The 57,671-nt window shown below is 40.7% G+C and carries 44 protein-coding genes (1 of these 44 running past the window's edge); 17 read left to right on the top strand and 27 right to left on the bottom strand.

All coding sequences use genetic code 11. The annotated features are described in order from the left end of the window. From GARC_RS09485 to GARC_RS27000, 7 genes are all read left to right on the top strand, one after another. Nucleotides 1-577 carry the 3' portion of a BadF/BadG/BcrA/BcrD ATPase family protein gene (locus GARC_RS09485; RefSeq protein WP_007619260.1) on the top strand. The gene continues 314 nt to the left of window position 1, outside the view, so the window shows 577 of its 891 coding nt (coding positions 315-891); its start codon lies beyond the left edge, outside the window; the stop codon is at nt 575-577. Between the two features lie 8 nt (nt 578-585). Next, nucleotides 586-1,713, top strand: coding sequence for an N-acetylglucosamine-6-phosphate deacetylase (gene nagA / locus GARC_RS09480; protein ID WP_007619258.1), 1,128 nt, complete (start codon nt 586-588; stop codon nt 1,711-1,713). A gap of 37 nt (nt 1,714-1,750) precedes the next feature. Continuing rightward, complete coding sequence (locus tag GARC_RS09475; RefSeq protein WP_007619256.1) at nt 1,751-3,064, top strand: sugar MFS transporter; 1,314 nt, start codon at nt 1,751-1,753, stop codon at nt 3,062-3,064. Nucleotides 3,065-3,173: 109 nt separating this feature from the next. Next, nucleotides 3,174-5,114: an acetate--CoA ligase gene (gene acs / locus GARC_RS09470; RefSeq protein ID WP_007619253.1), complete on the top strand. Its 1,941-nt coding sequence runs from the start codon at nt 3,174-3,176 to the stop codon at nt 5,112-5,114. Between the two features lie 132 nt (nt 5,115-5,246). Then, nucleotides 5,247-7,892 carry a family 20 glycosylhydrolase gene (locus GARC_RS09465; protein ID WP_007619251.1) on the top strand — a complete coding sequence of 882 codons (2,646 nt, stop codon included), beginning with the start codon at nt 5,247-5,249 and terminating at the stop codon, nt 7,890-7,892. Nucleotides 7,893-7,955: 63 nt separating this feature from the next. Further along, nucleotides 7,956-9,056, top strand: coding sequence for an acyltransferase family protein (locus GARC_RS09460; RefSeq protein WP_007619249.1), 1,101 nt, complete (start codon nt 7,956-7,958; stop codon nt 9,054-9,056). A 180-nt stretch (nt 9,057-9,236) separates the two neighbouring features. Further along, nucleotides 9,237-9,407 (top strand): hypothetical protein, encoded by a 171-nt coding sequence (locus tag GARC_RS27000; RefSeq protein ID WP_007619247.1) that lies wholly within the window; start codon nt 9,237-9,239, stop codon nt 9,405-9,407. 82 nt (nt 9,408-9,489) lie between these two features. Here GARC_RS27000 and alr read toward each other — a convergent pair whose 3' ends face one another. From alr to pbp4b, 9 genes are all read right to left on the bottom strand, one after another. Then, a complete protein-coding gene (alr, locus tag GARC_RS09455) occupies nt 9,490-10,569 on the bottom strand; it encodes an alanine racemase (protein WP_007619245.1) in 1,080 nt (359 codons plus the stop codon). 66 nt (nt 10,570-10,635) lie between these two features. Beyond that, nucleotides 10,636-11,907 carry a diaminopimelate decarboxylase gene (lysA, locus tag GARC_RS09450; RefSeq protein ID WP_007619243.1) on the bottom strand — a complete coding sequence of 424 codons (1,272 nt, stop codon included), beginning with the start codon at nt 11,905-11,907 and terminating at the stop codon, nt 10,636-10,638. 133 nt (nt 11,908-12,040) lie between these two features. Next, the gene (locus GARC_RS09445) at nt 12,041-12,817 is read right to left on the bottom strand and encodes a L,D-transpeptidase family protein (RefSeq protein WP_007619241.1); all 777 of its coding nucleotides are present in this window, start codon (nt 12,815-12,817) and stop codon (nt 12,041-12,043) included. Then, a complete protein-coding gene (locus tag GARC_RS09440; protein WP_007619239.1) occupies nt 12,805-13,908 on the bottom strand; it encodes a dipeptide epimerase in 1,104 nt (367 codons plus the stop codon). Before GARC_RS09440 ends, GARC_RS09445 begins: the two co-directional genes overlap by 13 nt. Nucleotides 13,909-13,914: 6 nt before the next feature. Then, entirely contained in the window at nt 13,915-14,916 is a 1,002-nt protein-coding gene (locus tag GARC_RS09435) for a C40 family peptidase (RefSeq protein ID WP_007619237.1), read from the bottom strand. Nucleotides 14,917-15,028: 112 nt separating this feature from the next. Further along, nucleotides 15,029-15,352 carry a hypothetical protein gene (locus GARC_RS27240; RefSeq protein WP_007619235.1) on the bottom strand — a complete coding sequence of 108 codons (324 nt, stop codon included), beginning with the start codon at nt 15,350-15,352 and terminating at the stop codon, nt 15,029-15,031. Nucleotides 15,353-15,389: 37 nt separating this feature from the next. After that, on the bottom strand, nt 15,390-16,274 hold the full coding sequence (locus GARC_RS09430; protein WP_007619233.1) for a BadF/BadG/BcrA/BcrD ATPase family protein: 885 nt from the start codon (nt 16,272-16,274) through the stop codon (nt 15,390-15,392). A gap of 300 nt (nt 16,275-16,574) precedes the next feature. After that, nucleotides 16,575-18,137 carry a serine hydrolase gene (locus tag GARC_RS09425; protein WP_007619232.1) on the bottom strand — a complete coding sequence of 521 codons (1,563 nt, stop codon included), beginning with the start codon at nt 18,135-18,137 and terminating at the stop codon, nt 16,575-16,577. 9 nt (nt 18,138-18,146) lie between these two features. Then, nucleotides 18,147-20,639, bottom strand: a complete 2,493-nt coding sequence (gene pbp4b, locus GARC_RS09420; protein ID WP_007619231.1) for a penicillin binding protein PBP4B — start codon at nt 20,637-20,639, stop codon at nt 18,147-18,149. A 371-nt stretch (nt 20,640-21,010) separates the two neighbouring features. On the opposite strand from pbp4b, the gene GARC_RS09415 reads away from it, so the two are divergent. The 4 genes from GARC_RS09415 to GARC_RS09395 all read left to right on the top strand — a co-directional run bounded on the left by GARC_RS09415 (nt 21,011) and on the right by GARC_RS09395 (nt 28,396). Beyond that, the gene (locus tag GARC_RS09415) at nt 21,011-24,034 is read left to right on the top strand and encodes a TonB-dependent receptor (protein ID WP_039989265.1); all 3,024 of its coding nucleotides are present in this window, start codon (nt 21,011-21,013) and stop codon (nt 24,032-24,034) included. Between the two features lie 239 nt (nt 24,035-24,273). Next, nucleotides 24,274-26,094 (top strand): glycoside hydrolase family 3 protein, encoded by a 1,821-nt coding sequence (locus GARC_RS09410; protein ID WP_226989090.1) that lies wholly within the window; start codon nt 24,274-24,276, stop codon nt 26,092-26,094. A 9-nt stretch (nt 26,095-26,103) separates the two neighbouring features. Next, entirely contained in the window at nt 26,104-27,096 is a 993-nt protein-coding gene (locus tag GARC_RS09405) for an acyltransferase family protein (RefSeq protein ID WP_007619228.1), read from the top strand. 451 nt (nt 27,097-27,547) lie between these two features. Beyond that, nucleotides 27,548-28,396 (top strand): MurR/RpiR family transcriptional regulator, encoded by an 849-nt coding sequence (locus tag GARC_RS09395; RefSeq protein ID WP_007619226.1) that lies wholly within the window; start codon nt 27,548-27,550, stop codon nt 28,394-28,396. Here GARC_RS09395 and GARC_RS09390 read toward each other — a convergent pair. From GARC_RS09390 to GARC_RS09370, 5 genes are all read right to left on the bottom strand, one after another. Next, nucleotides 28,393-29,568: an exo-beta-N-acetylmuramidase NamZ family protein gene (locus GARC_RS09390; protein WP_456095259.1), complete on the bottom strand. Its 1,176-nt coding sequence runs from the start codon at nt 29,566-29,568 to the stop codon at nt 28,393-28,395. The genes GARC_RS09395 and GARC_RS09390 overlap by 4 nt on opposite strands. 9 nt (nt 29,569-29,577) lie before the next feature. Beyond that, nucleotides 29,578-30,501 (bottom strand): N-acetylmuramic acid 6-phosphate etherase, encoded by a 924-nt coding sequence (murQ, locus tag GARC_RS09385; protein WP_039989263.1) that lies wholly within the window; start codon nt 30,499-30,501, stop codon nt 29,578-29,580. A gap of 70 nt (nt 30,502-30,571) precedes the next feature. Beyond that, nucleotides 30,572-32,152 (bottom strand): sodium:solute symporter, encoded by a 1,581-nt coding sequence (locus GARC_RS09380; protein ID WP_007619219.1) that lies wholly within the window; start codon nt 32,150-32,152, stop codon nt 30,572-30,574. A 108-nt stretch (nt 32,153-32,260) separates the two neighbouring features. Beyond that, nucleotides 32,261-33,637 carry a Na+/H+ antiporter NhaC family protein gene (locus GARC_RS09375; protein WP_007619212.1) on the bottom strand — a complete coding sequence of 459 codons (1,377 nt, stop codon included), beginning with the start codon at nt 33,635-33,637 and terminating at the stop codon, nt 32,261-32,263. A 242-nt stretch (nt 33,638-33,879) separates the two neighbouring features. Further along, a complete protein-coding gene (locus tag GARC_RS09370; RefSeq protein WP_007619211.1) occupies nt 33,880-36,813 on the bottom strand; it encodes an FAD-binding and (Fe-S)-binding domain-containing protein in 2,934 nt (977 codons plus the stop codon). 255 nt (nt 36,814-37,068) lie between these two features. Between GARC_RS09370 and murA the strand changes: the two genes are divergently transcribed. After that, nucleotides 37,069-38,328, top strand: a complete 1,260-nt coding sequence (gene murA / locus GARC_RS09365; protein WP_007619210.1) for a UDP-N-acetylglucosamine 1-carboxyvinyltransferase — start codon at nt 37,069-37,071, stop codon at nt 38,326-38,328. 180 nt (nt 38,329-38,508) lie between these two features. On the opposite strand, the gene GARC_RS09360 is transcribed toward murA, so the two are convergent. Then, nucleotides 38,509-39,432: a DUF2608 domain-containing protein gene (locus GARC_RS09360; RefSeq protein WP_007619209.1), complete on the bottom strand. Its 924-nt coding sequence runs from the start codon at nt 39,430-39,432 to the stop codon at nt 38,509-38,511. Between the two features lie 218 nt (nt 39,433-39,650). On the opposite strand from GARC_RS09360, the gene GARC_RS09355 reads away from it, so the two are divergent. Together GARC_RS09355 and GARC_RS09350 are read left to right on the top strand one after the other, a co-directional pair. Continuing rightward, nucleotides 39,651-40,226: a TetR/AcrR family transcriptional regulator gene (locus tag GARC_RS09355; RefSeq protein ID WP_153810900.1), complete on the top strand. Its 576-nt coding sequence runs from the start codon at nt 39,651-39,653 to the stop codon at nt 40,224-40,226. Nucleotides 40,227-40,348: 122 nt separating this feature from the next. Continuing rightward, nucleotides 40,349-41,194: an alpha/beta fold hydrolase gene (locus GARC_RS09350; RefSeq protein WP_007619206.1), complete on the top strand. Its 846-nt coding sequence runs from the start codon at nt 40,349-40,351 to the stop codon at nt 41,192-41,194. Between the two features lie 36 nt (nt 41,195-41,230). On the opposite strand, the gene GARC_RS09345 is transcribed toward GARC_RS09350, so the two are convergent. The 3 genes from GARC_RS09345 to GARC_RS09335 all read right to left on the bottom strand — a co-directional run bounded on the left by GARC_RS09345 (nt 41,231) and on the right by GARC_RS09335 (nt 44,817). Next, the gene (locus GARC_RS09345; RefSeq protein WP_007619203.1) at nt 41,231-41,848 is read right to left on the bottom strand and encodes a 3'-5' exonuclease; all 618 of its coding nucleotides are present in this window, start codon (nt 41,846-41,848) and stop codon (nt 41,231-41,233) included. Nucleotides 41,849-42,052: 204 nt separating this feature from the next. Further along, the gene (gene gabT, locus GARC_RS09340) at nt 42,053-43,360 is read right to left on the bottom strand and encodes a 4-aminobutyrate--2-oxoglutarate transaminase (RefSeq protein WP_007619202.1); all 1,308 of its coding nucleotides are present in this window, start codon (nt 43,358-43,360) and stop codon (nt 42,053-42,055) included. Beyond that, on the bottom strand, nt 43,360-44,817 hold the full coding sequence (locus tag GARC_RS09335; protein ID WP_007619201.1) for an NAD-dependent succinate-semialdehyde dehydrogenase: 1,458 nt from the start codon (nt 44,815-44,817) through the stop codon (nt 43,360-43,362). Before GARC_RS09335 ends, gabT begins: the two co-directional genes overlap by 1 nt. Nucleotides 44,818-44,926: 109 nt before the next feature. On the opposite strand from GARC_RS09335, the gene GARC_RS09330 reads away from it, so the two are divergent. After that, entirely contained in the window at nt 44,927-45,820 is an 894-nt protein-coding gene (locus GARC_RS09330; protein ID WP_007619200.1) for a LysR substrate-binding domain-containing protein, read from the top strand. A gap of 20 nt (nt 45,821-45,840) precedes the next feature. On the opposite strand, the gene GARC_RS09325 is transcribed toward GARC_RS09330, so the two are convergent. From GARC_RS09325 to GARC_RS09300, 6 genes are all read right to left on the bottom strand, one after another. After that, nucleotides 45,841-47,505: an arylsulfatase gene (locus GARC_RS09325; RefSeq protein ID WP_007619199.1), complete on the bottom strand. Its 1,665-nt coding sequence runs from the start codon at nt 47,503-47,505 to the stop codon at nt 45,841-45,843. A 3-nt stretch (nt 47,506-47,508) separates the two neighbouring features. Continuing rightward, complete coding sequence (locus GARC_RS09320; protein ID WP_007619198.1) at nt 47,509-48,714, bottom strand: NAD(P)/FAD-dependent oxidoreductase; 1,206 nt, start codon at nt 48,712-48,714, stop codon at nt 47,509-47,511. A gap of 9 nt (nt 48,715-48,723) precedes the next feature. Continuing rightward, a complete protein-coding gene (locus GARC_RS09315; protein WP_007619197.1) occupies nt 48,724-49,044 on the bottom strand; it encodes a 2Fe-2S iron-sulfur cluster-binding protein in 321 nt (106 codons plus the stop codon). Between the two features lie 93 nt (nt 49,045-49,137). Next, the gene (locus GARC_RS09310; RefSeq protein ID WP_007619196.1) at nt 49,138-51,444 is read right to left on the bottom strand and encodes a TonB-dependent receptor; all 2,307 of its coding nucleotides are present in this window, start codon (nt 51,442-51,444) and stop codon (nt 49,138-49,140) included. Between the two features lie 124 nt (nt 51,445-51,568). Continuing rightward, the gene (locus tag GARC_RS09305) at nt 51,569-52,594 is read right to left on the bottom strand and encodes an AraC family transcriptional regulator (RefSeq protein ID WP_007619195.1); all 1,026 of its coding nucleotides are present in this window, start codon (nt 52,592-52,594) and stop codon (nt 51,569-51,571) included. A 79-nt stretch (nt 52,595-52,673) separates the two neighbouring features. After that, on the bottom strand, nt 52,674-53,843 hold the full coding sequence (locus tag GARC_RS09300) for an MFS transporter (RefSeq protein ID WP_007619194.1): 1,170 nt from the start codon (nt 53,841-53,843) through the stop codon (nt 52,674-52,676). A 194-nt stretch (nt 53,844-54,037) separates the two neighbouring features. On the opposite strand from GARC_RS09300, the gene qhpR reads away from it, so the two are divergent. Continuing rightward, a complete protein-coding gene (gene qhpR / locus GARC_RS09295) occupies nt 54,038-55,018 on the top strand; it encodes an AraC-like transcriptional regulator QhpR (RefSeq protein ID WP_007619192.1) in 981 nt (326 codons plus the stop codon). 12 nt (nt 55,019-55,030) lie between these two features. Then, complete coding sequence (locus GARC_RS09290; RefSeq protein ID WP_007619190.1) at nt 55,031-55,855, top strand: type 1 glutamine amidotransferase; 825 nt, start codon at nt 55,031-55,033, stop codon at nt 55,853-55,855. A gap of 196 nt (nt 55,856-56,051) precedes the next feature. On the opposite strand, the gene brnA is transcribed toward GARC_RS09290, so the two are convergent. The 3 genes from brnA to GARC_RS09275 form a co-directional block, all read right to left on the bottom strand. Beyond that, nucleotides 56,052-56,315 (bottom strand): type II toxin-antitoxin system BrnA family antitoxin, encoded by a 264-nt coding sequence (brnA, locus tag GARC_RS27235; RefSeq protein ID WP_039989255.1) that lies wholly within the window; start codon nt 56,313-56,315, stop codon nt 56,052-56,054. Next, complete coding sequence (locus tag GARC_RS09280; protein ID WP_007619188.1) at nt 56,296-56,562, bottom strand: BrnT family toxin; 267 nt, start codon at nt 56,560-56,562, stop codon at nt 56,296-56,298. The genes brnA and GARC_RS09280 overlap by 20 nt, the downstream gene beginning before the upstream one ends. A 150-nt stretch (nt 56,563-56,712) precedes the next feature. Continuing rightward, nucleotides 56,713-57,671: ankyrin repeat domain-containing protein (locus GARC_RS09275; RefSeq protein ID WP_039989252.1), on the bottom strand; the 959-nt coding region annotated here is incomplete at its 5' end.

Genomic DNA, 57,671 nt, shown 5'->3' with positions numbered 1-57,671 from the left:
TTTGCATATTGCTTGCCTTGGCGCTCATTTAGGTCTAGACGGAGCCATAGTGATAGTAGGAACAGGTTCATCTGGAATCGCTATCCACAACGGTCAACAGTTAGAAGTTGGCGGTCATGGTTTTGTAGTCGGCGACAAAGGCAGTGGTGCATGGCTTGGCAAGATGGCGATTAGTCATTGCCTTGAAACATTAGATGGTATCACTCCTAACAATCCTCTTTGCGAACAGGTAATGAGTTTACTTAATTGTGATAATGCTTACGATTTGGTTAGTTTAACACTAGAGGCAAAACCAGTGTTTTATGCATCAATTGCACCGCTGATTTTGCAATTAGCGGCAAGTCAGCAAGAAGATGCATTATTATTGGTAAATCAAGCCGCCACTTATATCAATAAGATTTGCCAACGTTTATTAAGCGGTAATCTAGATCGCTTGTCTTTGATTGGTGGTATTACACAACCCTTACTGCCATATTTGAATAGCCAACTACAGGATATCATTCAACCCGCCAAAGCATCTCCAGAGCAAGGCGCAATTCTATATTCCAAGATGAAATTAACTAACAAAGTATACTAGAGGCACAGATGCAGCGTTTTTTTGCAGAAAATTTGTTTGATGGTGAAACCGTTAAAAAGAATCAAATGATTACTGTTGAGTCCGGCACAATACACTCAGTTGAATCAGCACGGTTTCAAGGCGATGTTATTCCATTGTCTGGTTTAGTTGTTCCTGGTTTTGTGGACGTACAGGTTAATGGTGGTGGCGGAGTATTATTTAATAATCAACCGAACCTAGACACTTTGATTACCATGAGCCAAGCCCATCAACAATTTGGTAGCACTGCTATCTTGCCTACTCTTATAACCGATGATTTTGAAACTATGCAATTGGCAGCCAATGCCGTGGCATCTGCCATCGCACAAAATGTAAAAGGCATAGTAGGCATTCATTTTGAAGGACCCCATTTAAGCCAACCTAAAAAAGGCATTCACCCATCGCAGCATATTCGGCAAATTAGTCCAGAAGAAATGGCCTTGTTTAAACGCACAGATCTTGGTTTAGTTTGTGTCACTTTGGCTCCTGAAAACGTATCTGTCGAGATAATTGAGGAGTTAGTGCAAGCTAACGTTAAAATCTGTTTAGGTCACTCTAATGCGAGTGCCGATCAGACGTTTGCGGCGCTTAAAGCTGGTGCGCAAGGTTTTACCCATTTATTCAATGCTATGTCGCCTCTGCAAAGTAGAGAAGCGGGCATGGTTGGAGCGGCATTATTAGACGCATCTAGCTATTGTGGATTGATTGTCGACCATGAACATGTGGATATGACCAGCTGCCAATTGGCGATTAAATGTAAAACGCCAGAGCGTATTATGCTAGTTACCGATGCTATGTCTCATGTCGGTAGTGAACAAATCGAATTACAATTTGCTGGTATGCAGATCAATCGACAAGGCAATAAATTAACCATTGAAGGCGGTAGATTAGCGGGTTCGGCACTTGATATGGCCAGTGCCGTTCGTAACTGCATACTTGATTTACACTGCACTATTGAAGACGCCATCAAGATGGCTTCAACTACTCCAGCCACATTCCTAGGCTTGCAACAACACAAGGGCTATTTGGCTCCAGGGTTTGCTGCAGACTGGGTTGTATTAACCGATCAATATGATGTGAATGCCACTTATATAGCTGGTGAACAAGTATTCGGTTAAACCAGACTTAGCACTAAAATCAATAAGAAGGTGAACAATGCAAACAATTAACACACAGCAGTCTAAATCAGGTGCACTAATACCAATGCTTATCATAGGCATGTTGTTCTTCGTATTTGGTTTTGTCACATGGCTTAACGGCGCCCTGATCCCGTTTTTACAAATAGTCTGTGACTTAACAGAGTCACAAGCATTACTCGTCGCTTTTTCCTTTTATATTGCCTATGTAGTAATGGCTCTACCCATGTCTTGGGTGTTAGACAAAGTAGGCTACAAACATTCAATGTGTTTAGGCTTAGTGGGAATAGCCTTAGGTTGTCTACTGTTTATCCCAGCTGCATATTCGCAAGAATTCGCCGTTTTTCTTTTTGCTCAGTTTATTGTGGGAACAGGTCTGACTATTCTGCAAACAGCATCAAACCCATATATTGTTAAAATCGGACCGCAGGAAACCGCAGCTGTGCGTATTTCCATTATGGGTTTACTGAATAAATTTGCCGGATTCCTAGCACCAATAGTGTTTACTGCCTTAGTGTTGGGAGAATTTGCAGGGGTGAATGCTCAATCCATAGCGGCACTGCCAGAAATCGAACGTGTTGCCCAAATTACGGCTTTATCTGATGGACTAGTTTTACCTTATGCTTATATGGCTTTGGCCTTATTTGCATTATCCGTTTTATTAAAGTTTTCTTCATTACCCGACTTAGTCCTTGAAAAACCCGAATCAGCGGATGCAGAAGCAGGCAGTTTAAAAGCTTACCCACAATTGATTCTTGGCGTGTTAGCGCTATTTTTATATGTGGGAGTCGAGGTAATAGCTGGGGATACAATTGGCCTGTTTGGTTCTCAGCTAGGTGTAGCAAACGCCACATCGTTAACTTCTTATACTATGGCCTTTATGGTACTGGGCTATTTAATAGGCTTAATGCTTATTCCAAGGCTGATTGATCAGGCTCAGGCGTTAGCTGGCTCTGCCATTCTAGGTTTAATATTGAGTGTGGCGGTGGTGTTTGCTGACGTGCAATCCACATCAATTTCAAGTTTTTTGTGGGGATGGATGGGAATTGCTGAACTACCTAATGCTATCACTCTTATTGCAATATTAGGCTTTGCCAATGCATTGGTTTGGCCTGCTGTTTGGCCCTTAGCGCTAGATGGTTTATACAGTTTAACTGCACGAGGATCTGCGTGGTTGATTATGGGCATATCTGGCGGCGCTGTTTTACCACTTTGTTATGGTTTTTTAGCCGACCATTTTGATAATCAGTCAGCTTATTGGATGATGCTCCCCTGTTACGGTTTCATCCTATTTTATGCCCTTAAAGGACACAAAATAAGACAATGGTCTTAAGCCTTTTTAGCGATTATTCGAGCCTAAGGTGACCCACCTTAGGCGAGTAAACAACATAAATGTAATTATCTGACAAACCTATCAGCAAACCTTTTTACCGGAAGTAGTCATGACTGAAATGCTTTATCCCGTGCCAGAACAAGCCAAGCAGGATTCTTTTTTAAGTACTGAAAAGTATCAAGCTATGTATCGCCAATCGATTGAGTCTCCCAATGAATTTTGGCAACAGCAATCGGCCATTTTGGATTGGTATAAAGCTCCGACTATCATCAAAAACAGCAGTTTTTCTGAAGACGATCTACACATAAAGTGGTTTGAAGATGGGCAGTTAAATGTCAGCTACAATTGTATTGATAGGCATTTGGCGCATCACGCACAGCAGACCGCTATTATTTGGGAAGGTGACTCTACTGACACAGACCAAAACATCAGCTATCAACAATTACATGATGAAGTGTGTCGCTTAGCTAATGGCTTAAAAAAACTAGGAGTGAATAAAGGCGATCGTGTGGCTATTTATATGCCCATGGTGCCAGAAGCAGCTTATGCAATGTTAGCTTGCACTAGAATTGGCGCAGTACATTCTATTATTTTCGCAGGATTTTCGCCTAATGCCATAGCTGATCGTATCAACGATTGCGATGCAAAAGTAGTGATCACTGCTGACGAAGGGCGCCGCGGTGGTAAAACCACCCCAATAAAAGTCAATGTGGACGAAGCCTTAAAAGATAATCGCTGCCCAAGTATTACCCATTGCATAGTATTTCAAAATACCAGTGGAGAGGTGCAATTTACTCCTCGAGATTTGTGGTGGCACAGATTGGTCGCAGATTTTTCCACAGACTGCGCTCCTACTGTCATGAATGCCGAAGACCCATTATTTATTCTCTACACTTCCGGCTCAACTGGTACCCCTAAAGGAGTGGTGCATACCACTGGTGGTTATCTAGTGTATGCAGCATTGACCCACAAATATGTATTTGACTATCACCCTGGCGACATTTACTGGTGCGCAGCAGATGTAGGCTGGATAACTGGCCACAGTTATATGGTGTACGGGCCATTAGCAAACGGAGCCACTACATTATTATTTGAAGGTGTACCCACTTACCCAGATGTAAGACGAATTTGCCAAATAGTAGACAAACATAAGGTCAATATTCTTTATACTGCGCCTACTGCAATACGGGCATTAATGGCCCATGGTGATTATCCAGCAGATGGTACGCACTGTAATTCACTGCGACTTTTAGGTTCGGTAGGCGAACCGATCAATCCCCAAGCCTGGCAGTGGTACTATGAAACCATAGGTAAAAGTCGCTGCCCCATTGTAGACACTTGGTGGCAGACTGAAACCGGTGGCATTATGATCACCCCTTTGCCTAGTGTTACCGCTTTAAAACCAGGCGCTGCTAGTATGCCATTTTTTGGGATCCAGCCAGCCATAGTCGATAAACACGGCGAAGAGTTACTACACGCAACCGAAGGCAACTTGGTGATCCGCGATAGTTGGCCGGGCCAAGCTAGAACCATTTATGGTGACCATGCCCGCTTTATCCAAACCTACTTTAGCACCTATAAAAATCAATACTTTACAGGCGATGGCTGTCGAAGAGATGAGGATGGTTACTACTGGATAACAGGACGGGTTGATGATGTGCTTAATGTATCTGGGCATCGTTTAGGCACCGCCGAAATAGAAAGTGCCTTGGTTTCCCACCCCGCTGTTGCCGAGGCTGCTGTTGTGGGATTCACACACGACATAAAAGGCCAAGGGATTTATGTCTTTGTGAGTCCTGTAGAAGGGCAAAGCTATAATGATGAACTCACCAGCGAACTTAAAAACTGGGTACGTAAAGAATTAAGCCCTATCGCCACTCCCGATATGATCCAATGGACACAAGGTTTACCTAAAACCCGCTCTGGTAAAATAATGCGCAGAATATTACGTAAAATTGCGGCCAATGAATATGACCAACTAGGTGATGTTTCAACTCTGGCCGAACCTAGTGTGGTAGAAGATTTAATAGAAAACAGGCTGAATCGTTAGGATAAAAAAGGCGAGTGTCTCCGCGGAATTGAAGCAATTTGTTATTGATTCTGTTGATAAAATTACTAGAGATCAACGTCTATACCCAAACCACACGGCAAATTTTTAGAATATTTACACAGGACTTAACCTATGACAATTAACACTATGCCAATGACCAGTAAATTAAAACGAAGATCACTTGCCAGCCTGACTATAGTGGCAACTCTTTTTATGGCTGGTTGTGAACAGGCAGACGAAACTCAAATAGCCACTGCTGCTAATCCGTTAAGTTCAGTTAGCCAAGCAGCAGAGCAAATTCAGGTTAAATTGAGGGTCGATAATAATTACTTAACAGAAGGTTGCCCAAACAACGTTAAGAGTTGTTATCAGGCCACTATGACAATTGCATTGCCCGAGCATATGCCCAATGCCTGGCGCATCATGTTCAGTAGTTTAACGCCAATCATCGCCAGCACTAGCAATGCATTGAACCTAGTGCATGTTAATGGTGACATGCATGAAATTACCCCCAAAAATGCGGATATAAAGGCAAACACCCCATATGAAATTCAGTTTTATGGTAATTCACCACTAGCCTCTGAGTCAGTATTGTTTCCTAATTATATATTGGTGGCAGATAACGGCGAAGCAAGTGTGATTACTTCAACCACCGAAAAGTTAACTGCTGGTTATCAGCTAGCACGACCTCAACACGTTGTGCCTTTTACTCGCCCTGAACAATTACTCAGAACAGCAGACGACAAAGTCGCCATTGCTGATGCACAAGAGCGTTTTGCTCGCTTTTCTTCACATGGGGTTGAGGACAGGGTAAGTAACGAGCCACGTATCATACCTAAACTAAATACGGCTAGTTGGTCAGGCAAAACAATTGAGCTTTCGGCCGGGATCAAATTACCCGACATGCCAAAAAATGTTAAACCCAACTTCGCCACTGCGATTACCCAACGATTTAACAGCAACGCATTACAAATAAACGCACAAGGTTTACCCATAAAAACCAAGCTACAGACAAATGCAATTCCAGAAAGTTATACCTTGTTGGTCACTGCTGATGACATACAAATTTCTTATGCAGATTCAGCAGGCTTTTATTATGCAATGATGTCAATCGCGCAACTTTATGATGCAAAAAACAAGTCTCTACCCTTAGGATTAGCAGAAGATCAACCCGACATGACATATCGCGGTCTACACATTGATGTATCCCGTAACTTCCGTAGTAAAGACTTTATTTTAAAAGCCTTAGATCAAATGTCTTACTACAAACTCAACAAGTTACATTTGCATTTAGCAGACGATGAGGGCTGGAGGTTACAAATTGATTCTTTACCTGAATTAACCGATGTAGGCGCATTTCGATGCTTTGATGAATCGGAGCAAAGTTGTTTGATGCCACAACTCGCTAGCGGTAATGGCAAGTTAGCTGCAACGCGACAAAACAGCGGTTTTTATAGTATCGAGGACTATATTGAAATTTTACAATATGCTGACGCACGTCAAATTGAGGTACTCCCCTCTTTAGACATGCCAGGACATTCACGGGCAGCGATTGTCTCAATGAACGCTAGATACAACCGCCTAATAAAAGAAGAAAAGCCTGATGAGGCAGCACAATATTTATTAAGCGAGCCCGACGATAAAAGCCAATATCGCTCTATTCAACACTATAACGACAACACATTAAATCCTTGTTTGCCTGCTACCTATACTTTTATAGGTGAAGTGCTTGAACAATTAATCGACATGCATAAAATGGCAAACGTACCATTAAAACGCTATCACATTGGGGCAGATGAAACTGCTGGTGCATGGACAGAGTCTCCGGCATGCGCAGCACTGATTGCCAAAAACGATAGTCTTACTGATGTTAAGCAGCTTGGAGCATATTTTGTAGAAAAAGTAGCCACAAATGTCAGTGAATTGGGGGTTATACCTGCAGCATGGAGTGATGGCTTATCCCATGCAAATCCTGATAACTTACCTAAAAAAATTCAATCCCACGCATGGGAAGCTCTTTATCAAGGAGCAAACAATAAAGTCCACAAAATGATAAATAATGGTTGGGATGTTGTGCTGTCTACACCAGACGTACTCTATTTTGATTTCCCCTACGAAGCAGACCCTATCGAACCTGGCTACTATTGGGGTTCAAGATTTACCGACAGTTATCAAGTTTTTCAGTTTATGCCTCATAACTTACCTGTACACGCTGAAATATGGACCGATAAATTGGGTCATAATTATGCAACAACAGCCAGTGTTGATATTCAAGACAATCGAAAAATATTAGGTATACAAGCCCAAATATGGGGTGAAACTGTGCGTTCCGACGCTCAGGCCAACTACATGCTTTTTCCCCGGTTATTAGCGGTAGCTGAACGCGCATGGCATAAGCCTGAATGGGCGGAAAAATATCAAGCGGGTGTTAGCTATTCGGCTCAAACGGGTCATTTTGATTCAACACAAAAAAGTGCGATGGATGCAGACTGGCTTGGTTTTACCCGTGTATTGGTTCATAAAGCCATGCCACAACTGGTGAAAGATGGCATCCAGCCAAGAGTCCCATTACCCGGCGCAATAATAAAAGATAGGATGTTATTTATGCAATCTGCTTTTAATGGCTTACAACTTGAGTATCAAATGTCAGGTCAAAACTGGCAAGTGTTTGAAAACCCGCTGAAACCACAAACACAGGGTGATATTCGCATAAGGGCTAAAATTCCTAATACACAAGTTACCAGCCGCGAGCAAACTTTGTCTGTAGAAAAGCAATAGTTTAGAAAATGCCTATTTTGGAGCCCTTAGCGGCGGTATAAATAAAGATAAGAAGTACTAAATATGAATCAATCAATACAAACACGTATAGAAGCAATTGATGTATTAAGGGGGCTGGCGTTAGCACTCATGTTGCTGGTCAATAATCCAGGTTCATGGTCAGCAGTTTATGCTCCTTTTTTACATGCTGACTGGCATGGGCTAACACCAACAGATTTGGTTTTTCCTTTCTTTTTGTTCGTTATGGGTGCATCTATGGCGTGTTCTTTAAGAGGTCAAATCCAGGCATCTGGTCTCCCATGGCTATCGATTTTTAAGCGTAGTTTTTTGTTGGTTTTTATTGGCTTTTTATTACAAATTATCCCATTCGATCAAGCCCCTGACACTTGGCGAATAATGGGAGTATTACAACGTATAGGTTTATGCTTTTTATTGGTCGCTAGCATGCTGGCGATAATAAAAGAGCGTTGGTTATTGTTGAGCGCCGTCGTTACCTTAATTGTTTATTGGCTGCTGCTGTTATCGGCAGGTCAAGCACCCTACTCACTAGAAAATAATAGTGTTCGGCACTTTGACATGGCGATACTCGGCAGTGCCCATATGTGGCAGGGAAAAGGATTACCTTTCGATCCAGAAGGGTTACTCAGCACTATTGGCGCGGCAATGACAGTATTAAGTGGTTACCTAATATGTGTCAATGTCCTGCAACAAAAAAACCAGAAGCAACAAATATTACAACTTATGATTGTAGGAGCAATTTTACTTGCATTAGGCTTTGTGTGGTCAGTTTGGCATCCCATTAATAAAAGCTTATGGACGAGTTCGTATGTGCTGGTCAGTAGCGCATTTGCGTGTTTAAGTCTTGCGGTGATCATATTGCTTTGGCGTGTACCAGTGGTAAATACCGTACTAAATGGGTTGAAAATATATGGCAGCAATCCTATTTTCATCTACGTGGCCGCTTGGGTCTTTGCTATATTTTTAAACAGATTTAGCATCACCATAGGAACACAATCCAACTCAATTCAGGTATGGATATACAGCAGCCTTCAAAGCCTCATGACTGACAAACTCGCTTCACTGCTATACGCAATAGTGTTCACCGCATTGTTTTACGGCATCGCTTTGGTGTTATATAAAAAGCGGATATTTATTAAACTTTAAAGAGCTAGAAACCCAAATCCTGAACTTTTAAGATGTGAACAAAATTCTCACTATAAAACGTGATTCGACCATAATACTATTATTATGGTCGAATATTTACCCTAAGCAAAAGCCTGCAGTGCTTCATTCGATCGGTTAAGATCACCCCAACATATAATCACACGCCCTAAGGCATCATTCATGTCCGAGAAAAAAGTTAAATTTGAGTTAGAAAAACAGAACAAAAATAGTATTCGATATAAAGAAATACCTGAAGAGGGAATGCCACCCGTTATAGGCAGTATTTATGTTCAAAAATGGTTTGCTGGTAATAGTAAAAATATTGAAATCACTATCAGCAAACTTGACTAATTCCCAGCAGTTAATCAAGTGTGGTTTCAAAATCAAGCAAGATAAGTGAGTCGGCGCAACTTGCGCTCATGTTCAAGTTAAATTAGTCGTATTGACGGGGGACTCGCTGGCTTACACTCGTTAGTAGTTGATAGCCAATTGTTTGCGCACAGCGTGCTATTTCATTAGCGTTAATTGTTTTTCCCCAAAGTTCTACGGGATCACCAATCTGTATATTTGTGCATTGGCTAATGTCTGCAGTTATCATATCCATAGAGACTCTTCCTGCTAGATATGCCTTTTGTCCAGCAACCAATAGTGGCGTACCATTCGCTGCATGGCGAGGATATCCATCAGCATAACCTACAGCGATAGTGGCAATAATTGATGGTTTGTTTGCCTGCCAAAAACTTCCATACCCCACATCTTCGCCTTTTTTCACTTCACGAATAGCTATAACACTGGAAGAAAAGGTCATCGCAGGTTTTAACAATTTGTCTTGCGGATTAATATCATCAAAGGGCGATAAGCCATAGAGCATAATACCCGGGCGGTTCCAATTCATTCGTGCGTCTGGAAAACCCAGCAAAGCGGCTGAGTTAGCGACACTAGTAGACAAATTTAGCTTTTTAGTTAGTTGTGAAAATTTTTGCAACTGATAATTTGTCATCACATTAGTTAAGTCTGAAGCGCAGGCCAAATGCGAACTTAAAACGATATTTTCATCAACCCAAGAACAACGCTTTAATCGGTTAATAACCGCTAATAAATTAACATCATTTAAGCCAAGTCGATTCATACCTGTGTCTATCTTCAGCCATACCTTAAGCGCTGATTTTAGTGGTGTTTTACCAATCAGTTTTGCTTGTTCATCATTTTCGACCATCGGCCAAATGGTATTGGCGGCAGCAAACTCGAGTTCAGATGAATCATTGATCCCTTGAAGTACTAATAAAGGTTTGCGGATACCGGCCTCTCTTAATACAACTGCTTCTTCAAAAATTGCGACAGCAAAAGCAGGCACATAAGGTTCCAATGCTTGAGCAACTCGAACACTGCCATGACCGTATGCATCAGCCTTAATGACAGCAATATTTTCTGAATTAGGGGCAGCCTGAACCGCTAACTGGTAATTAGCGATAATGGCATCTAGATGGATAGTGGCTTTGGTATTTCTTGGCATAAAGCTAATATATATTAAAGATCAGGAAAGTCATCTGTAAGCAGAGCAAACTTATTGAAAACAGGCTTAATCTTCATCGATTAACCATTCGGGAAGTTTGTCTTGATTGATGATGTCATCAATAGTTTGCGGCGCGCGAATAGTCGAGTATTGAAGACCTTTTACCATAACTTCACGGATCAAGGGCCGAGTATTGTAAGTGGATGACATCGCAGCACCATAAGCACCGGTATCTTTAATAACTAGATAATCACCCTGAGCTACAATTGGCATGTTTCTCGATTTAGCAAAGGTATCGCCTGTTTCACAAACTGGCCCAACAATGTCGTAGCTGGTTTCACCAGTACTATGTTGCTTTATTGGCATTATCTGATGATAAGCGTCATATAAACTCGGTCGCGCAAAATCATTCATGCCAGCGTCTAAAATTAAGAATTGTTTAGTAGGCGTGGTTTTTATGTAGTTTATTTTGGTTACTAATACACCTGCACTGGCTAAAATTGAACGACCGGGCTCAACAATAATTTTGCAGTTTAACGGTGCTAGATATTGATGAATTAAATTAGCATAGTGTTGCAGATCATATTTTTTATCTTGCTCTGGGTTATAAGTTACGCCCAATCCACCACCAATATCGATGACATTAATGTCATGTCCTGCTTTTTTAAGTTTTATTACTAGTTCAGCTAACCTTTTAAAGGTCGCCTCAAAGGGGGTTAAATCGTTTATCTGCGAACCTATATGTACATCTATTCCTTGTACCTTAATACCAGGTAATTTAGCTGCATAAGCATAAATTTCTAATGTTCTTGTATGTTCAATGCCAAATTTATTTTCAGCTTTTCCGGTCGAAATTTTTTCATGAGTGTCGGCAGCAATATCGGGATTAATTCTGATAGCGATATTGGCGGTGAGGTTTAATAACACACATAACTCACTGATATGTTTAAGTTCAGGCTCTGACTCAACATTAAACTGAAAAATGCCGCTCTTTAAAGCAAAGGTTATTTCTTGTGATGTTTTACCCACACCAGAAAATACAATTTTATTGGCAGCAATACCTGCAGATAATGCTCGCTTAAGTTCTCCCTCACTTACAACATCGGCACCTGAGCCCATTGAAGCCAACAAGGTTAAAATCGCTTGGTTGGAATTTGCTTTTACGGCATAACAAATTTGCGCATTAAGATTGCCAAGTGCGTTATTAAGCTTGTGATAATTATTGCAGATTTCCTCATTTGAATAGAGATAAAATGGGGTGGCGAGTTCTTGAGTAAGGTCTTCAATGGACGTTTTTTCAATGAATAAAGTGCCATTATTGTAGTTAAATTGATCCATGATATTTCTCTAAAGATGCTGGTCAGGTTGACTTGAACAGGAAAGCTGTCATTTATGAATTGTGTTTACAGCACCAATGGACATTAGCCTATTGGTGCTGCAATTTTATCAGCGGCGAACAAACTCGTTGTTATTAAAGGGCTGGTAAGCCCCAAGCTTGTTGCTTGGCCATATATTCTGCCCGAGGCAATGCCACATAACGGGGCTTTTTGTTAGGATCTAACCAAGCGAGTAACCTATCCATATTAGGCTCAGCCATAGCGGTGCAACCAGCAGTGGCCACACCTGGTCCAAACCATATATGTAAAAATATACAACTACCTTGACCACTAACATTGGCCTCATTGTGATCGACCACTATGCCCTTTTTATAGATGTCTTGGTTATCCTTATGAATATCACGACGCATGGGTTCGCTAGAGTCTTTAACGGCCTCTTTACCAACAATATTTTCATCCACTATTTGGTTGTAAAGTGATGAGCCGTTTACGTCTATGCAGTAGTTGCCTGCGCTCATCGCACTATAGGGCATGGTGGTATTAAGCTGCTCTAAATATCCGAAGGTTTGTGTTAAATCGAATAGCCCTGCTGTGGCTTTACCATCACCTTCTTGTTTGTAATAGCCATTTTGTGGTGGATGCAAACCTAAACCCCAAGCGAGTCCGGTACGACCAATATTAACCGCAAAGGCTGCGTCAGCCGCTTGCCATTGACCATCTTTCCAATCAAACTTTTGTAATTTTGCTGTGGTTGCGTCCCAATCATCGGATATCACCACCACTATTTGTTTGGTATCCATTTGCTGTAACAAAGGTAACTCGGTTTTGAGTGTTTTGGCACAGGCCGCGAGTAATGTCATCAGTACAACTATCGCAACTTTGATGAGGTTATGTTTGCTTAAAATGGCCATGTTAGCTCCTGTAAACCCTTTATAGTTTTAATTCCCAGTCCCGGGCCTTGACCAAGTTCAATATGTGAATGTTCAAAGTTAACACCGCCCTCTACTGGATCATATTGGCCCAATGTGGGTCCGTCCAAATCAATCAAGCTAATACTAGAGGTTTTGGCGCTAGCTAAATGTGCTGCAGCGGCAACACTTATGCTGCCTTCTAACATGCAACCAATCATGCAAGGTATGTTGTGTAATTCGGATAAATCGGCAATTTTAATGGCTTGACTTAAACCCGCACTTTTCATGAGTTTGATATTGATAATGTCAGCCGCCCCCGTGCGAATAAGCTCAATAACTTGTAAGGGTGAAAAGGCACTTTCATCGGCCATTACCGGAGTCACAATCCGCTGACTAATATAACGTAAGCCTTCAATATCGTTGCTTTTAACCGGTTGTTCAATTAACTCTAACTCAACCCCCATTTTTTCTAGTTTTTGTATTGCATAAACAGTTTGTTTGGCGGTCCATCCCTGATTGACATCCAGCCTAATAGTGGCGCGTTTGTCTAATTCCTTATAGATGGCGTTTACCCGAGCAATGTCTTTCTCAATGTTGGTACCAATTTTAATTTTGAGGATCTCAAATCCCCGACTCAGAGCTAAAGTGGCGTCATCCAACATTTTATCAATATGATCGACACTGATAGTCACATCTGTTCGCAAATGTGTATCACCACCACCGAGCATCTTGTACAGTGGCGCTTTATAATGCTTAGCCCAAAGATCATACATGGCGATCTCAAGCGCGGCCTTCGCACTACTATTGCCGACTACAGCATGTTGAATAATGTGACAAATGTTATTGAGATCTTCAATATCCCTACCTAAAATTTGTGGCCCTATAACTTTGTCAATAACATAAAACATCGAGCCATGGGTATCACCGGTTATCACAGGTGTTGCTGGTGCTGCACCATAACCGAGCTCGCCGCTATCGGTTTCAACAATGACCACTAAATCAGTGATATTTTCTACCGTACGCATGGCTGTTTTAAAGGGGGTTTTTAATGGCACCTCTAATTTCGCAAAACGAATTGCTGTGATTTTCATAATGGCTTATTTCCCTAGAGTGTTATTAAGGGTGATGCGCTTAATATTATAAATTTTATCTAGGTAAGTGGTTTGTTTGTTGAGGTGTAATTTAATTAAGGGCGTTACTGATACTGCATTCAGAACACCACTGTAATACTCCCCTTCAGGAGTCCAATATGCGAGCCCTTTAACATCATGGATCACAAATGGCTGGCCGTTTTCTTTACCTAAATAGATCATCACGTGACCAGGTATATAAATCAGGTCACCTACCTGTAATTGTTCAATCACAGCCAATTTTCTGGTTACATCAGAAGTGTTGCCAAATCGAAAATTTGTACCGTATTCGCCCTTGCCTTGTTGTCCTGAATTACGTGGCATAAAAATGCCAAAAGTTTTGTATATTTCTCCCACAAACCCAGTGCAATCACGGCCGTTGTAATCGTGTCCCCAGCCGTAACGTTCGCCTAAAAATTTAAACGCTTGGGCGATTAAATTTTGTGGCGTGTAATCAATATAACCAAGATGCACATCTTGAGTGCGACCTATTAATGCGGTTTGTATGCTCAGGCTACCGTCGTCATTACGCACAGGTAACTGTACTTCATAACTTGCCATCGTACTTTGACCGTATAACTCTGGATGTTGCTTGTCTGCGCTCAATAAAGGCAGTTTAACGCCCATATCCAGTTGCACTTGTGAAATTCTGGATTCAGAAGGAACATAACTGGTAAACACCTTAGCGCCAGTGATCAATAAAAAGTTTTGGTCATCTACAAATGTTTGAATTTGTTGTTTGTCGCCAATAGCGATGGCATCTTGCTTTACCCAAGCCAAATAATTGTAATTTTGGACTAAGTACCAAGCTTTATCGGCACTTTGGTGCAAAATGGCCACGGCCTCACCGGGAAAGACTGCCGTTTCTTGGAAGCGGTCTAGATCTAAATCCATGTACTTGTTAAATACCCGATCTAAAGTGGGGAAAGTGCGTAAAGCTGCACGTTTTACCACTAAACCAAATTGCACAGGGTTACTGTCTTTAATCGCTTGGGTGTTGGTATTGTTTAAATATTGTTGAAAGTGCGATTTGTTTAATTGGCTGCCATTAGCATAAAAACGCGCGCTACTGGGTACACTACTAATACTCGCTATTTTTTTTGCTTAAGATGTTTTTAGCTAAACTAGTAGGCGTTTCTAATGGATGCACCATGTGCTGATTATTTGCAAAAAGATGCTGATTGAAGGCTTTGACTTGACTGTTATTCATTGACATTACCTCATCACTAACAAGCTTAGCTTGCCAATATTGTGCATGGAGTTGATGGGGAGTGACATCGGGTATGTTACTGGCACTTAGCGCAATCCAACTGCACGTACTTAATGCAAATAACAGCACCAATGATTGGCATACACGCTGACACCAACGGCAGTGACTAAGACTTAAAGGGGTCAGGTTAAACATAGTTATTACTCTTTTTAATTGGGACCATAGTGTATTTTTAGACAATTTCTAGTTCAGATTGCAGTAGCCGCATGGCACCCCATTCTGGCCCGCCTAACGCCTTAACAATACGTTCACGGATAACTGTACTAAACCAAGGTTCTAGCGAGGGAGCTAAGCCCCCCATTAAGACTAAAGGCAAATCAATATCGACTAAGGCTCTAAGGCAAAGTTTGTTTAAGTAATCCACCCCATCTTCTACCAAAGCTACAGCACAATTGTCACCTTGTTTTGCGAATGTAATGACGTGAGGGGCTAACATCGCAAATTGACTTGGTGTGGCGCCGATCATGCTTTGTACTAAATCGGTACTATTGGTCACCGAAAGAGTCTTCATTATGTGTTTATGAATAGAGCTCAGGGCTATCAGACCATCCAGTGCTTCTAGAGTAGATGTTACAATTGCTCGACCAAACCAGGCACCACTTCCTTTATCTCCGAGTAAAAACCCATGGCCCCCCAATTGGGTTAATTGGCCATCCAACATACGAGCAGCAGATGACCCAGTCCCCACAATCAATAAGGCACAGTCTTTGCCCCCAAAGGCGCCTAAACAGGCAGTAGTTAAATCACTGGATACTTTAAAACGGGCGAAAGGATGTTTCCACGCCATTAATTGGGCATTAATATTAGGAACAAAAGCGCCAGCCAATCCAGCACCTACATGAACCCGAGAAATATGCTCAGCACCTAAGTTGGCTTGTTTTAAGGCCAATTCTATGGAGGTGACAATTGAATTTAAGGTCTTGGGTAAATCTCTTGCTGCATTCGCAGCGCCCGCGAGTCCTTTAGCAACAACTTCTCCTTTACCATTAAACAGTATGGCACTGCATTTAGAGCCACCACCATCAATTCCAGCATAGAGTGTCGCGTCGTGATCCATTAAATCGCCTTAACAATATTGTATTCCAAATAAAAGAATATCAAGGAATATTTATTTCAACAAGTTAATCCTGTTAGGATTAACAAATAGTTGTGTTTTAGCGCCGAAATCATCAGCGGTTAAACGATACTCTATGGAATTATAGGTTAGACAGGAAAAATATCAGCGATTTTAAAGACGGCTTAATGATGCTAAAAATAGCTGAACTGTTACTTACATTTTGCTTAGCCCTATAGTTAATTGACACTTAATAAATTATTCCAAATTAAAGTTAAAGTGTGAATATTGAGGGCCATTGTTTTATTGTATTTTAACTTTAGTAAAATCTAAGTCCTGAAAATCGTAGCTAAAGTCAATTTTGCTCGACTCAGGGGCTATTGTCATGCCGCTAACCTTAGCCTCGCCATCTCGTTTAAAACTAATAATGGCATCGGCTTCTAGGCTGCGGTCGTGCCAGCGGATCAATAATTGATCTTTACCATATTCATATAAATCGCCTATAAATTTTTCAATACGTAAGGCGCGAATTTGTAATCTGTCTTGGTGAGCTTCAATTATAAAACGCCCTAACCAAGGGTCATCATAAGCACCAAGATACTGCTGATTGATGGCTTCATTTACTTTTGCTTGGGATAAAATAGAACTTTGTTGAGCAACAATGTTTGCTTTGTTTACTTGGGATTTTTTAGGGCTAAATTCTCGCAACCAATCGGTTTTATTATCACCTAAGTAGGGTTTCATCACAGTGTACATTAAGCTGCTTCTCGCGGCGCTAGATTGTTGATTCGTCAGTACCACAAACCCCAAGTCTAATTCAGGAAACAAGCTCACAAAAGAATACATACCGGCTAAACTTCCGGTGTGATGCACTTGTAAAGTGCCGTCCATATCATTCACTCGCCAGCCCAAGGCATAGGCACTAAAATGACTGTTGTCGCGCCTTTTACTGCTAGCCGATAAAGGCATAATGGTTTGTGTTTGCCACATCATTTTGTGTTGTTCTGAGCTAAATAGGTGTTTTGTCGAATTGATTTTTCCTTGAGCCAATTGCACTTTTACCCAAAGTAACATGTCATTCAAGCTACACTGTATGCCTCCAGCAGGACCAGATACGCTAGGTTTATTAGGATCTGTGGTACGAATGATAGTTTGTAGCTGACCGTTTACTATGCCGTGTGGCGTGGCGATATGTTGTTGCTTTGAGTCACTAACATTACCTGCAAAACAATGGCTCATGCCAAGTGGCTGCATAATACGTTGTTCAACAAACTGTTCCCAACTTTGACCAGTGACAGCTGGAATGAGTTCGCCTGCAACTATATAGAGTAAGTTGTCATAAGCGTAATCGGCGCGAAACTCTCCTGTGGGTTTAAGATAACGCAAGTTGTGCAATACTTCTTGGCGCGTAAAGCTTGAAGGCTCCGGCCATAACATTAAGTCACCCGCACCTAGGCCTAAGCCACTTCTATGGGTGAGTAAATCAATAATATTAAATTGCTGGCTGACCCAAGGATCATGCAATTTAAAATCTTTTAGATAGGATTGAACCTTGCCATCCCAACTTAGCTTACCCTCGTCAACTAAAATGGCTAACGCGGCAGAGGTGAAGGCTTTGGTATTCGAAGCAATTTTAAAAATGCTGTCGCCGTCGATAGGAGCCGCGTTGCCTAGAGTTTTGACACCAAACCCCTGTGCAGCAACCACCTTACCATTTTGTACTATACCAATGGCCGCTCCAGGTATTTTGAAGTGTTCCATAATGGAATCAATTTTTTGCTCGTTTAAAGTTTTTGCCTGAACATTCAAATTGATACTACTTATTAGGGCTACAAAGGTAAAAAGTAGCGGGCTCAGCTTTGGCATACCATGCTCCTATGGATTTTCGAGTAACGCTTCATAAACTAAACTCACAATACTACCGTATTTGCCAGTTTCAAATAACTTGCCATTAAACGCTAGGCCCTTGCCATCTTCACGCTCAACAATTTCACTGTGGCGGGCATTAGTTAAAAGAATAATCGCCAAATCATAAACGGGGTCAATAACGGTAACTGTGCCTGTCCATCCTGTGTGACCATAAGCATAAGGACTTGCGTAAGGACCAAAGTGCCACTTATTTTGCCCATGATCGGCACGACGCCAGCCAAGGCCAAAACTACTGTCGCCCTCTTCTGGCTTAATAAACTTATCTAATACCGCGCGATCAAACACTTTTATTGGCCCATAACCACCACCATTAAGTAAGGTTTGAGCCAGCACTGCTAAATCGTCAACATCAGAAAATAATCCAGCGTGTCCAGCCACACCAGCAAAAGAGTGATAGGCTTTTTCGTCGTGTACTTCTCCTTGCAATACATAAGTGCGCACATTGTCGAAATCAACCGTACCGCCGCGGGTATTTCCCTGAATTTCAGTGGCGGCGAACTGTTGTTTTGCAAAACCTTTTTGCAATGGATTGAACAGGGTATTATTTAACTTTAACGGGTGATAAATCTCTTGTTCAACATAACGGTCGAGTGGCATATTGGTTACCCGTTCTATCAATAAACCCAACAACATATAATCAGTGTCACTGTAGACGGCCTTATTTTGACGGCCAGTTTCAAAGGGCACACGGCTTAGCAATAAATGTTCTGTTTGTTGTTTGTTTTGTGAAAAAAAACGAGGCCCTAGATGGTTATCTTTAGTGAAAAAACGCACTTGTGGTGAATAACCCGCAGTGTGAGTCATTAAATCACGCACTAAACGACTTTCTCGTCCTTGGCCTTGATACTCAGGTAAATATTGATTGATGGGGTTTGTTACATCAATCTTGCCTTCAGACACTAATTTCATCAAAGCAAAATTGGTGGCAAACATTTTAGTATTGGAGGCTAAATCAAATATTTGAGTGGTTTGCATCTTGAATGATTTTTCAAGTGGTTGGCCACCATCAGCAAACTTTCGGGCATCACCATAAGCACTGCGCTTAATAATTTTCCCGTCTTTTACGACTAGTAAAACTGCACCAGGAAACCCTGATGCAACATCACTATTAATCAATTCATCAACTTTAGAAAATCGCCCTTGGTTTTTGGTGCTTGTATCCTGCAGAGTTGGAAAAGGGATCATCACATTTAGACTACTGCCTTCCGGCAAAACGTTTTTAATCTTTAAAGTATTTTCGCCGTCTTTAGTGCGCCTTGCCAAGCTATATTCATATCGCTGGTAAGCTTGTAATGAAGTTTCAATATTGAGCTTTTGGCCATTGATGTAGATATCGGCACTTTGGGCATCAACATTATCGATAATAATCTGCCCTTTGCCCTTATATGCCTTAAATACAGAGCGATCATTGACCCATTCACGGGTGCTACGTTCAACATTTGGAAAAGTTTCATTCAGCTGATAAAAACCTAAGTTAGTCGCGGCCTTGATGGGATGTTTTTCAGCTTCATAACGGCGTAACAAAGCTTCAATACGTTCAGGAAAATATTTTTCGATTAAAGCAAATAAGGTTGCTGCGGTTTTGCTGTCTAGTTTGCCGCTAACCGACCAAGGTAAAAAGTGCATTTGAAAAGCGGATAAGGTATCCACTGTGGCGCCATCGACTATGCCTGTTTCAGTAATACCGTAACCATAACGACTTAATGCATTTTGCATTAAACCAATACTCAGGGGCGAATGATTAAACATTTCCCAATATTTTTTTAGGGTGTCATTGTCATACCAAGCACCTATGCCGGCTTGGTAAAGTTGGTACCAAGGAAAGCGCGGGCCGGGGTCATTTTTACGGGTGGCCGCAATATCAGAATGTCCGACTATCGCAGTGGGTAAGATATCAGGATTACGTTTCAAAATGTCTTTTGATAAGGTAATCAATAATTCAATTTGTTTAGGGTCGTAATCTGGAAACACACACAGTCGGTCAGGGGAATTTTCACGTTTTAGTGCGTTCATTGAAGCGGTGTCCCGCATACAATGGGGTACGTTAACAATTTCAATACCGATGCTTTGGTCATTTAAATCTTCGCGACCTTGCCAATAACTGTTGCCTGCATGCCAAGCCCTGCCTGATTCCTCAACTAACTGTATGACTTTTAAGTCTGTATCTTGGTAGCTGGGGTCATTACGTTCTGGAATAAGGTAATGAGAACTTAAGCCACCTTCATCTACCAGCGCCCTAACTGACTTTTGGTAATCAATGGCGGTGTAGTGCATGACTAAAAATTTAATACGTTGGCTATAATTTTTAGACTGCATGTAAGAAAGTGGCAGGTTTGAACAACTGACTATCAGTAAAAATATGCCAAAAAATCCCAGTGATTTACCGCCTGTTCGCAGATTGACCAAACGAGAAAATGTAAATAGTGCGCGCTGTTTCATGGAAAATCCCAACTAAAGAATAAATAATTATAAAAAATACAAACCTTGTGAATAAATATTCTACACACAATTTTCATTAGATTGTAACTGATTATTAGAAATATTCTTGCCATATAGATCCTCTTCAATTCTACTGCAGAGCCTATATCAGCGTTTTATAACAATATTCCGCCTACTTATTACCGACTTTAATCAAAGGATAATTTATTACTTCTAATCATTATAATTGGAAAATATTATTCTTGACGTTCTTAGGTATTATTTGTTAAATGAAGGGGCTCTTAGTAAAACTTAGAGTAGCATACGTAAAACGGAACGAAATAAGTAAGAAAGCCGTTAAAAGCATAATTAAAAAATATCAGGTGGAACACATGTCAACACAACACAAAAGTTTTTTGAAAAGGCGCATACATCAAGCGATTCGAAGAGCATGGAATGCTCCAGCCGTATCCATTACAGCCGTCATGCTGACAGGTGCTCTAATGAGTTCTCCGGCACTTGCCCAACAGTCCGGTAGTATAAAGGGTAAGGTGAGTACCGAAATTGCAGGTGTTACCATTGCAGGCGTTACGGTGACTGCATCGAGTAATGTCATGCCTAAGCCACGTACAGTTACAACAAAAGCAGACGGTAGTTACAATCTTTCTGCATTATTACCCGGCAAATATACACTTACCTTTACGTCTGCTGATGGCACTGTCCGTCAAACAGACGTTGAAGTATTACTTAATCAGTCTTCTAGCATTAACGTGGCATTCGAAGCACCACCTATTAGTGACGTTGAAGTTATATATATTACCAGCTCAAAAGTCATTAGGGATGGCGACTCATCTCTAACGAATTCCCTTAGTCAAGAAACAGTGTCTAAAATCCCCTCGGGTCAAAGCTATCGCGATTTATTAGCCATTATTCCCGGTGTTCAATATTCAGAAAATGGCGTTCTAGGACCTTCAGCAGGTGGTTCTGGTCGTGATAATAAATACGGGTTTGACGGCGTAGATATCTCCCTGCCTATGTTTGGTAATCTGTCGTCAGAGCCATCAACTCATGATGTCGCTTATGTAACCATCGATAGAGGCGGCGCAAAAGCTATTGGTTTTAACCGTTCTGGCGGTTTAAGCATTAACACAACATCAAAATCTGGTACCAATGACTTCCACGCCAATGTTGAATACCGTACTCAACCTAAAAGCTTATACGCTGACAAAGATGGTACCGATAATACTAAATACGATACCAACAAAACATGGATCACTACTAGTATTAGTGGGCCATTAATCGAAGATGAATTGTTTTTCTACGGCTCTTACTTTCGCCCTGAAACAAAAAGAACCAATAAAGAAACGGCTTACGGCTCCGTAAAAGATAACGACTCAAAACGTGATGAATTTTTTGGTAAGTTAACTTGGGCGCCAACCGATGATTTATTATTTAACCTAAGTGCACGTAACTCAGATAAGGAAAAAGTAGGCGATTCCGTAGGCGCTTTAGACCAAGATTCCACTTCAGAAGGTTCATATAGCAAGATAGGAATTTATGCGTTTGAAGGGACTTATTTAGTTAATGATGATACAGAACTATCCTTTCAATACAGCAAATACGAAGATAAGGGTTCTACTCGAGCTGATACATTATTGCCAGATGTTATCCCGCGAATTGGAGACAGCTTGGACCTTACTAAACTGGACCAATTAGGGCTATTTCGTGTTCCTACTATTCAAGATGATGATGCTGTAGCCCTAGGTTATGATAACGACGCGGCTCAAGTGCTAATTGATAACTATGGTTTTCTGAATGATGACAATGTTAGAGCGGGTGGCGGTAGCATTGGCGCTGACAATACTATTGATAGCGTAGAATACTACAGGGATAGTTTTGAAATAAAATTAGACCATGACACTGAAATAGCTGGTATGGAACACAGTATCCATGCTGGCTTTCAATGGAAAGAAAATAAGGAAGTGTTGGCACGCTTTTCTAACGGCTGGGGAAGTATTAGTTTTATAGGTGGCTCACCCACTGACGATTTTGACGGTGAGACACCGGTTTATTATTCTGCATCAGTAGAACAAATGAGCCTAAGAGATAGTAGTGGTGAAGCAGTTCCTGCTATTACTTCAATTTCAGAAAACTACAATTTTGAAATTAATGACACTATCACCCATGGCGACTTTACGTACAATGTTGGTGTGTTAATCAGCAAAGATATTTTGTATGGACAAGGTCTAAAAGAAAATAGCAACAATGTATCTGGTTATGAATTAGCGCCAGGCCATAAATACAAAATGTATGAAGTTGATTTTGCAGATATGATCCAACCGCGTCTAGGTATTATTTGGGCTTATAACGATGAAGATACTGTGTTTGCAAATTACTCCAGTTATAACCCTGATGTGTCATCACTTGCCAGAGCGGCATCTTGGGCTCGGAATACGAGAAGAAGTAAAAACGTCTATTTTGATGAAAATGGCGCGTATCTTGGTGATACCGATGCAGCAGGTTCATCTGGTAAATTTTTCCAGCCTAATATGAAGCCACGTCGCACAGATGAAATCACTATAGGTGCAACTAAAGCTATTTCTAACGAATTATTATTACGTACCCATGTTCGTCAACGTACAGCTAAACATGCATGGGAAGATACGCCGAATAACGCTCGTTTAGCAGGCGACTATACAAGTCCTTTCGGTGGTGTTCCAGCGCATATAGCCGACAAAGGTCTATATATAGAAAATCTACAAGCATACCGTGACGAGGTGGGCGGCTCTTCCTACGTTGTTGCCGATTTAGATGGCGCTGAAAATAAGTATTATGAATTTAGTGTTGAAGGTGAGTACGCTGGAGACAATTCTTATCTAAATGTTTCTTATGTATGGAGCCATTATTACGGGAACTACGATCAAGATATTACCAGTGCTAGTTCAGACGCTAACTTATTTGTTGGCTCTTCTAACTTGGGAGATGGCAATGGTCGACAATTATGGGACGGTAAATACGGTAAGTTAAACGGCGATAGGCCGCATATTCTCAAAGCGATGGGCTATTATACCACCGATTGGAATGCAGACATTGGCTTTAACTTTGTTTACCAATCTGGTGATGTATGGGAAGCATGGGATGGTACAGCATATGGATTTGGTAGCTCAACTATTCGTTATTCAGAGCCTGCTGGTAGCCGACGTGAGCCTAGCCACTGGCAATTGGATGCAAACTATACCCAGAACTTCGATATAACAGATGATTTAGTCATGAAGTTTACAGCTGAAGTGTACAATATCTTTGATAAGCAAACGGGTTATAACTATGACCCCTATGTTTCAAATGATACTTTTGGTGAGGCTAAAAACTCGATCACACCTCGCAGGGTTCAGTTGACAGTGAATATTGGTTTTTAGTAGTAAAGAAGGTCATTTAAACTGTTTATAGATAAAATCCTCGCTAATGCGGGGATTTTTTATATTTAATCATAAATATAAAATTCAACATTTGTGATTTATATGTAATAATTTATTTTTGCAAATAAGTCTGCTACATTGCTAATAAAGCGGATCCATAAGTTTGAATAAGTAGTAAAAGCATGTTAATAAAAATACCCCATACAGTGATCAAAACTTCAATCTTCTTAGCTCTGTTAATGAGTACATCTTGCGCTGTAAAAACAAAAGAAGATCCTTTATTAAAACAATCAGTCGCCCAAAAATTGATGATAGATCTGCGCTATTTTTGTGAGGATGCTGATACCGCAGAAACTTGCCGAACTCCTTTAATCGAATTGCTGCCACCTTTAGTCGATATGATTGCTGATACAGGCATAGGTGGGGTTATTTTGTTTGCTGAAAATTTACAAGACATTAGCCAAATACTGACCCTCAACTATGCCTTACAACAAGCCGCTAAGGCTGCAGGCCACCCTCCCCTGTTTATTGCTATCGATCAAGAAGGCGGCCGCGTAGTACGTATACCACAAAATTTGGGCACCTCATTTGCTGGTAATATGGCCATTGGCGCAACCTATGCCAAACACGGAGGCAAGTTTGCTCGTGAAAGTGGCGAGATCATGGCCAAAGAATTAATGTCACTGGGATTTAACCTTAATTTTGCGCCAACTGTGGATGTGAACGTTAATCCACTTAATCCGGTGATCAATGTACGTTCATACGGCGAAGAAGCTAAGGTAGTAGCTGAACTTGGCAGAGTACAACTCGCAGCCATGCAAAGCCAAGGCATGTTGGCGACCTTAAAACACTTCCCTGGCCACGGTGATACTAGCGTAGATAGCCATACCGGCTTACCACGGGTGGATCATGATTTACTGCAAATTGAAAATTCTGATTTATTACCTTTTTCCTATGCTATCGAGCATGACTCACCCGCGATGATCATGACCGCGCACATTCAATATCCAGAATTAGACAATACAGAATTTACTAACAAAGAGGGCGAAGCGAGTATTTTGCCGGCAACCATGTCACGGAAAATATTAACGGATTTGTTGCGTAACAAAATGGGTTTTAAAGGCGTCATAGTAACCGACGCCTTAAATATGGCAGGCATAGCCCATTATTTTGATCAAACCGAAGCGGTGATTAAAACATTTGCAGCCGGAGCAGATATTGCCTTAATGCCCCTCACTATTAGGCGTCCAGCAGATATTAAAGATCTGAATAAACTCATTGATGACGTGGTTAGAGCCGTGCACAAAGGGCGTTTAAGTCGCCAAGAAATAGTAGAATCTGCGCAACGAATTGAGCAGGCCAAGAGCCAGTATCAGCTTGCTCAAGGCAATGCTTTACCTCTAGAACAGGCTATAGAACAAGCCCAAAATACCTTAGGCAGCAAACAACATCGTCAGGTAGAACAAGCATTAGCCAACAGTACTATTGTGCAAATCAAAAACAATAACGTACTGCCGGTTAGTAACAAGGTAAATAATATTCATTTAAGTATGCCAGACACCACTAAATGTATGGCTTTAACCTTTGCTCTTAAAACGCGACTACCTGCTGTGCATATTAGCTGTAGTAGTTTAGCCAGTAGTAATACCACTGCCAATCTTGCGTTATTTGAACAAGCAGATGTGTTGATCGCTGCAGATATCTCGCCAAACCAAAGTTTAGCTGAATTGGGTGGTATGGATGATATTCAATCCTGGCGTCAAAGAACCCCAAAGGAATTACAACTAAGCCAACAATTGGCGCAACTGCAAGCGGCCAAAACACAAGGTAAAACCACCATTTTTATAAGTCTGCGTACCCCTTATAATGTTGGATTGTTTGCTGAGTATGCAGACGTAATATTGGCAAGCTTTGCTTATAACTTGAATAAAACTGAATATATGGACGATTATGGACGCTTCATCACCCAATATAATGGCGCAATCTATAATGCCTTAGCAGATGTTATTACTGGAAAAATAATCGCAACGGGTAGTTTGCCGGTTTCTATCGAACTATAAGAGTCAATTATGATGTTAGCCACAGCAATAAGATCACACTGCCAAGCTATCTTAGGTCAACAGCCTGGTAATCGTTTACTTGCCTTAGACGTGTTTCGTGGCATTACTATTACCGCCATGATTTTGGTAAACAACCCAGGTAGTTGGCAACATATATACGGACCAATGCGCCATGCCCAGTGGCATGGATGGACATTGACGGATCTGATTTTTCCGTTCTTTATCTTTATTGTTGGAGTATCTATTCAGCTGTCTGGTCAGCGTATGCTGGCTAGTGGCACCAGCCGTTCTAGCATCATAAAACAAGCATTACTCAGAACCTTTAAGTTAGTTTTACTTGGTTGGTTTTTAGCCTTATTTTATTATGATTTTGGCGCTGAACATTATAACTGGGTTGAACAGAGACTACTGAACATACGTTTTATGGGAGTGCTACAGCGTATTGCGGTAGTCTATTTCATCTGCGTTTTGATGTGGTTGTTTTTATCAAAACGTGGCCTATTGGTGAGTTTTGTTGGGATCTTGCTACTTTATTGGTTAGCGTTAGCCGCTATTCCTTATTACGACAACGCAGGCAACTCATATAGTGGTTTACTTGAATTTGGTAATAACCTGAGTGCCTGGTTAGATTCATGGTTATTTGCTGCGCCGCATCTTTATTATTCATCTGCGACGCCCTTTGCCTTTGATCCTGAAGGCATACTTAGTACCCTGCCTGCGGTTGCCAGTGGCATTTCAGGTATGTTAGTGGGTTATCTACTCACTCAGTCATCACTAAATACCCGTAACAAAACCATAGTACTTCTTGTCTTGGGTAGTATTGGTGTGCTGCTGGGTGAGTTGTGGCACGGTTATTTTCCCATCAACAAAGCCCTTTGGACCTCGAGTTATGTACTGCTTACCAGCGCCTATGCATGTTTAGTGTTAGCGAGTTTGATTTTTATCTTAGATAGCAAAAAAAATCACTTATTGGAGTGCTCCCTTTGTGGTTTTTGGTGCTAACAGTATCGCCTTTTTTATGTTCGCTGGTGTGGTCGCACGTTTATTAATTATGTGGCCTATTGGTGAAACATCCCTAAAAACTTGGTTGTTTGTGCATGTTTTCCGGCCCTTGTTTGGGTCCCTAAATGGCTCTTTGCTGTTTGCGTTAAGCTTTCTAGTTTTGTCTTATATATTTATGTATTGGCTTTATCGGAAACGCATATTTTGGAAAGTGTAGAGTTATAACAGGTTAAAAAAACTCGCATTTCAATGCCTTGAATAAATGTAAAACTTTATACAACTAAAAAATTATACATAATATGAATAATTAGAATAGTAATGTTTTTGAAGGCACATATTAATGTTTAAAACAGGCTTTAACGCTAGATTAATGTTTATTTTCGTTTATTAATCAAGTTTCTTTGGGTTACACTTACAATTAATTTGAAGCTAAAATAATTTATGAGTTTTCATGTCTACCTTTACTAAAATAAAAGCCTTAAAAGGGTCGTTGTCGAGCAGCGAGTTAAAGCTAGCCAAATTTGCCTTAGGCTCATCTAATGCTATTCGCGAACTATCTTCTCAAGAATTAGCTAATGTGGTTGGGGTAAGCCAATCAAGTGTAGTAAAGTTTGCTCAGAAACTCGGTTATAAAGGTTATCCAGCTTTTAAATTGGGTATTATTGATGCGGTGAATACCGTACCAACCAGTAACACCTTGCACGGAAAAATAAACATCAATGACAGTTTTAGCCAGATGTCCGATAAATTGCTCAGCAGTAAAGTTTCAGTATTAAATGAAACCCAAAAATTAAATGATGAAAAAGCCTTTTTAGCGGCAGTAGAGATATTGAAGTCATCCAAACGCATTTTGATTTGTGGTTTGGGCGGTTCTGCTTTGGTGGGTAAGGATTTTTCGTATAAATTGCAAAAGTTAGGTATTTTAGCAATTGAAGAACCAGACGCCCATGTGCAACTTGCATTTGCCAGTACTTTGTCTGACAACGACTTAGTCTTTGCTATTAGTGAGTCTGGAAGCACCAAAGAAATTATTAATGTAGTAAGCCAAGCCAAAAAGAATCATTGCAAAGTTATTTCTATTACTCGTTATGGTAGCAACCCCATTTCGGATCTGGCAGATGTAAAACTCTATTCTATTGCTGATGAAGAATCTGCACGTTTATCATCAATATTAGCCCGAACAGCACAAGAGTTTATTATTGATATTCTGTTTATTGCCATCACCCAATCATCTCGCCAAGGTCGTCAAACCTTAGAAAAAACTAATTCAGTTGTTGCTGAATATAGACGGACGTCTTAATAGTCTGGATACAATAGATACGCTTTACGTTGCTGTTTAAAGGCTTGCAAGTTGGATTGCCACGCGGCCTTTATCTGCTCTGCACTTTGCCCTTGTTCAATAGCTAAGCGTAAGGAATCTGTGCCAGCTAATTTATCCATAAAATTGGCTCGCTCAAAAAAGTCATAACCCGCGCTTTTGAATTGCTGATAAGCATAAATAAACCCATCTAAGTTCAGCCCCTCAATGTTACTTTGGCGTAGATCCTTCCCAAACAATAATTGGTTTTCAAGTTTAGGATGTAAGGCAGCTCCGGGCGTTGCAATGGGGGTGAACTCAAAGTCTCCTAGTGGCACCGAGTCATGCCCCATCACTTGGAATGGAAACGCCGTTCCACGGCCAATACTTACAGGTGTGGCTTCAAAAAAACACAATGATGGATATAACTGAATAGCTTGGCTATTGGGTAAATTAGGGCTGGGTGCCACAGGCAAAGTATAGGGTAATTCGCGACCATAGTGATTGTTAGCTATGGTGATGAGATCTAAGGATGCCGCTTTATTTATCCAAGCTTCTCCTTTTATCATTAAGGCCAACTCGGCTAACGTCATACCGTGGAGTACGGGGATAGGGTGCATACCAACAAAAGATTGAAACTCAGCTTCTAATATCGGCCCATCAACAAATTTTCCGTTGGGATTGGGGCGATCAAAAACAATAAACTGGGTGTTGGACTCTGCTGCCGCTTCCATCATGTAGTGCATTGAACTGATGAAGGTATAAAACCTTACGCCAACATCTTGAATGTCGAAAATGACAACATCCACTTCATCCATTATAAATTTTTCAGGCTTTTTATTTTTTCCATAAATAGATGTAATGGCAATACCTGTAACAGGGTCGATAGCATTTTTCACCTGAGCACCAGCATCATGGTCGCCTCTAAAGCCATGTTCTGGTGCAAAAATACGCACTACATTTACCTGCTTTGACAACAAATAGTCAAGCAAGTGTTGGTTGTTAACCCGCGAGGACTGATTAACCACCAGAGCCACTTTTTTATTCTGCAGTAGAGGTAAATATAACTCTCCACGCTGAGCGCCTACTTGAATAGCTTGGGGAGTCTGCAAGCTGGAGCAAGCTGTTATCGCCATAATCAATGTAAGTAAAACTACTTTAAGTAAGAATGACATATTCATTGGTTATTGAGCTCTGCTTTGAACTGCTTTGCGCAAAAAGCCCTGGTGTTGCTTCAATAGGTCGGCCGCTTGAATGGCACTGGTATCTGTTAATACCATTAAAACAGCTAATTTGGCTTCATTACCAGCTTCTTTTAAAGCTTGTGTAGCGGTTTCCTCATCACAGTCCGTGGCCTGCATAACTATTAATAAGGCTCGAGCATACAGTTTGGCATTGCTGGCACTCACATCAACCATTAGGTTTTGGTAAGTTTTACCAATTCTGATCATGCTGGCGGTGCTCAACATATTTAAGATGAGTTTTTGTGCAGTTCCCGATTTCATGCGGGTTGAGCCGGTGAGAATTTCAGCTCCTACTGCGGCACAAATATCAATGTCTGCTTCTTTGGCAATAGCAGAATTGGGGTTGCAACTAACTGACACTGACGTCGCCCCTATTTCTCTCGCGTATCTTAATGCAGAAATGACATAAGGCGTACGCCCACTAGCCGCAATGCCCACAACAACATCATTAGCCTTCAAATTTATTGCGGCTAAATCAATAATTGCCGCTTCTTCGTTATCTTCAGCTCCCTCAACCGCTCGCTTTATGGCTTTTTCTCCACCAGCTATAATACCAACTACCATGTTTTCAGTGACACTAAAGGTTGGCATACATTCAACCGCATCAAGAATGCCTAAACGGCCACTGGTACCGGCGCCAATGTAAATTAATCGACCTTGATTTTGAAAAGCCGCAACTATAGAGTCGACCGCTTTGGCGATATTAGGTAAGGCAGGTTTTATTGCTTGAGCTACTTTCTGATCTTCCTCATTAATTTTTTGTAATATTGCTTCAGTTGACAACAAATCAATGTCTAAAGTGCTGCTGTTACGCGACTCTGACAAGATAGAATGGAGCTCATTTAAAAGAAGGTTTTGAGTCATTGTATTTTCACATTTCTTTTTTGATTAATGTACATAAGCAATATTGGTGTGTTTTATATACCAATTTGCGTTAGTTATCTTGTACTAATTCTGTTTGTTCTGTTTGGCTAGCCCCGCTAATACAGATCAAAAAGGCTGCAGCACTACCTATACATAGCTGCCAAGTAAACCCTAGATCAAACAACCATGCCTTGGGTAGAATTAATGCCATTACATAAGGTTGGAAAAATAGTGTCAGCATAAAGCCCCCTAATAAAGCGGCTAATACTGTTTTTTGATTGCCCCGCTGGGTGAATAACACAGTAAAATAAACACCCAATAATCCACTGTAGGAAAACACCATCACACTAAGCGCAAATTGCAACAGCGGCATATCCGAATGTTGTTGCCAGAAATAACACAAACAAGCCATGGCACTTAGCGCAAGCGCAACCACCAACATGCCTATTCTGCCGGCTTTTACAAAATGAAGATCATTCACCTTTTGTTTACGACGCAGTAACCAAGGTCGATACAAATCTTGCACCATGACAGATGACATAGAATTTAACCCTGAGTTTAAGGTCGAAAGCGCCGCCGCGATTATCCCCACAGTCACCAAGGCCTTTACACCAGCAGGTATTTCATTTAGCACATAATACATAAAGATAGTGACTGACTCGCCTTTAAAGCTTGGCACCACTGCGTTAGCTAAACCGTTGTTCATGATGTCGGGACGGTCATAAAATATAAACAACAATAAGCCGATTGAGATAAATATCAGCATCACTGGAATAACCATGATCACTGAGTACAACATTGCTTTGCTGCCCTCTTTAGCGTTTTTGCAGGTCAATACTCGTTGCGTCATATCTTGATCTAAACCAAAAGCGGCAATATTGAGCAGCACAAAACCGGTGATCACCGACCAAAAGTTAAATACACCTTTAGAGCTAAAATCCAGGTCAAAATGGAAAAACGTCAGTTTAGACTCAGCTCCTGAACCGGGATCGGATAAAGCTTGTAAAATAGTGCTGAAATCAGCAGGTATAGCGGCATAAAGAAAATAGACTACGGCCATAGCCGCGCCCACGTATATGCCACATTGTAATACATCGCTATAAATGACAGAACGAATACCGCCATAAACCGTATACAACAATCCACAACTTGAAATAATAAATACCGCGATAACAACATTCATGGCGGCGATATCACCAAACAAGATCATCGAAATGGCAATAGCTGCCATATATAAACGCGCACCACTGGCAAACACTCGTCCAAATAAATACATTAAACCAGAGTACTGCTTGGCTTTTGCTCCAAAGCGTTTTTCTAGTAATTCGTAAACAGTGTAGACATTGAGTTGGTAAAAACGAGGAATAAGAAAATAGGATACAAATAGCGCTGCGATAAAGGCGCCTAGATTGGAACTGAGATAGGAAAAATCACCACGATAACCTTGATCAGGGCCACCTAAAAAGGTCGCGGCAGATTGAGATGTTGCCAAAACTGAAATGGCAACAACCCAAACGGGCATGGAATTTCCACCCAGAAAGTAATCTTGGCTGTTAGCCGATTTGCGACTAAAAAACCAACCAGAACCTAATAACACTAAACCATAAATGGCAAATACCAGCCAATCTAAGCCCGTGTATTGTTCTAACATAGGGTTCTCATTTATTTCTCAATATGAATAATTCAAGAATATATTATTCACTAAATATTGTATACAAAGAAATAAAAATTTATTAGTGAACAGCTAAAAAACTGCTACTTAACCTATCATCACATAGCTGGCTATGATGTAAGCAATGATACTCAAGACACCGCCAAACAATGCATAAGGCATTTGTGTTTTAACATGTGTGAGTATATCGCATCCAGCTGCTATCGAAGAAATAGCGGTAGTATCAGAAATGGGTGAACAATGATCACCAAATACACCACCACCAAGTATCGCAGCAATAACCAAGGAAGGCGGCAAACCTAAAGTTTGTATTAACGGCACACCAATAGGCACTAAAATAGCGAAGGTTCCCCAAGATGTACCTGTGGTAAAGGACATAATACCACCGGCAATAAATAACATTGGAGCAACTAAAACTAAAGGTAAGTAATCACCAACTAACCCTGCAACAAACACACCTGTACCCAAGGTTTTTAAACTAGCCCCTAAAGTCAGTGATAATAATACAATTGTGACCACAGGCAATAATTCACCAATGCCTTTAAAACCAAGTTGCACAACTTCATGATGAGTGTAGCGTTTGTGCCATACCAATAACAAATAAGCGACAACACAAGCTAAGAAGGTTGAATAAAGTACCGACTTAGTACCGCTGCCTTGAATTAAATTACCCTGACCTGTCCACAGCATAAAAGCGATCATACCGAAGATCATGACAGCCAAAGGTAGCAACATAAAACGCGCTTTTGTAGGAGCCGCACTTTCTAATTCATGGCTTGATGTTTTGCATAATTTCTCAGCCTCTAACATCGGCCCATGTACTTTGTCTTTGGCAATTGTATAAGCGACCACTAATAGCGTGATGATGGCGTAGAAATTTAGAGGAATAGTACCCACAAGTATACTGACTGGCGTTTCAGCTAATTCATAATTGCTGAGTAAGCCTAATACTAGGGCTCCCCAGCCATTGAGCAGTATTAAAATACACACAGGGGCACTAGTGCTATCGATAATATAAGCTAGGCGTGCTCGACTCATTTTGTATTTATCAAATAAGCCTCGGGCCAAAATGCCTGCAGTCAATACACTTAAATTTGATTCAATAAACACCGCAATACCGGTGAACATGGTTAGTGCGCCCACCTGCCTTTTACTTTTTCCTATGCCTTTGCTAACTAATAAATTAACCGTTGCTGCCACGCCTCCAGAGTCTCTAATAAATGCCAACAAAGCACCAACCAGCAAGCTGAAAAGTAAAACCCGTGCATTACCGGGACTACTGACGACATTTACAATTTGTTCAATGGTGTTGATTGGGGTAAGCCACATTGATGTATCTGGTGACGCAAATAGACCAATAAACTCAGAGCTTAAAATAGCTAAAAATAGTGCGAGGATGACCTCTTTTTTCCAAAAAACCACCACAATAGCGACTATGGGGGGGATGATTGAATAGATATCCATTTGTATTCCTGTTTAATGCAATTTAATGCTTGTTATTATTAGTCGTGCTTTCATGGAAATTAAGGTAAAAAATCTTTATTACAATACCAGCATTATCTAGCTAAAAAATGAAATAAATTATTCCACCAATAAAACATACTAGTAATTTTTGAGTATCATGTCGATAGCTTTATACGATCAGATAATCAAGATTGTATAACTTGTGGTGGAATAACGCTCGGCTTCATTGTGGCAAATCTTTGTCAAACTGTGTTTTTTACCTCGCTAATTAAATTAGGTAATGGTTTGCTCACTTCATCAAGCAAATACAGAATTGACTGGTAGGGAATTTCGCTGTGGCGCGTTAAGCCTATTTCACAACTTCTATTATTGCTATAGCCAACAATGCAATCATCTGGGCGTTGTTTTTTCAAATGCCTTAATGCGTGTTGATTTAATTCAGGTTGATAGAAACCTTTGTCGCCGGCAAAGCCACAACAGGAAATGTCCGCGGGGATCTCTACCTTATGGGCACAATGATTTGCAATATTTACCAGTTGCTGCTCAATATTACCGCGCTTGCTACTACAAGTAACATGTAACAATACGTGGTCTTTTTTCGAACTAACCTGTAAATGTGGCAAAATAAAATCACTGACAAACTCAGCTGATTCGTAAATTTTTAAACCATGCTCACCTTGTTTTAATGACAGAGCACATGCACTTGCATCTGTGATAATGGGGTACTTTCCATTTTCGCTGTAGTCTATGAAAACCCCATGTGTTTGGCTCAATTTCTCAGTAGCATTTTTTTCATCCCCTTTACTAGAAAATGCCATTCCACAACATAATGATGGGCTTTCAAAAGGGATCACAACATCAAAGCCAGCTTTATTTAAGACCGAAACAACAACTTGCGACAAGGAGTTAGCAACACCTCCACTGGGCGGAGCAAATACTCTGCCAGCACAAGCTGGGAAATAGATGACTTTATTGTCTTGTGAGTTTTGCCTCAATCTAGGATTAGAAGATGGGTAAAAACCTGTTTTAAGTTTTCCCTCGCCTTTGGGCCAACTTGAGAAATACAGCGGAACAAAACCGGCGGAATACTTATTTAAGAATTGAAAGCCTTTAGTTACAGACGACTCGCCAACAAGTGCTTTTCCTTTACTGACAGCGCTCAAACCCAAACTGGCTATTTTTGTCACTGTAGATAAATGTTTTGCGCTGACATTAGCCAGTTGTTTTTTAACTGCAGAACGCTGGTGATCTTCTTTACGTAACGCCTTAATGAAATCACCGGTATTAATTCCCACAGGGCATTGCATCTCGCATAGTCCAGTTGCAGCACAACTATCAATACCTAAAAACTGATAGTCATGTTGCAGTTGATGATACTGGTCTTTTAGCACAGCCAAAGAGTCTTTTGCTGCAGGACTTGCTTCAGACTCACTTATTGTATGTTTTAAATGTTCAATTCGCCGACGCACACTAATTCTCTGACGAGGCGTGTAGGTAAACCCTTGAGATGGGCACACTGATTCACAAAAACCACATTCGATACATTTATCTATAATGTCGTGAGTAACCGGCATTATTTTAAGATCCCTAATATGCGCTTTATCATCATCATTAATGATCACGCCAGGGTTGAGGATATTTAGAGGATCAAACACTTCTTTGAGCGCTTTCATTATTTGATATGCATCTGCCCCCCATTCCAGTTCAACAAAGGGCGCCATATTTCGGCCTGTTCCATGCTCAGCTTTAAGTGAGCCACTTAATTGCACTGCTACAAGGTTTGCAACGGCAACCATAAATGCATCATATCTTTGTATTTTTTCAGCGGTATCAAATGCTTGTGTAAAAACAAAATGTAGATTTCCAGCTAAAGCATGACCAAAAATAATGGCTTCTTGGTAGCCATATTGTTGAAATAATTTATGTAATTCAACAATGCCAGTGGCAAGGGAAGCGAGTGGAAATGCAACATCTTCAATTATTACAGTTGTGCCTGGATCTCGCATTGCGCCTACAGCAGGAAAAGTGCCTTTACGAATATTCCACAATGCTTGATTACGCAGTGCGTCGCTATCAAAAGCAATTTGCGCTAACAATGCATGGTCAAAAGATTGTATTTTCTGGGTGACACTCAGAACTTTATCGTTTAATAACTGTAAACTTGACTCTTGAATTTCTATTAATAGCGCTACAGAATCAACGGGAAATTCTGCTATCGCTTTTGGCATAATGTCATGTTCAGCTACTGACATGAGGGCACCTTTATCGAGTAACTCTAGGGCATTCACATCAAGGTCAGCTAATTGTTCAATTAGCTGACAAGCAAGCTTAGTACTGCTAAAGATAAAAAAACCGGTACTTTTAAATGGATTATCTTCGACAGTATGCAAGCTAATGTCAGCGATAAATCCTAATGTTCCCTCAGAGCCAATCATCAGATGTTTGATCATCTCTATTGGATCAGAAAAGTCGATTAGCGCATTAATGCCATAACCTGTGGTATTTTTTAATCGATATTTTTGGATAACTTTTTGTTTAAGTTCAGTATTGTTGTTGAGGCTCGCTGACAGCTCTAATAACTGCTCAATTAAGCTTTGATGAGTAGATAAAAAAGATCCACAACTTTGTTCACAAGCGGTATTTAATTCAGTACCGTCTGCAAAGATAATCGTCATATCTGCAACTGTGTGATAGCTATTTTGTAGTACACCACAACACATACCTGATGAATTGTTAGCAGCAATACCACCAATTTTGCAGCTATTTATAGAAGCAGGATCGGGACCAATTTTACGTCCAAAAGGTTTAAGTATTTCATTCGCTTTTGCTCCAATAATGCCAGGTTGCAAGGTGATTTTATGGCCTTGTTCATGGATCTGAAATTCAACCCAATCGTCTGACAACATGATAAGAACAGAATCAGTGACGGCTTGACCAGACAAGCTTGTACCTGCAGCGCGAAAGGTAATGGCTACCTGATAGCTATTGGCAAGTTTAACAATTTGAATTAATTGACTGAGATTGCTGACAATCAACACCAATTGTGGTGTTAGCTGATAAAAACTGGCGTCTGTTCCGTAGGCATAACGTTTACTGTATTCAGTAATGATACCTTGCGGCTTTAAAATTTGAGCTACTGCTGCTGTAAATATTGAGATCTGAGTCGACATCATCATGTTTGATTACTAATGCTTTTTAAACTAAGGGTACACATTATTGGTATAACAAGTAAGGCTAACCTTGTTTGATAACGCTAAGTGCTCAATTCTACGGTATTAGGTGAGGTAAAAAGCAATAAATGATATACACACCATTGAATTACAAGTTTGCCGATGGCAACATGCATACTCTGACTATGAATACTTATCCATACCAGCATTATCAGCGTATATACGCTTTACCTTCCCAAATAGTAGCCCTAGAGTTTACACATGGAAAAATTGTTAATCAAAGCGAGTCAGCCCCTAGCTGGCTCTGTAAAAATTTCGGGGGCCAAAAATGCCGCCCTACCAATACTCATGACCAGCTTACTGGCAGACGGTCCCTGCTATTATGATAATGTCCCTGAACTAAGGGATATCAACACCACTGTAGCTTTACTAAAAGAACTAGGTGCGAGCGCTTCCCGAGGTGATAATCATCTGCTTGAGATTGATGCGAGTAACATAAACAGCACCACAGCCTCCTATGACTTAGTAAAAACGATGCGCGCTTCCATTTTGGTGCTGGGACCATTACTGGCCAAATACCAAGAAGCTAATGTATCCCTACCAGGCGGTTGTGCCATTGGTGCCAGACCTGTCAATATTCACCTTTGTGGACTTGAACAAATGGGCGCCAAAATTGAAGTCAGCAATGGTTACATTCATGCCAAAGTAGACGGGCGTTTAAAAGGAGCAGTGATCGTGATGGACATGGTCAGTGTGGGTGCCACCGAAAACCTGATGATGGCAGCGGCCTTGGCAGAAGGTGAAACTATCTTAGAAAATGCAGCGCGAGAGCCAGAGATAGTAGATTTAGCGAATTGTCTTAACTCAATGGGCGCTAAAATCAGCGATGCAGGTACCAGCAAGATCCGTATTCAAGGCGTTAAGAATCTCAAGGGTAGTCAATATCGTGTCCTGCCAGATCGTATAGAAACAGGCACATTTTTGGTTGCTGCTGCCATGACGCGCGGCAAGATCCGCTGTGAACATGCGGCGCCAGAGACTCTGGTTGCAGTGCTGGACAAGTTAGCTGTGGCTGGGGCTAAAATCACTACAGGTAAAGACTGGATAGAGTTGGACATGTTGGGCTGTCGTCCCAAATGTGTCGACATCACAACCGCACCTCATCCGGGCTTCCCTACCGATATGCAGGCTCAATTTGTTGCCCTTAATTGCGTCGCAGAAGGCACTGGGATAGTGACAGAGAATATCTTTGAAAACCGTTTTATGCATGTACCAGAATTACAACGTATGGGCGCCCACATAGAATTGCATGGCAACACTGCTGTATGTAAAGGCCGTGAAACCCTAACCGGCGCACAAGTTATGGCCACAGATTTGCGGGCATCAGCCAGCTTGGTCATTGCAGGTTTAGTTGCGGATGGTGAAACCACTGTGGATCGCATCTATCACTTGGACAGAGGTTATGATCACATTGAGCGTAAACTAAATGGTCTAGGTGCCCAAATTGAACGGCTCAAATGATGCTTAAAAGATTAAACAATATAAAATCATTATTTTGACAAACTGAATTAAACGAACAGGGTGTTTTAAGGGTTCTGGCTGATCTTTATATTCGGCCAGAGTGGTATTATACCGCTCCCAATAAAGTACTCTTCGTTGTTCCGCCCCAAGCAATGATAAATACGTCAATCTTAGTAAAACTTAAATAGACAAACAGCCTTGAGCTAAGTCTCTTTCTGGGAATATTTGCTGTAAGGTGATGTTCAACTGCTTCCATTGCTCGGCCATAGTATCTGCTTGACCTTGCGTTAATACCTGACCAAATTGTTTATGCCGTTCATCTTCTATCCGTGTGTAATGCACTATACGCACATCCAGATTTTTTACGTTTTGATAGGCCTTGTACATATCATCAATATTTTTTTGAGAATCATCCACGAACACTATAGCCGAAAATTCTCGTTGAGTTTTATCTAACAAGTATTGCAGCATTTCCCCTTTATTTAGGCCTGAGCTCATCATAACACCTTGCATGTAGCTGATTTCTCTGCCCTTTATTTCTCTAAGCAGCATTGAATCTTGACCTACTGGTAGCAGCGCACTGGAAGCCAATTCAATTTGATTACGGGCTAATTCTCGTTCAGTAGCGGCGCGATATTTAGGCGCACGAGACGTTAATGCCATAACTGTATGTCCAGCATTTTGCCAATTGGATATAGTTTGGTTTAGCTTGTTTTCGGTTAACTCCATAACAGCTAACTCGTAAAGCAAGCCAATTGAATCTTCAAACAAACAAGTAACTTTTTGTGCTGCTGTAGGCTTAACCTCAAGTTTGTCAGTTTGCCATTGATACCAAACATCACTACCCAAATCTGAGGTACTAGTGAGTATAGTGTTATCAATATCCATCACCACTAGCACTTTATCGGCACCATATTGTCGACTCAATGAGCTAGTTACGGAAACCACATCTGCAAAGGAATTGGTTTCTTTTTTAAGGACACTTTTTGTAACTGGGCTTGCTGTAATAAGACTAGGCTGTGCGTCTTGGTTAACTAGCGAACATGATGAAATCAATATAACAGTGAACATTAGTGGCAAATAAATCGATAAGGTAATTTTCAAAATCAATCCTATAAATATTTTTTTGAGGCTATCAGACTAAACAGTCTACTATCCACATAATAAGCGACAAGGTTCATACACTCAATAAAATTGGCTCCCCTTTAACCAGTTGGAAGTAATTTTGAGCAATCACAACTTCAGTTTGAACACTTGTAGTGTGAATATAAAAATCCAATAATATTGTTGATTATTCATACAACCTTACGTAAGGTAGGTGAATGAACACAATGAATCCCACAAAACTAGCATTAATAAACTTGGCAGAAGAGATCCTGCAAACCAAGTCATTTGCTAATGTATCGTTTCAGGCGTTAGCAAAAGGTGTGGGGATTAAGAAAGGCAGTGTCTATTATCACTTTGAGAGCAAAGAAGAGTTAGGTGAGGCCATCATTGATCGTGCTATAGCTCTGTTAAAGCAAAACCTAAAAAACATCGAACACCAACCTAATGCCAAACAATTGCATGTGTATACCAATTGGTTTGCTAAACATATAGGAGCTGCACAAAAGCTTTGCCCTGGGGCAAGTTTTGCAGCAAGTTGGGATGCAGTGCCAGAAAAGACCCAAATTAAAGTCCAGCAGCTTTATCGATTGCACCAAGAATCACTATCAAAAATTATTCAGCGCGGACGAGAAACAAAGGAATTTGCACTGACAGATAAAACCCCAGAGGAACTTTCAACTCTAGTATTTGCCTTGTTACAAGGTGGATTGTTAGCGTCTAGAGTCTCTCAAGACACAGAAGAATTCGACACCTGTAAGTCCTTAGCACTGAGTTTAGTAAAGTTGGGTTAACATTATGATTTTTTTAATCACCTCAACCTACCTTACGTAAGGCTGGTAAAACTTTAAATATACACTAAAAAGTAACCAAATTTTTACTTTGAGTTAATTTACTTTAGCTAATAGGAGAGAACATGAATTTAGCATTACAACTATTCAGAACACAAAACCGATTTCTAAGTTTAATGGATCCAAAATCGGCACTTAATCGCGCCACTAATTTGTTTTTTACACCTATACGTCATGATCCTAAACCATGGGAAGAAGAAGCTGAGGCACAAGGCAATAGGATACGTTTAAAAAATGGCGTCAGCGCTATTGTATGGGGACAAGGCCCTCCTATCTTAATGATGCATGGCTGGGAAGGAAGAGCGACACAAATGGCAGGTTTTATAGAGCCTCTAACCACTAATGGTTTTCAAATTATCGCATTAGATGCCCCCGCGCACGGACGTTCACAGGGTCAACAATCCCATCCAATGCGCTTTGTAGAATCGCTATTTTTGGCACAACAAACTTTCGGACCATTTTATGCTGTTGTGGGTCATTCAATGGGTGGTGGATGCTCCTTGTATAGCGCACTTGAAGGTCTGCAAGTTGAAAAGGTAATCTCAATTTCAGGCCCTGCAAATTTTCAGAATTTGTCTAAGCGATTTGCGCGATTTATTGGTATGTCAAAATCTGTAGTAGAAAAATTCGTCGAGAGTGTCGAAGAAACGGTTGGGATCCCATTCGAAGATATAGACTTACTCAGTAGAGGAAAAGAACTGCAACAGCCCACCTTGCTCGTGCACGATAGTGATGACGAGGAAGTACCATTTAGCGATGCACAAAATCTAATAAAGGTTATTCCCAATGGCAGATTTTTCGCTACGTCTGGACTAGGTCATCGCAAAATAATGCGTAATTCGACCGTGATAGATACTGTATGTAACTTTATTCGCAATGATAACGATGACCATTTATGCAAGGCTACATAAAAGACCCAGAGAAGCTAAAACAACTGTGCTGACTAATTACTGTGCTTGCAGCAATTTTTGCACATTATTTTTGGGTGTTTTGGCGAGCTTTTGAATTAATGAAAACGATACCTCTTGTGCCGTTATCATCAGAGAAATATCGTTCAACATAGTCATCCACAATTTCGCCGTCATTTCAGAGTCAAATAAGGCTCTGTGAAAACCACCATCAGAGGGAATGTTTTTGTAGGCTATAAGCGAACCTAACTTATGATTGGGCGCTTGTTGATAAATACGTCTTGCAAGAAGCAAAGAGCAAGCAAAATTGCCATTATAATATCTAGCAATTCGACCTAACTCCGCATCCAAAAAACGTTTATCAAATGAGGCATTATGAGCAACAAGGTTACTGTCACCCATAAAGTTAGCAAACTGTTCCATAACTTCATCACAAGGGGCAGCTTGGCTTAACATCCGGTTAGTGATCCCAGTGTAGTTTTCAATAAAGCCACTGACACGTTTCCCTGGATTCATAAGTGCTTGAAAACGGTCAACCACCAGCCCTTTTTCAAGACGAACAGCACCTATTTCGATGGCTCTATCTCCCATATCTGGTGACAGCCCAGTGGTTTCAAAATCCAATACAATAAGGGAGTCGGCGCAGCTTTGTGTCATGAAGGAATAACCTGTGTAAATTAAGCTGGGTACTTTAACAAATATTCAGCGAATAACCGAAGGCATACTTAGGCAGATAGCTGCTGCCGTTATGCATTTACTTATTAGCTAATGGTTTTGGTAGCTAAAACCTTTATACAAAAGGGCACATTTGATGTGCCCTTTTAGTTTATGTTAAACGCCTATTTCACATTTATTCGGATATTATTTAGCCGCAGCGGTAAAACTTTCAACGAACAGAGAGAGTCCCTCTTGTAGGGTTTCTTCTTCAATAGTTAAAGGTGGTAAAAAGCGAATAACGTTGTTGCGGATCCCACATTTAAGGATGATTAGTCCTCGAGATTGGGCCTCTATTATTACCTTAGCTAACAGCCCAGAGTTTGGTTTATTAGCGTCACCTTCTTCGATGAGTTCTAGTGCAACCATAGCTCCTCGTTCAGCACGAATATCTCCGATTAAAAGCGGGTATTGTTGCTGCAACTTGCCTAAACAGTCTGCAAAGAGTTGACCAATCTTAACTGCTTTTTCAACTAAGTTTTCTTCTTTAATAACGTCCAATACAGCCAATGCTGCGGCGCATCCCACAGGAGAGCCAGCATAAGTTCCACCTAGCCCACCAGGAAGTGGTGCATCCATAATCTCAGATTTACCTACTACCGCAGCTATTGGGAAACCACCAGCCATACCTTTTGCCATTGTAATCAGATCTGGCTCTACATCTGAATGCTCACAGGCAAACAACTTACCGGTTCTCGCAAAGCCGGTTTGTATTTCATCGGCTACAAAAACAATACCGTGTTCATCACAAATTTTGCGAAGCGCCTGCATAAAAGATTTAGAAGCAGGATAAAAACCACCCTCTCCTTGCACCGGTTCAATGATTATCGCGGCAACCTCTTCTGGCGTTATGTCACAGTTAAATAAATTGTGTAATGCCTGTAACGATCCCTCTTCAGTTACACCGTGGTAAGGGATCGGAAAAGGAGCGCGATAAATATCTGCGGGGAAAGGCCCAAACAAGGTTTTATAGGGCGCATTTTTTCCTGTTAATCCTAAAGTGAAATTAGTTCTACCATGGTATCCACCATTAAATGCAATCACGGCTCTGCGTCCAGTATGAGCGCGGGCTATTTTAATCGTGTTTTCAACTGCTTCTGCGCCTGTTGTCACAAACATGGTTTTTTTAGGGCTATTACCAGGTGCTAATTCATTTAGTTGTTCAGCTAACAAAACTGCGCTGTCGTATGGTGTCACCATGACACAAGTGTGAGAAAACTGTTCCACTTGATGTTTAAGGGCTGCAACCACTTTGGGATGACAATGCCCGGTATTAGTCACCGCAATACCTGCAGCAAAATCTATGTATTTGTTACCTTCCACATCCCACAAATGAGCGTTTTTACCTTTAGTGACATAAATAGGAGCTAAATTAGCCTCGCCGCGAGCAAACGCCTGATCTTTACGTTGTTGCCACTGAGCATTTGTTAACTTGGTATCTTTTGTTAGTTGCATTATTTCAACCCTCCCATTTTTAAATGTTTAATTTCCATATAGTCGTCTAGACCATACTTAGAACCTTCTCTGCCTTGACCAGACTCCTTCACCCCACCAAAAGGGATCATTTCATTGGAAATCGCTGAATCATTAATTCCTACCATTCCGGCCTCGAGTGCTTCTCCCACACGCCAAACTTGGCTCATATCATTGGAATAAAAGTAGGCGGCAAGTCCGAATGGAGAATCGTTTGCCATTTCTATTGCCTGTGCTTCATTTTCAAATTCAAAGATGGCAGCAACGGGGCCGAATATTTCTTCAGAAAAAATATCCATGTCTGTTGTGGCGTTTTTAATCACAATAGGGGCTACAAAGTTACTGTCAGCCGGATAGTTCGATTCAGCAGAAACACTTTGAGCACCTAGTTGCTCAGCATTTGCCACCAATTCACGTACTTTCTTAACGGCTGACTCATTGATCAATGGACCAATATCAGTATCAGCACTAAAAGCGTCTCCTAACTTAAGTTTGTTGGTTGCTGTGATGAGTTTTTCAGTAAAACTCTCAATCACAGAAGACTGAACCAAGACGCGGTTGGTGCAAACACAGGTTTGGCCTGCGTTGCGGAATTTGTTAGCTATTAAGCCACTCACAGCTGCATCTAAGTCTGCCGTTTCGAAAACAATAAAGGGTGCATTGCCTCCAAGTTCCATTGACGTACGCTTTAATGTTTTGGCACATTCGGTTGTCAGTAATTTTCCTACTGGTGTAGAGCCAGTAAATGTCAACTTTCTCACCACTGAACTTTCGGTCAACGCACTACTGATTTCTGCAGTACTACCAGCCAGTATATTAATCACGCCTTTGGGAATACCTGCACGATTAGCCAGCTCACCTAATGCCAATGCAGATAAAGGAGTTTCACTGGCCGGTTTACACACAACAGTGCAACCAGCGGCTAATGCGGGAGCAATTTTTCTGGTAAGCATGGCATTGGGAAAATTCCACGGGGTAATACAGGCAACAACTCCGACCGGTTGTTTGATACAAAGCAATCTTGAATCACTGCTCGATTGAGGAATAATATCCCCATAAATACGTTTAGCTTCTTCGGCGAACCATTTTATATAACTCGCCCCATAAACAATTTCACCTTCGGCTTCTGCGACGGGTTTTCCTTGCTCTGACGACAGTAATTTAGCAAGATCTTTTTTATTGGCAATGATTTGGTCATGCCAAGCCATTAAAAATTCTGAGCGTTGCTTAGCAGTTAATCGAGACCAGCCAAACATCGCGTCTTTTGCATGTTCAATCGCTCTTTTGGTTTCTTCTCGGCCACATCGTGCCACTTCAGCAATAGCCTGCTTAGTAGCAGGATTAAAAACAACAAATGTACTTTTATTGTCAGCAGCCACAAATTCACCATTGATGAAACCGTGGGGCTGAAACAATTGATCATCAGTTAAAAATGACATTATAAAAATTCCTTAAGAGTGTATGGAAACTAAGGTATTAAATAATTAATTTAGACACAATCGAGTATTATTAGCTGTTATGATTAGTATTATTCATGAGGATATTTGTATGATTGATCGACGAACCTTACCCTTAGCATCACTACGTGCTTTTGAATCTGCGGCTCAACACTTACATATGGGCAAAGCAGGAAGTGAGTTGGGTGTGACCCAAGGTGCAATCTCTCATCAAGTTAGATTGTTAGAGGAACGCCTTGGTGTTTCCTTATTTTCTAGAGCCCACAATACACTTGCTTTAACACCTGCTGGCATTAGGTTATTAACGGCCGTTTCACAGGGTTTGGATTTAATAGTGGATGGGGCGAGAAACCTTGATCCGCAGAACATCAATGGTTCTTTGGTTATTGGTTGCACAGAAACAATTGCAACTAGTTGGGCAGCCCAGCACATTTGTAGTTTCTACGAAAAATATCCAGAAATAACCATTACAGTCGCAGAAATACAACCGCTACAAAAAGTGATCCCCCATGATATTGATATCGCAATCTGTTACGGCAAACCTCAGACTGATGAGCGATTATTAACTAAGATTGGTGCCCCTACATTATTCCCAGTATGCAGTCCTACCTTACTAAATCAAGGCAGACAGCGGATGAGAGCTCAAGAGCTTTCGTCATTCACATTGATCCATGATGGACAGGTATCATGGATGCGCTGGATGGAGCAATACGGGGTTGATATAACTTCCATAGATTCAAACATTTATTTCCCAAGCACCAGTCAAGCCATTAGAGCCGCGACACTAGGTGCAGGTGTTGCACTTTCGAACACCCTAGAAACACAACAATTTATTATTGATGGTCAACTGGTTAAATTATTTGATAAACCTATAGATGAAGAACATTCTTATTATCTTATGTCCCCTGCACAAAGAAACAACACAACCAAAATTAAAATATTTATGGAATGGATACTTAACGCCTGTAATGCAAGGTTTAGTTAATTAACCGGTACTCTAGTTTATTAGTAACCACTTACTTCATTAGGTAAAATCACACCATTGTTGGTTTTGTAGTTTTCCCATTCTTTTATCAGCTCAGCTAACATGTCTGGGTATTGCTGAGATAAGTCTTGGGACTCAGATAAATCTTTAGCAAGGTTATATAGTTGCCACTCCCCGTTTCCATAAGGTACTGGCATGTTGACGATTTTCCATTGGCCTTGTTGCAGCGAGTACTTGCCTAATATTTCAGTGCCTTCAATCCGCTCAGGGTTTGAACTTTGGATCATCGAATCTCCTGTAGGCACTTCTAAGTCCAAAGGGCTATTTGTTTGACTTGGGTGCTCAATACTAGTCACATCCAGTAGGGTCGGAACAATATCCTTAACGCTCGAATATGCGTGATTTATCCCTTCTGAAAAATACTTAGGATAGGTGATGAAAGCAGGAACTCGCGTGCCTCCTTCTGTAGGAAAACCTTTATAGAGGTTGTAAACAGGTGAGCCTGCTTGTGCCCAATCCGCTCCATAAAATACGTAACTATTAGGTTGCCCCATATTTTCATAACTAAAATCGTGGCGCGCGTTAATGTTTTTTCTTATTTCGGGAAATGTTTCCATAGGCCAGGTTTCATCAACGTCATGACCTTCAGCCCCATTGTCTGAAAGAAAAATGACAATGGTATTGTCCAACTCACCGCGTTTTCGCAATACATCTATGACTCTGCCAGTATGATTATCAATTTCTTCAATCATGGCGGCGTAAATTTCCATCGCCTTAGCTTGTGTTTGTTGTTGAGCTTTATCAAGCTCATTCCAAGGCACTCTCTTTGTAGTTTTTGAAGTTTGTTTATTAATCTGTGCCCAATTTGGCACAATGCCTAATTGTTTTTGTTTCTCTAATCGTTGCTGAGTAATAACGTCATATCCTATGTCGTATTTTCCTCGGTATTTTTCAACGGTTTTTAGAGGGGCTTGCAACGGCCAATGAGGCGCAGTAAAAGACAAATAGGCAAAATATGGTTTGTCTGAATTACCCTGCTCGATGTATTTGATCATTTCATCAGCATAAAATTGTGTGGAGTACTCAAAATTGTCAGGCAATTCATCCAGCATATGCTGATCTTGGCGATAAGGCGCTTTACCATTGGGGTCTGGATGGTACGCAGGTTTCATATCAGAAAAATGGCTCGCGCCACCGGGTAGAAGCGCAAAAGAACGTTCAAAACCTCGTGCCCATGGACTCGACTCTTGTGTCATGCCAAGGTGCCACTTACCAGCCATATAGGTTTGATAACCCTGATTTTTTAGTATGGATGCTATGGTGATAACGCGATTATTTATCTCGCCTTCATATCCTGGCTTACCTACCTGATTAGGTGCTAATTCTTCCGCCATATTACCAATGCCCGCTTTGTGATTATCGACCCCCGTTAACATCATAACGCGGGTTGCAGAACACACTGGTGCACTGTGAAAATTACTGAATTTTGTACCTCTCATAGCAAGATTATCAATATTAGGCGTTGCAATTTCACCGCCAAAGCTGGCTAAATCAGCCATTCCCATATCATCTACAACAATCAGTAAAATATTAGGTCTGGCAACTTCAGCAACATTGTCAGTAGTAGAGCAAGCGGTGATAAACACCACAAAAATAACAACACAGAAATTCAAAATTCCCGTCATAGCTTACTCAAACCAATCGGAACTAGTATCTGCCAGTTTGGACTCTGGAATACTAATGCCCGTGGGGATCAACATTTTTGCTTTCATAAAGTCTTTCGGAGAGTTAATCGCATCTACGGCAATCACTTTTCCTTCTTTTAAGTAAAATAATGCAAACTTTTTCGCCGCTATATCGCCACGAATAACGGTAGAGTCATATCCTTGAGACAAACCAGCAGTTTGCAGTTTCACATCAAATTGATCAGACCAAAACCAAGGAAATGCATCATGTGTTTTTTCCTTGCCGCAAATCGTCGCTGCCGCCACTTTCGCTTGTTCCATGGCATTAGGTACAGACTCCAGCCTAATTTGCCGTTGATAAAATGGATTAGGATGATTACTCACATCACCAATGGCAAATATGCCTGGCTCTGAAGTAATGGTTTTATTGTCAACCACAATGCCATTTTCGCACTCTAGCCCCGCTAACTCGGCAAGCTCTACATTAGGAATAACACCAATGCCTATAACGGCAGAATCAAAAGTAAGTTCTTCACCATCTGGCAGAACAGCAACATAACGTTCTCCAGAACGTCGAAACTCAGTTACGCCAGAGTTAAGTTTAATGTCTACACCATGTTGAGCATGTAGGTTTTGATAAAATTCAGACATTTGTTCATTAGTAACTCTGGATAAAACCCTAGGAAAACTTTCTAGCACAGTCACTTTTGCGCCAAGCTTGCTTGCTGAAGCAGCAATTTCCAAACCTATGTACCCAGCACCTACAACAAGTAAGTGAGACTGGGCATTGACCTGACTAATTATCTTGTCGGCATCGGCTAATGTTCTAAGGTAATTAATACAACTAAGGTCAGATCCTGGAATACTCAGTTTTCTCGCCCGAGCACCAGTCGCTATGATTAAATAATCAAAGGAAATGGACGCTCCAGAAGCCAAAGATATACTTTTGTTAGCTTTATCGATTGCGGTTACCGACTCACCTAACATCACCTCTACTTTGGCTTTTTCATACAACGTTGGCTTTTTAATTAATAATTGCTGATCAGATACCGCCTGATGAAAATACCCTTTTGAAAGCGGGGGGCGCTGATAAGGTAAAGTCGGCTCATCACCGACTAACAATATTTTACCTTCCCAACCTTGGGTGCGAAGCGCAATTGCCGCTTCTGCACCTCCATGACTTGCACCAATAATGACAACTTGTTGCATAAGGTTTCCCTAGTATTGAGACGCTGGCAATCTTACTTCAATGTCAGGAAGATCGTCATTTAGCTCTAATTGACAAGACAAACGACTGCTTTCTTTGCGTTCTGGTGCAGCTTCGAGCATTGCCTCTTCCATTTCACTTCTGGGAGAAAAATACTTAGAAAGTGATTCATCTAAATAACAATGACAGGTAGCACAAGCTTGAGCTCCCCCACATTCCCCCACAATGCCGTCTACCATATTATTCACAGCTAACGACATGACTGTTTCACCAGCCTCCATTTCGACTTCTGTCACGTTGTCGTTTGTATCTATATATTTTACAACTGCCATATTGAGACTCCCCATAAGGCCAAAGATAAATTGAACATGGTTACATCAGTATTAAGCTACTGAGTAACCACAATATTATTCCATGATTTTTATTTAGAACTGATACTTAACTGAGAGGTTAGTAGTTCTAGGTGGGGCATAATAAGAAGTTGCACCCAGTGCGCCCAAATCAAGTGAATAAGCTTTATAAATTTTATCAAACACATTTTTTGATGCGAGACTAATAGTCCAATTTTCAGTTTGATAAGTGACACTTAGATTAGAAATATTATAAGCTTCTTGAACCGTACCTGGGCCATTAGTTACCTCAAGAAATTGGTCGCCGTAATATGCGCCATCAAACTGCAACACAATTTCGTTTTCGCCAAGTTCGGTATAATAACGGACTAAATAATTACCTGAGACACTAGGTGCATTTGGAAATTCAGCGTTGATGACAGGAAGGGCACCGGCTTGAATTTCTTCCACCTCAGAGTTACTAAATGCAAGACCAAGTAACACATCTAAATTATCTGTTACAGAACTCACTAGCTCAAATTCCGCACCATAAGCTGTAGCATCAGAGTTTCCGATTTGTGGGTTAGCTGATATTTCTCCAGGTGGAATAGCAACAAAAGTTTGATAATCGGTGTAGTCATAATAATAAGTTGTGGCGTTCAAACGAGTATTCTTTGTTAACTCTGTTTTTATACCCACCTCAAAAGAATTCAGGACTTCAGGCTTATGTACAAATCGATCCGGTGATACGCCTGACGAAAGAGTCCAATTGCCACCTTTTATACCTCTATTCCAGGCCACAAAACCCATGGTTTCTTTGGTGAATTTTTTATTTAAAGACAGTCTTGCAGCATAATCAGAATAATTAATTTCATCATCGTCAAAAACATTAAACAGATTAGGGTTAGTCGAGTTTATATTGCTAGCCGTTGCTGCATAGGGGATAGATGTTGTTTGTTGATCTGATGAGAAAAATGCCACCCAATCGATTTCTTTGGTGTCTTTCGAATAACGGAGTCCGGCGGTAAGTGTTAGGTCTGTTGCCAATTCGTAATCGATTTGCCCAAAAATAGACATATTTTCAACTGTGAGATTATATTCTCGGTCAGAACGACCGTCGAAGGGAAAATCATCAAAAACCGTTGGCGCAGAAATAATACCCGCTTCAAAAAGGTCAAAAGAAAGGTCAATATTTGGCGCACCAATAGTCAGCGCATCGGCATCCATTTCCACGTCCATATAATAACCACCTACTTGCCATTGTAAGGTGTCGGTATTACCTGATAAACGCAACTCTTGTGAAAACTGATTCAACTCCATATCTTGGCCAAACACAACGATAGGAGCCGGAAAAGCATCGCCATCTTCCAAATAAGACTTTTCTAGGCTCAAATAATTTGTGATAGAAACCAACTCCATATCATCAAATTCCTTGGTTAACTTAAGTGTTGCACTGGTCGTTTCTCGATTAAGGAAGCCTCGCGTATCGCTCATATGCACATGGGGGTCACCAGAGACGACACCACCAGTAACTATGGCTCTTCCAGAAGCATCAACCGGGCAGAGTTCATCGGCATCAAAATCACAGTTTTCAAATACATATCCACCGGTTGGCACATCATCGTCTTTTGAGAATTTGAAGATAAATTCAGCTAACAAGGTATCAGACAAATCTGCTTCTAATGTAGCTCTTACGCCATAACCGTCTGCTCCACCTATTGCTCTTGGGTCAATGCCTTCTGGGCCATCGGTCATAGCTTTAATGTAGCCATCTGCAGTCTCGTGGCGAAAGGCTACTCGCCCTCTAACGTTATCTGTAATTTCTCCGCCTATTGCACCTTCTAGACTTTGTCTATTATAAGAACCTACCGATGCTTCAAGGTAACCCGACGTAAAATCATCCTCCGCCCCGCGACTAATGTAGTGAACTAAGCCGCCTGTGGCATTTCGTCCGAATAAAGTTCCTTGAGGGCCCCTTAACACTTCCACTCGTTCAATATCAAACATTTGACCGGAAATAGCATTCATACTAGAAACATAAGCTTCATCCTGATACACCGCTATTGGCGCCTCTAGGTTATCCACAAAGTTATTTTGCGAAACACCGCGCAAGTTGAATATAGTAATTTGTGGTGACCAAGCATTCACTTGAAAATTGGGTATTTGCTGGGTTATTTCCGCGTTGTCTGATAACCCTAGCGCATCAAGCTGCTCACCAGAAAGAGCAGAAACAGAGACGGGTACGTCCTGAATTGACTCTGTTCGTTTTGTTGCTGTGACTTGGATTTTTTCAAAAATTCCAGTGCTTTGTGTTTCATCACTGTTTTCTTGTGCATATGTTTGACCCGTTATAGTCAGGCCTAATGCTAAAGCAACGTACTTGGATGTTGAGTTGAGTTTCATATCTGTGCCTCGGATGTGCAGTTTTAGTTTTTTTTGAGGCTCTAACATACTCATTTGTTCTGAAATTGTACTTAGCATATGAGGACAGAATAGTTTTGACAAAAAAACCAAGGCCTGTTGCCCCCTATATTGACTTTCTATAATTAAGTGGGCTTTTGCCCCCACTCCACTTTTTGAAAGCTCTGATAAACGAAGATGAAGTTGAAAAACCCAATAGATGGCCAATTTGATAAACATTCAATTGTGTACTCGCGAGGTATTGCCTAGCAAACTCAAAATATTGTTCATCTATAATGGCTTTAAATGACACCTTTTCTGATTTGAGCCTTCTGTAAAAAGTAGGTATAGATACCCCAAGTCTGTTGGCTATGAGCTCTGCGGTTGGAAAGTCTTGCCCCTGTGTATCAATAATTGCGCGTTTAACTTGATCTGAAAATAAATTAACAGCATTTTTAGATGCAAGATCGGCATCCAGATAATTTTCCAAAATTCGAGTTAATTCAGCATCAAATCTACGGCCTTTAAACCTAGCGTCTTCAGCACGTATATAGATGCCATTGATGTCTTGGTTAAAGTCACAAGGTACAGACAACAATTGTTGATATTTTTTTGTTAAGTCCGATGGGGCATGTCTGAACTCAATCTTTAAAGGTTTCACGTCATTATTCGAATAAAGGCGAATTAAACGAGCAGTAAAAGCAATACTGAATTCAATATCAATACGTGTATCCAGCGAGCCTAATCCATAAATGTCATATCGAAAAAAATAGTATTGACCATTTTTTTCAAGCGCCATGTGGGTAGATTCCTGAAACAAGTTTTGGTAATGGCAAATCGCATTTAACCCCTCAAAAAGGTTTCGGGAAGATAAAAAGAGAAACCCTAGAGCACCTAAAAGTTCGGGACCAGTAGACTTGGATAGTTTGATCCCAAGTAACCTATCCTCTGTCTCTTCAGATGCCCTGTTCATAAAATTAATATAACGAGACAAAGGGATTTGCCCACTAGTCAGCTCGAGTTCTTGTATATCAATTCCGCATTCAATCAATAATTTCTGCGTATCAACACCATGCTCAGCAAGTGGTAACAATAAACTTCTGAGCACGCTTGACCAAATTTGTGGTTCTAGTTTTGCTTTATAATTTTGCAAAAGGCATCTTTTTAATATGCAAAAAGGTACCTAAACAATACGCCAAACACCACACGTAAGCCAAGTTAAAAGTTAATTATCAAAGTTGAGTACTTAACTTATTTTTATGGGCTTTTAATGCGAATAAAAGTGGTATTGCGCTTAATAAATAAAGTGTAATTACGAATATCTCCACATCATAAAAACTTCCATCATTGCCCAATATTATTGCGGCAAAGAAAGGACCAAATCCTAAGCCGGTCATTTGTAATGCAATCGCAAGGCTAATCATATGGCCTTTTTTATCAAGGTTACCTACCCCACTTAATACAAAAGGAAGTCCAAAATTCCACATAAAGTTAAAGCCGCTGACGGCTATGACAAATATCGTCAGACTCGGATTATCTAACAGTAATGCAATAAAAATAGAACTCGCAAACAGTGTCAGTGCAATAGGCTTGAACAAACCTAAACGACGCTCCATAAAAACAGGAATTAAAGCCCCAAGAATGGCCACAAATTGCGAAATTAACAACGCGTTTGCAATGGCTTGCTCATTGGGTTCGATTTCCATACCAATTAAAAATAAATTCGCCCAGGCAACACCAATAGCCAAATTAAACAATAACACCCCCAAAAGAGCGAGAAATCGAATGGACACAGGCATGTCCAATGATTCCGATTCCGAATGGTCAACGTGATCTGATGCACTAGGGATAAATTTTACGAGATAAAAACTAAAAGCCGTTAGCAAAGCCCACACAAGAAATATGCCTTGTATCCCTAACACATCAAAGGCTTTTGGCATTAGCCATAATCCTAAAGCTCCATAGGTGAGTAACAAGGTTAAATATGCTGCCAGATTTCTTTCAACCCGTTTGGTTAACCCTACAATAGTAAAACTCAAGGATATAATTGAACCTTCCCCCAAGCCCGCAAGAAATCTTGCTGATGACAGAAATTCTGGAGATTTAATAGCAAAGGCAGAAAACAAGTTACCAATCATCGCAAAAGACAGCGCCACTACTAGAATATGTCGCCAACTAAATCTTGTTTTTACAAATGATGTAACAAAAGTAGCAATAGCCACTCCCAGCATTTCATCAAAAGCCAAAGCATTGGCGTCGGCTTCTGAAAGTCCTATTTCGGTGACAAAGCCTTGTACTAAGCCAGGTTGCACAATAAAAGATAAAACGCCAATGGTGCCAAGAATGACACCTGAAGCAACTACTCCATTCGAATTAAAATCAATATTATTATTTTTTTGCATGACTACCTCTTTTTAATAACGATGTCATGATTCAAATCAAGAAACTTGGCAACTTAGGACGAATTGTCGATATTTTTGGTCAAATACTTAACAATTGATACTAATAGAGTATTTATTGATTGCTAAAGGTTATTTATATCGACTGAATTTATTTAGTGTAAATAGGACATTTTATAAGCACTAGGATAATAATAATGACAACACCTTTAGTGACTACTGCTGTATTAGACGATTGGCAAGTGTGGATGCCAGAAAAAATAGACCAATATAAAAATGATACCCAAATGCCATTAAGCGAGTTTGTTGGCTCGCTAGAGCAAGCAGCTAAAGATGCCGAAAAGCCCCACCTAGCCTGGCTTGTAGGCGGTTCCTGTAATTACCTATCTAGAGGAATTTTAGGAAAAGTGGCAATGAATGCTAAGACCCTTGGCATGGGACTTCATTGGTTATGCCGGTTTTATCCTCTCATTCAAGATGCCACTTTGATGAAATTAGATGTTAATGACGATACGGCTCGATTGGTTTACAAAGTATTAGACCCCAATATTTGGCCAAGAGAACAAGACGCACTTTATACCCTCAGTATTTTTGCAAACTTTTTAAAATCAGCATCTGTAGATTTATTCTCCCAAGCCAAAATATGCATAGAAGCACCTAAAACCGAGGCTAACGCTGAATTACACCGACATTTACATGTACCTGTCATCTACTCATCTAGTGTTAACGAAATTATTTTCCCTGCTAAGTTCCTCGCAAAACCTTTGAATCACGAAAACATTACTTCACAATCTGAAATTGCAGAACTTTTAAAACGTTACTCGCAAAAAAATCGCAAAATGCTTTTTATTGACCGAGCAAAATACGTTATTTACAACGCCTTACTTGAAACTGATGTTAACCAAGGATTTGTGGCTAATGAACTTTGCCTGTCAACTCGCACCCTACGCCGAAAATTAATGGCTGAAGGTAAGTCTTATCAAAGTTTGTTGGATGATTGCCGGATGGATCTTGCATCTAGAGAATTGACCTTAGCAAAAAATGTTTCATTAGCACAAATGGCCTTAAAGCTTGGGTATTCTGAACACAGTACCTTTTCGCGAGCCTTTTTAAGGTGGTTTGGTGTCAGTCCAAGAACATACAGAAAAATGATGACGGGAATGGTTTCCGCAAGTTAGGAGAAAGTACTAGTGCGAATATTAATGATGGAAGGCAACCCATTAGATGTGCAGGAAAAAGCCAGAAAAATAGGTGTAGGAACCGCCTCCGAAGTGTATACCAGAGCCATTCGTTTCTTCGATCCGCAAGTTGAAATTGATATTGTTAATGCAGCCGATGGCGAAAAAGTCCCTCAGGGGAAAAGTTTCAGTGATTATGCCGGAATGGTTATTTCTGGTTCGAGCCTAAGGGCATTCGATAGTACTGCTGAGGTAACAAATCAAATTGATTTGTTAATTGATTTTGCCAAAACAGGCAAACCAATCTTAGGTAGCTGCTGGGGGCTTCAGATAGCCGCAATAGCCGCGGGAGGTAAAGTAGGCCCCAGCGAAAATGGACGAGAATTAGGTGTCGCACGAAAAATACATTTAACACCTGAAGGTACTGAACATGCCTTTCTGCAAGGCAAGCCGATTTTTTATGATGCCCCTTGCATTCACTATGATGAAGTAACCGAACTGCCAAAAACTGCCACTTTATTGTGCGGTAATAAACACAGTGCAGTACAAGGTGCGATTATTCCTATAGAAAACTCAGAGGTTTGGGGCGTTCAATATCACCCCGAATTCGACGTGACGCAATTGCGAATGCTATTTGAACTGTATAAAAAAGACATGATCAACCAAGGGTTTATTAACACCGAGGAAGATTATAGCTTTTTCATGAAACACATCAGAACACTGGAAGCAGATCCTGACAACAAAACTTCAGGCTGGCTTCTAGGCATTGACCAAGACATTCTAGATGGCAATATACGCGGCTTAGAAATCAAAAATTGGTTGGATCAACTTCGTTAATTTAGGCTTATTCGCTCATACTTTTGGGTAAGTATGAGCGAGAAGTTGAATAACGGCTGAGTTCTAATAGCTATAACGCTGGGCACTTGCAGGCAAGCTAATGGTTAGAGAATTTGATTTTTGACGATTTTGACTAAGCAAATCAGCTAGCTATTTAGCAAGGTTAACACCTTACATAAACGGTAATTCACCGCTCTTATGAATTATCCGTCTTCGTGTTTTTATTAGCCTCCTGGGCTTCTAACCTCTCAACTAACCACATCTTAATTATGGATTGTCGAGTGACTCCTATTCTGCTCGCCTCTCGATCTAGCGAGTTTACGACCCATTCAGGAAAATCAACGTTGATTCGTTTCTGTTTATAATTAATACGAGTAGCCGTCGATAAATCGAAGTGCTCAAGTATATCTTCTTGATTTTCATCAAATTTACGATCAAACTCAGTTGCTTTCGTAGACATTAACCTCATTTTTTCTGGAACGTCTCACAGATATAATTCTAATTTTCAATTGCCTATAGGTGAATATTGCCGACCAATGTTTATTGTATAGTTTAGCGAACAACAAATACCCAATTTCACCATGTTCGTCAGCTTTCAATGTGATCGCTTCCGGATCACTCCACAGGTTCTGCGCAGCATCAAATGAAATTCCGTGTTTAACTTCATTGCTAAGGCTTTTAGAAATGTCATATTCGAATTCGCGCATGAGTAAAAATTATTCCTTTTCTACTCAAACATCAAGAAGTGCTATGTTCTAAGGAAGCCAACACTTGTTTATTGCTATGAATTATATTGACGTAACCTTAATTTACTAGAATGGGTGTCTGCTTTAGGTTTATACGAAAGTACTGCAATGTTATTCGGAACTTTGTGCACCATTTGTTATTAATATTTCGGTTATATTGGAAAACTCTTTCTCAATAGATATATCTAAAGGGGTTTTTTTAGAGTAATTAAACTCCTCTCCCTCTATTAGGAAGTAATCTACAGGTGATGGATTTGCCCCGTACTGTATTAACATTTCGACTATGTCTGAATTATGATTGATTACAGCTAATGTTAAAGGATGTATATCTATTAGTGGCTTTTGTCTAACACCGCCATCGGGATTTGACCCCGCCTCCAAAAGAAGCTTCATGATTTTTGTCGAGTTGATTTTTGCTGCTGCATATACATTGGCAGGGTAATAATCGCCGCTTGGGTGAGTAGGTTCTTCTATGGTTGCTCCATATTCAAGTAAAAGTCGTACAATATTTTCGTGGCCTCCATAAATAGCTGATTGCAAGACACCTTGACCTCTATGGCCTCTATTTTTTTTAGGAGTTGGCTTAAATTTATATTCCAACAACAGTTTCAATACTTCATAATTTCCTTTAGATGCCGCCTCACACGCAGCATCATACGTTCTCGCCTGAGTAAGCTTCACTTTATGAGTTAATAATAGTCTAACTGTTCTTATGTCATTGGATGCAATTGCACTGTCATATAAGGAATTTGGATCATCTTTTCCTGTTGTTTTTGTATCAACTCCATGATCTAAAAACAATTGGAGTATTTCGTACTGTTTGTTATTGAGGCATTTGACTTCTCTACTATCAAATGAATAGCACAAATGAGCTATTAAGGTGGAGTTGATATATCTGACGTTTAAATTTACCCCGGCAGAGATTAGCAGCTTGACGATCTCTGGGCAGCACTGACTTTTAGACGCAAAATACAACGCAGTCAGATCAGATCTCACTGGATGTGCATTAACATCAGCACCCAACTCTAATAATAATGAGATAACTTCAAGGTCGCCGGTCTGTACTGCCG

The sequence above is a fragment of the Paraglaciecola arctica BSs20135 genome, from assembly GCF_000314995.1.
GTDB lineage: Bacteria > Pseudomonadota > Gammaproteobacteria > Enterobacterales > Alteromonadaceae > Paraglaciecola > Paraglaciecola arctica.
This window is presented reverse-complemented; position numbering and strand designations above follow the sequence as displayed.

Coding starts and splice junctions, on each gene's coding strand:
- GARC_RS09310 (WP_007619196.1), bottom strand. CDS start 51,444: ATGAAACTCAACTCAACATCCAAGTACGTTGCTTTAGCATTAGGCCTG.
- GARC_RS09350 (WP_007619206.1), top strand. CDS start 40,349: ATGAATTTAGCATTACAACTATTCAGAACACAAAACCGATTTCTAAGT.
- GARC_RS09445 (WP_007619241.1), bottom strand. CDS start 12,817: ATGGCCATTTTAAGCAAACATAACCTCATCAAAGTTGCGATAGTTGTA.
- GARC_RS09375 (WP_007619212.1), bottom strand. CDS start 33,637: ATGGATATCTATTCAATCATCCCCCCCATAGTCGCTATTGTGGTGGTT.
- GARC_RS27240 (WP_007619235.1), bottom strand. CDS start 15,352: ATGTTTAACCTGACCCCTTTAAGTCTTAGTCACTGCCGTTGGTGTCAG.
- GARC_RS09315 (WP_007619197.1), bottom strand. CDS start 49,044: ATGGCAGTTGTAAAATATATAGATACAAACGACAACGTGACAGAAGTC.
- nagA (WP_007619258.1), top strand. CDS start 586: ATGCAGCGTTTTTTTGCAGAAAATTTGTTTGATGGTGAAACCGTTAAA.
- GARC_RS09370 (WP_007619211.1), bottom strand. CDS start 36,813: ATGATGATGTCGACTCAGATCTCAATATTTACAGCAGCAGTAGCTCAA.
- GARC_RS09405 (WP_007619228.1), top strand. CDS start 26,104: ATGATGTTAGCCACAGCAATAAGATCACACTGCCAAGCTATCTTAGGT.
- GARC_RS09440 (WP_007619239.1), bottom strand. CDS start 13,908: ATGAAAATCACAGCAATTCGTTTTGCGAAATTAGAGGTGCCATTAAAA.
- GARC_RS09335 (WP_007619201.1), bottom strand. CDS start 44,817: ATGTCATTTTTAACTGATGATCAATTGTTTCAGCCCCACGGTTTCATC.
- GARC_RS09330 (WP_007619200.1), top strand. CDS start 44,927: ATGATTGATCGACGAACCTTACCCTTAGCATCACTACGTGCTTTTGAA.
- qhpR (WP_007619192.1), top strand. CDS start 54,038: ATGACAACACCTTTAGTGACTACTGCTGTATTAGACGATTGGCAAGTG.
- GARC_RS27000 (WP_007619247.1), top strand. CDS start 9,237: ATGTCCGAGAAAAAAGTTAAATTTGAGTTAGAAAAACAGAACAAAAAT.
- GARC_RS09320 (WP_007619198.1), bottom strand. CDS start 48,714: ATGCAACAAGTTGTCATTATTGGTGCAAGTCATGGAGGTGCAGAAGCG.
- GARC_RS09430 (WP_007619233.1), bottom strand. CDS start 16,274: ATGGATCACGACGCGACACTCTATGCTGGAATTGATGGTGGTGGCTCT.
- murA (WP_007619210.1), top strand. CDS start 37,069: ATGGAAAAATTGTTAATCAAAGCGAGTCAGCCCCTAGCTGGCTCTGTA.
- murQ (WP_039989263.1), bottom strand. CDS start 30,501: ATGACTCAAAACCTTCTTTTAAATGAGCTCCATTCTATCTTGTCAGAG.
- GARC_RS09410 (WP_226989090.1), top strand. CDS start 24,274: ATGAGTACATCTTGCGCTGTAAAAACAAAAGAAGATCCTTTATTAAAA.
- lysA (WP_007619243.1), bottom strand. CDS start 11,907: ATGGATCAATTTAACTACAATAATGGCACTTTATTCATTGAAAAAACG.
- GARC_RS09395 (WP_007619226.1), top strand. CDS start 27,548: ATGTCTACCTTTACTAAAATAAAAGCCTTAAAAGGGTCGTTGTCGAGC.
- GARC_RS09390 (WP_456095259.1), bottom strand. CDS start 29,568: ATGTCATTCTTACTTAAAGTAGTTTTACTTACATTGATTATGGCGATA.
- gabT (WP_007619202.1), bottom strand. CDS start 43,360: ATGCAACTAACAAAAGATACCAAGTTAACAAATGCTCAGTGGCAACAA.
- GARC_RS09280 (WP_007619188.1), bottom strand. CDS start 56,562: ATGCGCGAATTCGAATATGACATTTCTAAAAGCCTTAGCAATGAAGTT.
- GARC_RS09415 (WP_039989265.1), top strand. CDS start 21,011: ATGTCAACACAACACAAAAGTTTTTTGAAAAGGCGCATACATCAAGCG.
- GARC_RS09465 (WP_007619251.1), top strand. CDS start 5,247: ATGACAATTAACACTATGCCAATGACCAGTAAATTAAAACGAAGATCA.
- alr (WP_007619245.1), bottom strand. CDS start 10,569: ATGCCAAGAAATACCAAAGCCACTATCCATCTAGATGCCATTATCGCT.
- brnA (WP_039989255.1), bottom strand. CDS start 56,315: ATGTCTACGAAAGCAACTGAGTTTGATCGTAAATTTGATGAAAATCAA.
- GARC_RS09345 (WP_007619203.1), bottom strand. CDS start 41,848: ATGACACAAAGCTGCGCCGACTCCCTTATTGTATTGGATTTTGAAACC.
- GARC_RS09355 (WP_153810900.1), top strand. CDS start 39,651: ATGAACACAATGAATCCCACAAAACTAGCATTAATAAACTTGGCAGAA.
- GARC_RS09460 (WP_007619249.1), top strand. CDS start 7,956: ATGAATCAATCAATACAAACACGTATAGAAGCAATTGATGTATTAAGG.
- GARC_RS09300 (WP_007619194.1), bottom strand. CDS start 53,843: ATGCAAAAAAATAATAATATTGATTTTAATTCGAATGGAGTAGTTGCT.
- GARC_RS09475 (WP_007619256.1), top strand. CDS start 1,751: ATGCAAACAATTAACACACAGCAGTCTAAATCAGGTGCACTAATACCA.
- GARC_RS09425 (WP_007619232.1), bottom strand. CDS start 18,137: ATGCCAAAGCTGAGCCCGCTACTTTTTACCTTTGTAGCCCTAATAAGT.
- GARC_RS09325 (WP_007619199.1), bottom strand. CDS start 47,505: ATGACGGGAATTTTGAATTTCTGTGTTGTTATTTTTGTGGTGTTTATC.
- GARC_RS09380 (WP_007619219.1), bottom strand. CDS start 32,152: ATGTTAGAACAATACACGGGCTTAGATTGGCTGGTATTTGCCATTTAT.
- acs (WP_007619253.1), top strand. CDS start 3,174: ATGACTGAAATGCTTTATCCCGTGCCAGAACAAGCCAAGCAGGATTCT.
- pbp4b (WP_007619231.1), bottom strand. CDS start 20,639: ATGAAACAGCGCGCACTATTTACATTTTCTCGTTTGGTCAATCTGCGA.